50 protein-coding genes and 3 tRNA genes (2 of these 53 cut by a window edge) are annotated in these 57,671 nt (G+C 62.6%); 17 read left to right on the forward strand and 36 right to left on the reverse strand.

Features of this window, described 5'->3' with window-relative positions:
• Window positions 1-457: the final stretch of an RNA polymerase-associated protein RapA gene (gene rapA, locus CNQ84_RS07515; protein WP_096004268.1), read on the forward strand. 2,384 nt of this gene lie to the left of the window's left edge; 457 of the gene's 2,841 nt are visible here — the last part of the coding sequence; its start codon lies off the left edge, out of view; the stop codon is at window positions 455-457.
• Here the strand turns inward: rapA and CNQ84_RS07520 are convergent.
• Window positions 432-1,607, reverse strand: coding sequence for a patatin-like phospholipase family protein (locus CNQ84_RS07520; protein WP_096004269.1), 1,176 nt, complete (start codon window positions 1,605-1,607; stop codon window positions 432-434). The two genes, rapA and CNQ84_RS07520, sit on opposite strands and share 26 nt — an antisense overlap.
• Window positions 1,607-2,566, reverse strand: coding sequence for a lipid A biosynthesis lauroyl acyltransferase (locus CNQ84_RS07525; protein ID WP_096004333.1), 960 nt, complete (start codon window positions 2,564-2,566; stop codon window positions 1,607-1,609). Before CNQ84_RS07525 ends, CNQ84_RS07520 begins: the two co-directional genes overlap by 1 nt.
• Window positions 2,567-2,677: 111 nt before the next feature.
• Here CNQ84_RS07525 and minC point away from each other — a divergent pair, with 111 nt between their 5' ends.
• The 5 genes from minC (at window position 2,678) to CNQ84_RS07550 (ending at window position 6,663) form a co-directional block, all read left to right on the forward strand.
• Window positions 2,678-3,451 carry a septum site-determining protein MinC gene (gene minC / locus CNQ84_RS07530; RefSeq protein WP_096004270.1) on the forward strand — a complete coding sequence of 258 codons (774 nt, stop codon included), beginning with the start codon at window positions 2,678-2,680 and terminating at the stop codon, window positions 3,449-3,451.
• Between the two features lie 135 nt (window positions 3,452-3,586).
• Entirely contained in the window at window positions 3,587-4,396 is an 810-nt protein-coding gene (minD, locus tag CNQ84_RS07535) for a septum site-determining protein MinD (protein ID WP_083724773.1), read from the forward strand.
• A complete protein-coding gene (minE, locus tag CNQ84_RS07540; RefSeq protein WP_083724771.1) occupies window positions 4,397-4,654 on the forward strand; it encodes a cell division topological specificity factor MinE in 258 nt (85 codons plus the stop codon).
• A 43-nt stretch (window positions 4,655-4,697) separates the two neighbouring features.
• Complete coding sequence (locus CNQ84_RS07545) at window positions 4,698-5,333, forward strand: RluA family pseudouridine synthase (RefSeq protein ID WP_096004271.1); 636 nt, start codon at window positions 4,698-4,700, stop codon at window positions 5,331-5,333.
• 34 nt (window positions 5,334-5,367) lie between these two features.
• Complete coding sequence (locus CNQ84_RS07550; protein WP_096004272.1) at window positions 5,368-6,663, forward strand: M18 family aminopeptidase; 1,296 nt, start codon at window positions 5,368-5,370, stop codon at window positions 6,661-6,663.
• Between the two features lie 160 nt (window positions 6,664-6,823).
• Here the strand turns inward: CNQ84_RS07550 and CNQ84_RS07555 are convergent, their stop codons facing one another.
• Window positions 6,824-7,777, reverse strand: coding sequence for an NAD(P)H-quinone oxidoreductase (locus tag CNQ84_RS07555; protein WP_096004273.1), 954 nt, complete (start codon window positions 7,775-7,777; stop codon window positions 6,824-6,826).
• Window positions 7,778-7,872: 95 nt separating this feature from the next.
• Here CNQ84_RS07555 and CNQ84_RS07560 point away from each other — a divergent pair, with 95 nt between their 5' ends.
• From CNQ84_RS07560 to CNQ84_RS07570, 3 genes are all read left to right on the forward strand, one after another.
• On the forward strand, window positions 7,873-9,969 hold the full coding sequence (locus CNQ84_RS07560; protein ID WP_096004274.1) for a carboxy terminal-processing peptidase: 2,097 nt from the start codon (window positions 7,873-7,875) through the stop codon (window positions 9,967-9,969).
• Between the two features lie 146 nt (window positions 9,970-10,115).
• Entirely contained in the window at window positions 10,116-11,903 is a 1,788-nt protein-coding gene (locus tag CNQ84_RS07565) for a bifunctional diguanylate cyclase/phosphodiesterase (RefSeq protein WP_096004275.1), read from the forward strand.
• 61 nt (window positions 11,904-11,964) lie between these two features.
• Entirely contained in the window at window positions 11,965-12,681 is a 717-nt protein-coding gene (locus CNQ84_RS07570; RefSeq protein ID WP_096004276.1) for a substrate-binding periplasmic protein, read from the forward strand.
• Window positions 12,682-12,945: 264 nt separating this feature from the next.
• On the opposite strand, the gene bamJ is transcribed toward CNQ84_RS07570, so the two are convergent.
• From bamJ to CNQ84_RS07585, 3 genes are all read right to left on the reverse strand, one after another.
• Window positions 12,946-13,650, reverse strand: a complete 705-nt coding sequence (bamJ, locus tag CNQ84_RS07575; RefSeq protein WP_096004277.1) for a BamJ family beta-barrel-assembly machinery protein — start codon at window positions 13,648-13,650, stop codon at window positions 12,946-12,948.
• A 153-nt stretch (window positions 13,651-13,803) separates the two neighbouring features.
• Window positions 13,804-13,880, reverse strand: a tRNA-Asp gene (locus CNQ84_RS07580).
• A gap of 13 nt (window positions 13,881-13,893) precedes the next feature.
• Window positions 13,894-13,969: transfer RNA gene (locus tag CNQ84_RS07585), tRNA-Val, on the reverse strand.
• Window positions 13,970-14,216: 247 nt separating this feature from the next.
• On the opposite strand from CNQ84_RS07585, the gene rdgC reads away from it, so the two are divergent.
• Window positions 14,217-15,134 carry a recombination-associated protein RdgC gene (gene rdgC / locus CNQ84_RS07590; RefSeq protein WP_096004278.1) on the forward strand — a complete coding sequence of 306 codons (918 nt, stop codon included), beginning with the start codon at window positions 14,217-14,219 and terminating at the stop codon, window positions 15,132-15,134.
• 418 nt (window positions 15,135-15,552) lie between these two features.
• Here rdgC and bamD read toward each other — a convergent pair whose 3' ends face one another.
• The 13 genes from bamD to gspC are packed head-to-tail and all read right to left on the reverse strand — an operon-like array spanning window position 15,553 to window position 27,127.
• Window positions 15,553-16,179 (reverse strand): outer membrane protein assembly factor BamD, encoded by a 627-nt coding sequence (bamD, locus tag CNQ84_RS07595; RefSeq protein ID WP_165771243.1) that lies wholly within the window; start codon window positions 16,177-16,179, stop codon window positions 15,553-15,555.
• Between the two features lie 14 nt (window positions 16,180-16,193).
• Window positions 16,194-16,949, reverse strand: a complete 756-nt coding sequence (locus CNQ84_RS07600; RefSeq protein WP_096004280.1) for a type II secretion system protein N — start codon at window positions 16,947-16,949, stop codon at window positions 16,194-16,196.
• Window positions 16,946-17,431 carry a type II secretion system protein GspM gene (gene gspM / locus CNQ84_RS07605; protein WP_096004281.1) on the reverse strand — a complete coding sequence of 162 codons (486 nt, stop codon included), beginning with the start codon at window positions 17,429-17,431 and terminating at the stop codon, window positions 16,946-16,948. Before gspM ends, CNQ84_RS07600 begins: the two co-directional genes overlap by 4 nt.
• The gene (gspL, locus tag CNQ84_RS07610; protein ID WP_096004282.1) at window positions 17,428-18,651 is read right to left on the reverse strand and encodes a type II secretion system protein GspL; all 1,224 of its coding nucleotides are present in this window, start codon (window positions 18,649-18,651) and stop codon (window positions 17,428-17,430) included. The genes gspM and gspL overlap by 4 nt, the downstream gene beginning before the upstream one ends.
• A 19-nt stretch (window positions 18,652-18,670) precedes the next feature.
• The gene (gene gspK, locus CNQ84_RS07615; protein WP_096004283.1) at window positions 18,671-19,471 is read right to left on the reverse strand and encodes a type II secretion system minor pseudopilin GspK; all 801 of its coding nucleotides are present in this window, start codon (window positions 19,469-19,471) and stop codon (window positions 18,671-18,673) included.
• Entirely contained in the window at window positions 19,468-20,088 is a 621-nt protein-coding gene (gene gspJ, locus CNQ84_RS07620; protein ID WP_096004284.1) for a type II secretion system minor pseudopilin GspJ, read from the reverse strand. The genes gspK and gspJ overlap by 4 nt, the downstream gene beginning before the upstream one ends.
• Window positions 20,085-20,474: a type II secretion system minor pseudopilin GspI gene (gene gspI, locus CNQ84_RS07625; RefSeq protein ID WP_096004285.1), complete on the reverse strand. Its 390-nt coding sequence runs from the start codon at window positions 20,472-20,474 to the stop codon at window positions 20,085-20,087. The genes gspJ and gspI overlap by 4 nt, the downstream gene beginning before the upstream one ends.
• Window positions 20,461-21,003 carry a GspH/FimT family protein gene (locus CNQ84_RS07630; RefSeq protein WP_096004286.1) on the reverse strand — a complete coding sequence of 181 codons (543 nt, stop codon included), beginning with the start codon at window positions 21,001-21,003 and terminating at the stop codon, window positions 20,461-20,463. Before CNQ84_RS07630 ends, gspI begins: the two co-directional genes overlap by 14 nt.
• The gene (gspG, locus tag CNQ84_RS07635) at window positions 21,003-21,476 is read right to left on the reverse strand and encodes a type II secretion system major pseudopilin GspG (protein ID WP_096004334.1); all 474 of its coding nucleotides are present in this window, start codon (window positions 21,474-21,476) and stop codon (window positions 21,003-21,005) included. The genes CNQ84_RS07630 and gspG overlap by 1 nt, the downstream gene beginning before the upstream one ends.
• A gap of 2 nt (window positions 21,477-21,478) precedes the next feature.
• A complete protein-coding gene (gene gspF / locus CNQ84_RS07640; protein WP_096004287.1) occupies window positions 21,479-22,690 on the reverse strand; it encodes a type II secretion system inner membrane protein GspF in 1,212 nt (403 codons plus the stop codon).
• 2 nt (window positions 22,691-22,692) lie between these two features.
• On the reverse strand, window positions 22,693-24,207 hold the full coding sequence (gene gspE, locus CNQ84_RS07645) for a type II secretion system ATPase GspE (RefSeq protein WP_096004288.1): 1,515 nt from the start codon (window positions 24,205-24,207) through the stop codon (window positions 22,693-22,695).
• A 2-nt stretch (window positions 24,208-24,209) separates the two neighbouring features.
• Window positions 24,210-26,261, reverse strand: a complete 2,052-nt coding sequence (gene gspD, locus CNQ84_RS07650; protein WP_096004289.1) for a type II secretion system secretin GspD — start codon at window positions 26,259-26,261, stop codon at window positions 24,210-24,212.
• Between the two features lie 5 nt (window positions 26,262-26,266).
• Entirely contained in the window at window positions 26,267-27,127 is an 861-nt protein-coding gene (gene gspC, locus CNQ84_RS07655) for a type II secretion system protein GspC (RefSeq protein WP_096004290.1), read from the reverse strand.
• A 729-nt stretch (window positions 27,128-27,856) separates the two neighbouring features.
• Between gspC and CNQ84_RS07660 the strand changes: the two genes are divergently transcribed.
• The gene (locus CNQ84_RS07660) at window positions 27,857-29,317 is read left to right on the forward strand and encodes an alpha/beta hydrolase (RefSeq protein WP_096004291.1); all 1,461 of its coding nucleotides are present in this window, start codon (window positions 27,857-27,859) and stop codon (window positions 29,315-29,317) included.
• Window positions 29,318-29,358: 41 nt separating this feature from the next.
• Here CNQ84_RS07660 and tatB read toward each other — a convergent pair whose 3' ends face one another.
• The 5 genes from tatB to ercA form a co-directional block, all read right to left on the reverse strand.
• Window positions 29,359-29,643, reverse strand: coding sequence for a Sec-independent protein translocase protein TatB (gene tatB, locus CNQ84_RS07665; RefSeq protein WP_096004292.1), 285 nt, complete (start codon window positions 29,641-29,643; stop codon window positions 29,359-29,361).
• Window positions 29,644-29,657: 14 nt separating this feature from the next.
• On the reverse strand, window positions 29,658-29,882 hold the full coding sequence (locus tag CNQ84_RS07670) for a Sec-independent protein translocase subunit TatA (protein WP_096004293.1): 225 nt from the start codon (window positions 29,880-29,882) through the stop codon (window positions 29,658-29,660).
• A 69-nt stretch (window positions 29,883-29,951) separates the two neighbouring features.
• Entirely contained in the window at window positions 29,952-31,988 is a 2,037-nt protein-coding gene (locus tag CNQ84_RS07675) for a PhoX family protein (RefSeq protein WP_096004294.1), read from the reverse strand.
• A gap of 166 nt (window positions 31,989-32,154) precedes the next feature.
• Window positions 32,155-33,894 carry a PAS domain-containing hybrid sensor histidine kinase/response regulator gene (locus tag CNQ84_RS07680; RefSeq protein WP_096004295.1) on the reverse strand — a complete coding sequence of 580 codons (1,740 nt, stop codon included), beginning with the start codon at window positions 33,892-33,894 and terminating at the stop codon, window positions 32,155-32,157.
• A complete protein-coding gene (gene ercA, locus CNQ84_RS07685; protein ID WP_096004296.1) occupies window positions 33,878-35,041 on the reverse strand; it encodes an alcohol dehydrogenase-like regulatory protein ErcA in 1,164 nt (387 codons plus the stop codon). The genes CNQ84_RS07680 and ercA overlap by 17 nt, the downstream gene beginning before the upstream one ends.
• Before the next feature lie 216 nt (window positions 35,042-35,257).
• On the opposite strand from ercA, the gene CNQ84_RS07690 reads away from it, so the two are divergent.
• From CNQ84_RS07690 to CNQ84_RS07700, 3 genes are all read left to right on the forward strand, one after another.
• Window positions 35,258-37,390 (forward strand): NosR/NirI family protein, encoded by a 2,133-nt coding sequence (locus CNQ84_RS07690; protein WP_096004297.1) that lies wholly within the window; start codon window positions 35,258-35,260, stop codon window positions 37,388-37,390.
• A 33-nt stretch (window positions 37,391-37,423) separates the two neighbouring features.
• Window positions 37,424-37,852, forward strand: coding sequence for a regulator (locus CNQ84_RS07695; protein ID WP_096004298.1), 429 nt, complete (start codon window positions 37,424-37,426; stop codon window positions 37,850-37,852).
• Between the two features lie 86 nt (window positions 37,853-37,938).
• Window positions 37,939-38,235 carry a DUF2218 domain-containing protein gene (locus CNQ84_RS07700; RefSeq protein ID WP_096004299.1) on the forward strand — a complete coding sequence of 99 codons (297 nt, stop codon included), beginning with the start codon at window positions 37,939-37,941 and terminating at the stop codon, window positions 38,233-38,235.
• Between the two features lie 19 nt (window positions 38,236-38,254).
• Here CNQ84_RS07700 and CNQ84_RS07705 read toward each other — a convergent pair whose 3' ends face one another.
• From CNQ84_RS07705 to CNQ84_RS07730, 6 genes are all read right to left on the reverse strand, one after another.
• The gene (locus tag CNQ84_RS07705) at window positions 38,255-39,169 is read right to left on the reverse strand and encodes an ABC transporter substrate-binding protein (protein ID WP_096004300.1); all 915 of its coding nucleotides are present in this window, start codon (window positions 39,167-39,169) and stop codon (window positions 38,255-38,257) included.
• Window positions 39,162-39,995: an ABC transporter ATP-binding protein gene (locus tag CNQ84_RS07710; RefSeq protein WP_096004301.1), complete on the reverse strand. Its 834-nt coding sequence runs from the start codon at window positions 39,993-39,995 to the stop codon at window positions 39,162-39,164. Before CNQ84_RS07710 ends, CNQ84_RS07705 begins: the two co-directional genes overlap by 8 nt.
• Window positions 39,995-41,047, reverse strand: coding sequence for an iron ABC transporter permease (locus CNQ84_RS07715; RefSeq protein ID WP_096004302.1), 1,053 nt, complete (start codon window positions 41,045-41,047; stop codon window positions 39,995-39,997). The genes CNQ84_RS07710 and CNQ84_RS07715 overlap by 1 nt, the downstream gene beginning before the upstream one ends.
• Window positions 41,048-41,055: 8 nt before the next feature.
• The gene (locus CNQ84_RS07720; RefSeq protein ID WP_096004303.1) at window positions 41,056-42,072 is read right to left on the reverse strand and encodes a FecCD family ABC transporter permease; all 1,017 of its coding nucleotides are present in this window, start codon (window positions 42,070-42,072) and stop codon (window positions 41,056-41,058) included.
• Window positions 42,069-43,283: an MFS transporter gene (locus CNQ84_RS07725; RefSeq protein ID WP_096004304.1), complete on the reverse strand. Its 1,215-nt coding sequence runs from the start codon at window positions 43,281-43,283 to the stop codon at window positions 42,069-42,071. The genes CNQ84_RS07720 and CNQ84_RS07725 overlap by 4 nt, the downstream gene beginning before the upstream one ends.
• Window positions 43,284-43,400: 117 nt before the next feature.
• Window positions 43,401-44,429, reverse strand: coding sequence for a helix-turn-helix domain-containing protein (locus tag CNQ84_RS07730; protein ID WP_165771244.1), 1,029 nt, complete (start codon window positions 44,427-44,429; stop codon window positions 43,401-43,403).
• Window positions 44,430-44,572: 143 nt separating this feature from the next.
• Between CNQ84_RS07730 and CNQ84_RS07735 the strand changes: the two genes are divergently transcribed.
• Window positions 44,573-46,603, forward strand: a complete 2,031-nt coding sequence (locus CNQ84_RS07735) for a TonB-dependent siderophore receptor (protein ID WP_096004306.1) — start codon at window positions 44,573-44,575, stop codon at window positions 46,601-46,603.
• A gap of 60 nt (window positions 46,604-46,663) precedes the next feature.
• On the opposite strand, the gene CNQ84_RS07740 is transcribed toward CNQ84_RS07735, so the two are convergent.
• The gene (locus CNQ84_RS07740; RefSeq protein ID WP_165771245.1) at window positions 46,664-47,683 is read right to left on the reverse strand and encodes a mechanosensitive ion channel family protein; all 1,020 of its coding nucleotides are present in this window, start codon (window positions 47,681-47,683) and stop codon (window positions 46,664-46,666) included.
• 134 nt (window positions 47,684-47,817) lie between these two features.
• Here CNQ84_RS07740 and CNQ84_RS07745 point away from each other — a divergent pair, with 134 nt between their 5' ends.
• A complete protein-coding gene (locus tag CNQ84_RS07745; RefSeq protein ID WP_096004308.1) occupies window positions 47,818-48,837 on the forward strand; it encodes a CNNM domain-containing protein in 1,020 nt (339 codons plus the stop codon).
• Between the two features lie 73 nt (window positions 48,838-48,910).
• Here CNQ84_RS07745 and CNQ84_RS07750 read toward each other — a convergent pair whose 3' ends face one another.
• From CNQ84_RS07750 to katG, 3 genes are all read right to left on the reverse strand, one after another.
• Window positions 48,911-50,932, reverse strand: coding sequence for a carboxylesterase/lipase family protein (locus CNQ84_RS07750; RefSeq protein WP_096004309.1), 2,022 nt, complete (start codon window positions 50,930-50,932; stop codon window positions 48,911-48,913).
• 16 nt (window positions 50,933-50,948) lie between these two features.
• Window positions 50,949-52,940: a carboxylesterase/lipase family protein gene (locus CNQ84_RS07755; protein WP_165771246.1), complete on the reverse strand. Its 1,992-nt coding sequence runs from the start codon at window positions 52,938-52,940 to the stop codon at window positions 50,949-50,951.
• Window positions 52,941-53,400: 460 nt separating this feature from the next.
• Complete coding sequence (katG, locus tag CNQ84_RS07760; RefSeq protein ID WP_174704248.1) at window positions 53,401-55,617, reverse strand: catalase/peroxidase HPI; 2,217 nt, start codon at window positions 55,615-55,617, stop codon at window positions 53,401-53,403.
• 254 nt (window positions 55,618-55,871) lie between these two features.
• Here katG and CNQ84_RS07765 point away from each other — a divergent pair, with 254 nt between their 5' ends.
• Entirely contained in the window at window positions 55,872-56,306 is a 435-nt protein-coding gene (locus CNQ84_RS07765) for a GNAT family N-acetyltransferase (RefSeq protein ID WP_245841275.1), read from the forward strand.
• Window positions 56,307-56,321: 15 nt separating this feature from the next.
• Here the strand turns inward: CNQ84_RS07765 and CNQ84_RS20485 are convergent.
• Both CNQ84_RS20485 and selB read right to left on the reverse strand, forming a co-directional pair.
• Window positions 56,322-56,416 (reverse strand) — tRNA-Sec (locus CNQ84_RS20485).
• A 15-nt stretch (window positions 56,417-56,431) separates the two neighbouring features.
• On the reverse strand, window positions 56,432-57,671 hold the 3' portion of the coding sequence (selB, locus tag CNQ84_RS07770) for a selenocysteine-specific translation elongation factor (protein ID WP_165771247.1). The gene runs 620 nt beyond the window's last position; only the last 1,240 of its 1,860 coding nucleotides appear in the window; the start codon falls outside the window, past its right edge; the stop codon is at window positions 56,432-56,434.

Genomic DNA, 57,671 nt, shown 5'->3' on the forward strand with positions numbered 1-57,671 from the left:
GCTCGAGTGCATCTATGTCTGCGAGGCCGTCGCTCCGCGGGCACTGCAGCTGCAGCGGGTATTGCCGCCGACCCCGATCCGCTGTCTGCTGGATATCAACGGCAACAACCTGGCAGGCAAGGTCAGCTTCGACACCCTGGACGGACAGGTTGAATCACTGCCGCGGCAACTGGCAGTGAAAGTAGCCAAGACCCAGCGCGAGCCGGTCGAGGGCCTGCTGAACAAAGCCGAAAAGGCAGCGGACGCCGAGCATCGCAAACTGGTTGACGATGCCCGCGCCCAATTGCGCGCGGAGCTGGAAGAGGAGATTGAACGCCTGAAGGCGCTGCAACAGGTCAACCCGCTGGTACGCGATGATGAAATCAAGGCGCTACAGCTTCGCCTGGCGGACGGCGACCTTGCCCTGCAGCAGGCCAAGCTGCGGCTGGACGCTATCCGTGTACTGGTGGCAGGCTGAGAAAACGCTGCAACTGATCTCGCTTGGCTAACGCATCACGCCGGCCAAGCGCGATCAGCTCGCGGGTGTAATCGGCTTCAAACAGCAAATAGCTGACCACACTGCCGCCCGATGCCCGAGTCGCCCCGCTGCCCCGCAGAAACGCCCGCAAGCTGCGCGGCAGCAGCTTGCGATGACGGGCGGCGATGATATCCAGCGGCTCGCTGGGCGAAATGACCTCCACGTCGACCTGGCGCAAGCCCTTGCCGTTCATCCGCGACCCTACCGGCAGGTAACCGGCCAGCTTGTTCATGCGCTCCAGCAGCTCGATATCTGCTTCCAGATTATCGACAAAGGTACTGCTGAGCAGGTGACCACCGATCTGTGCCAGGGTCGGCGGCAGGGCTGCACGCAGACGCGGACCACGACGACCACCCGCCGGCTGATTAGCCAGGTTGTCCGATACCCCGATGACCAGCACCCGATTGGCCCCCAGATGCAACGCCGGGCTGATCGGCGCCTGCTGGCGTACCGCGCCATCACCAAACCATTCGCGATTGAGCTGCACCGGCGGGAAGACCAGAGGAATGGCCGATGACGCCATCAGGTGCTCCAGCCCCAGCCGCGTCTGCACTCCAACGCGCCGATGCCGGGACCAGGGCTGAATGCGTTCACGCCCCTGATAAAAGCTGACCGACTCGGCCGACTGATAACCAAAGGCGCTGACCGACACCGCCCGCAACAACCCGGCCTGCAACGCCTCATCGATCTGCCCAAAATGCAGCGTGCGCTGCAACAGAGAGCGCAGCGGTGCGTTGTCCAGCATGGCGGTGGGTTGGGAGCTGGGTACGCCCAGCAGATTGGCCCGTATCCAGCGCCAGGCCTGGGCGGTGACGCCGGGCCAGTCGCTGCGATAGACCTGATCACAGGAGAATGCCGACCAGACTTGCTGCAGGCGCTCCACCCCCGCGCCAAAGTCCTGGGCGTTGGTTGCCAGTGCCAGCGCGTTGATCGCTCCTGCCGAAGTGCCGCAGATCACCGGAAAAGGATTGCTGGCACCAGGCGGCAGCAACTCCGCCAACACCGACAGTACGCCAACCTGATAAGCCGCACGCGCACCACCGCCCGAGAGAATCAGCCCGGTACAGGCGCCACTCGTCTCCCCCAGCATCAACGACGACGCGCCCGGCGTTTGCGCCGCCGACGCTTGGCGTAGGGGCGCGACTCGCCTTCTGGTCGTGTCTTGAAACGTCGATGTACCCACATATATTGTTCCGGCTGCTGCGAGATCGCCTGCTCGACCCACTGGTTGATGCGCAGCGCATCAGCGGTCTCGTTCTCGCCCGGAAAGCCTTCCAGCGGCGGATGTACGGTCAGGCGATAGCCGCTGCCATCGGCCAGGCGGGTTTGGGTAAAGGGCACCACCAACGCCTTGCCCAGGCGCGCGAAGGTACTGGTCGCAGTCACCGTCGCGGCCTCCACGCCAAACAACGGCACAAACACACTCGCCTTGCGCCCGTAGTCCTGGTCCGGCGCGTACCAGATCGCCCGGCCGGAGCGCAGCGAGCGCAACATGCTGCGTACGTCCTCGCGCTCTACCGCCTTGGCATCCAGGTTATGACGTTCGCGACCACAGCGCTGAACGAAATCAAAGGCCGCATTGCGATGCTCGCGGTACATGCCGTCGATGGTCACCGCCTGACCCAGCAGCGCCGCGCCTATCTCCAGGGTAGTGAAATGCAGCGACATCAAAACCACGCCCTTGCCCTGGGCCGCCGCGTCGTTCAGATGCTCCAGCCCTTCGATGTGGGCCAGGCGCGCTAGCCGCTGGCGCGGCCACCACCAGGCCATGGCCATCTCGAACAGGGCAATTCCGTTGGAGGCGAAGTTCTCCCGCAGCAGCCGCTCACGGGCCATCTCGGACATCTCGGGAAAACACAGCGCCAGGTTGGTACGCGCCACCTCGCGGCGGTCACCCATCAGCTGAAACATCCCCCAGCCCAGCGCGCGCCCCAACCCCAGCAACCAGCGATAGGGCAACTGCACCACCAGCCACAGCAGCCCCAGTCCCAACCAGAGCAGCCAGTAACGCGGATGCAGCAGCGCAACGGTAAATCCCGGACGATCCATCAGCAGGCCCATTCAGCGAAAACCGACATTCTAACCAAGGCGCACGCGGCTTGCGATCTGTAGGGGCAATCTATATAAGGAAGCGCTGATTCTTTAGGAACGGGATGGACCATGACTGCTGACACTACCCTCGACCTGCTCGACAACGACCCGGTATTCCACCTCAAGGGCGGCATGCTGACGATGACACTGGTCGAGCTCATTCGCCTGGCACCAGAGCAGTTCGCCAGGCAACTGGCCGAGAAGGTAGAACAAGCCCCCAACTTCTTCGTCGACACCCCGGTGGTGATTGCGCTGGACAAGCTGAGCGAGCCGCTGAGCGACATGACCCTGCGCCACCTGCTGAGCATCTGCCGCGATCACGGCCTGCAGCCGGTTGCGCTGCGCGGCGGCGAAGACTTTCGCGCGCTGGCCGGCAATGCCGACATGGTGCTGCTGCCGCCGGGTCGCCAGCGTGAAAAGCCGATTGAAGTTGCCGCCGAACCGGCGCCCAAACCGGCCCCCAAGGCTGAGCCTGCGCCAGCGCCGGCACCAGCAGCGCCCGCTCCGGCCCCGGCCGGCTCAGGCAAGATCATCACCGAGCCGGTGCGCGGCGGCCAGCAGATCTACGCCCGCGGCGGCGATCTGATTGTGCTGGCACCGGTCAGCGCCGGCGCCGAGCTACTGGCTGACGGCCACATCCACGTTTATGGCCCATTGCGCGGCCGCGCGCTGGCCGGCGTTACAGGCGACCGCCAGGCCCGCATCTTCTGTCAGAGCCTGGAGGCCGAGCTGGTCTCCATCGCCGGCCAGTACAAGGTAGCCGAGGATCTGCGCAAACAGCAGTGGAAAGCTCCGGTACAGATCAGTCTGGAGGGTGACCGCTTGAAGATAACCGGGCTTTAACAGATACTGTCCTCCCATTCGGGGCGCCCGATTTCTCTGGTCTGTGACCGAGTTCCGCAGCCTTGCATCCACGCCGGGAACCATCACCGCCCGGCGTAATCCACTATCAGACATTTTTTCGACAGGAAGGTCATTTTGGCAAAGATCATCGTTGTCACATCAGGCAAGGGCGGGGTGGGCAAAACAACCACCAGCGCCGCCATCGGTACCGGGCTGGCCCTGCGCGGTTTCAAAACCGTCATCGTCGACTTTGACGTCGGCCTGCGTAACCTCGACCTGATCATGGGCTGCGAACGCCGCGTGGTTTACGACTTCGTCAACCTGATCAACGGCGATTCCAACATGAATCAGACGCTGATCAAGGACAAGCGCTCGGAGAACCTGTTCATCCTGCCGGCCTCCCAGACCCGCGACAAGGACGCCCTCACCCCCGAAGGTGTCGAGCGCGTGCTGGAAGAGTTGAAAGAGAACTTCGACTACATCGTCTGCGACTCCCCGGCCGGCATCGAGAAAGGTGCTCACCTGGCCATGTACTTTGCCGACGAGGCCGTCGTGGTGACCAACCCGGAAGTCTCCTCGGTGCGTGACTCAGACCGCATTCTGGGTCTGCTGTCGAGCAAATCCCGTCGCGCCGAGAACGGCGAAAAAATCAAAGAGCACCTGCTGCTCACCCGTTACAACCCGGAGCGCGTCGAAAATGGCGAAATGCTCTCGGTGGCCGATGTCGAAGACATCCTGTCCATTCCGCTGCTGGGCGTTATCCCGGAGTCGCAGGCCGTTCTCAAGGCCTCCAACCAGGGCGTACCGGTGATCATGGACGACAAGAGCGATGCCGGTCAGGCCTATAGCGATGCCGTCGAACGCCTGCTGGGCAAAGACGTCGCACATCGCTTTCTGGAAGCACAGAAGAAGGGCCTGCTGCAGCGCCTGTTCGGAGGGCGTTAAGTGAGCATTTTCGATTATTTCCGTGACCGCAAGAAATCGACGCCCGCGTCGATTGCCAAGGAACGTCTGCAGATCATCGTCGCCCACCAGCGTGGGCAGCGCACTCAGCCCGACTACCTGCCGCAACTGCAGCAGGAAATCATCGACGTCATCAGCAAGTACGTTTCCATCGACCGTGAACAGGTGCATGTCGCCCTCGATAACCAGGATGATTGCTCGGTTCTCGAACTGAACATCACCCTGCCGGAACGCCCCTGACCAGCTGGCGCCACCCGCCCGGGTGGCGCCCTGCGGAAGCCCCATGCCACTGACCCATATCGGTATCGTACATCAGGACCCGAGTTTCCTGATCGTCGACAAGCCGACGTTGCTGCTGTCCGTCCCCGGTCGTGCCGAGGACAACAAGGACTGCCTGATTACCCGCCTGCAGGAAAACGGCTACCCCGAAGCGCGCATCGTGCACCGCCTGGACTGGGAAACCTCCGGCCTGCTGGTGATTGCGCGCAATCCGGACGCCCATCGCGAACTGTCACGCCAGTTTCATGACCGCGAGACTGACAAGGCCTATATCGCCCTGTGCTGGGGCCAGCCAGCGGGCGACGCAGGACACATCGACCTGCCGCTGCGCTATGATCCCCCCAATAAGCCACGACATATCGTCGATCACGAGCTCGGCAAGCATGCGCAGACCTTCTGGCGCATACTGGAGCGTCATCCGCAGTATTGCCGCGTCGAACTGGCGCCGATCACCGGTCGCTCACACCAGCTGCGCGTGCACATGCTCGCCATCGGCCACCCGTTGCTGGGAGACCGGCTTTACGCCGACGGTGACGCTTTGACCGCCTGCCCGCGGCTGGCACTGCACGCCGCGCGCCTGGCCATCAGCCACCCGGAGACCGGCGAGCGCATGGCCTTTGAAAGCCCCTGCCCGTTCTGAGCAGGCGCCCGTCACCCCGTTGCAGGAGAGTTTCATGCAGGACCCACAGCTTCAGGATCTGGCCGACTTCATCGCCAGCTCGCCAACGCCTTTCCATGCTACCAACACGCTGCGCAGTCGTTTGCTGGCCGCCGGCTTCGAGGCCCTGGATGAGCGCAGCGACTGGCAGCTCAGGGCCGGCGGGCGCTACCTGGTCACCCGCAACGACTCGTCACTGATCGCTTTCCAGCTGGGCGCCGACGGTGCGCTCGTCAGCCGCGGGTTGCGCCTGATCGGCGCGCATACCGACAGCCCCTGCCTGCGGGTCAAGCCGCAGCCGGAGAAGGACCAGCAGGGGTTGTGGCAACTGGGGGTGGAAATTTATGGCGGCGCGCTACTCGCCCCCTGGTTTGATCGCGATCTGTCACTGGCCGGGCGTCTGACCTTCCGACGCGCCGATGGCGCACTCGACAGCCGCCTGATCGACTTTCAACGCCCGATTGCAGTAGTCCCCAACCTGGCCATCCATCTCAACCGGGGTGTCAACGACGGCCTGGCCATCAATCCGCAAACCGATATGCCGCCTATCCTTGCCCACAGCCTGGACGGCGGGCGAGATCTGCGTGCCCTGCTGGCCAATCAACTGGTGAGCGAGCATCCTGACTGCGAGGGCGCGCAGGTGCTGGATTACGAACTGAGTTTCTACGACACCCAGCGCCCCGCCCAACTGGGGCTCGATGGCGACTTCTTCAGCGCGGCCCGCCTGGACAATCTGCTGTCCTGTCACGCCGGCCTGAGCGCGCTGCTCGACAGCGATGGCGAGCAGCCCTGCCTGCTGGTGTGTACCGACCATGAAGAGATTGGCTCCAGCTCATGCTGTGGCGCCGACGGTCCTTTTCTGGAGGACGTGCTGCGCCGTCTGATCAGCGACGACGCCGAGCGTATCCAGGTGATCCAGCGCTCGCTGCTGGTATCGGCAGACAACTCTCATGCTGTGCATCCGAACTTCGCCATGAAGCACGATGAAAACCACGGCCCGCAACTGAACGCCGGCCCGGTCATCAAGATCAACAACAACCAGCGTTATGCCACCAACAGCGAAACCGCGGCCTTCTTCCGCGATCTGTGCGCGCGTGCCGAGGTGCCGGTGCAGACCTTCGTGGTGCGCAGCGATATGGGCTGCGGCAGCACCATCGGCCCCATCACCGCAAGCCGCCTGGGCGTGCGCACCGTGGATATCGGCGCACCAACCTTCGCCATGCATTCGATCCGCGAGCTGGCCGGCAGCCGTGATCCGGGTTACCTGATCAGCGTGCTGACGGCGTTCTGCAACAGCGCGCAGCTGATATAAGCCCCCCTCGCGAACACGCTGCGCTGTGGGACGGACCAAGCGCAACCTGTCCGCGAAGAGCCCTAAAACAACTGTCGCTCGCAGACTTCCGTGAAGAGCCACAAAAAAGCCCCATGCGTCAGCAACGCATGGGGCTTGATCTGCCGCGATGGGCAAACAATCAGTCTTCGCGCAGCAGAATCACCTTGCCCACCACCTGATCACGCGCCAACTCTTCGAAAGCCGCCTCGGCCTCGGCAAAGCCGAAGGTCTTGGCCACCATCGGCTTGAGTTCGCCGCTGGTAAACAGCGGGATCAGACGCTGCTCCATATCCGCCAGCAAGGTCGCCTTGAAGTCGGCATCGCGGGTACGCAGGGTCGAGCCCAGCAGGCTGATGCGCTTGGCCAGCACCTTGGCCAGATCCAGTGTCGCCTCACGCCCACCCATCAGACCGATCAGCACCCAGCGCGCATCCAGCGCCAGCAGATCCAGATGATCAGCCGCGTAGGTAGCACCGACCGGGTCGAGCGCCACATTGAAAGGCCCGAAGTCCTTCAGCGCAGCAATGCCGTTCTGCCGCAGCACGCCACCCTCAGCACCCAGCTCCACACAAGCATCGAGCTTGTCCTGGCTGCCAACGCTGACCCAACAGGGATTGCCCTGGGCCTTGCACAGCTGGATCGCAGCGGTGCCCACGCCACTGGCACCGGCATGGATCAGTACCTTTTCACCGGGACGCGCGTTGCCCAGCACAAAGATGTTCAACCACGCGGTACTGAATACCTCAGGAATGGCCGCGGCCTCAGCCCAGCTCAAGCTGTCCGGCACGGGCAGCAGGTGACGCTGATCGACCACGACCTCCTCAGCCATGCCGCCGCCGGCCAGCAACGCGCACACGCGGTCACCCAGCTGCCAGCGCGAACCCTCTGCCACCTCGACTACTTCACCGGCACATTCCAGGCCCAGCACACCGGTCACCCCCGGCGGCGGCGGATACATGCCCGCCTTCTGCAGCAGGTCGGCACGGTTCAGTCCAGCCGCCTGCACACGAATACGCACTTCGCCGGACTTCAGCTCTACAGCACTCTGGGGCTGCCACGTCAGCGCCCCGCCCTCGGCTTGCAATCCTCTCACGCTACCTCCATAGTTCTTATCAATGGTTACCAGCGGGAACTCGCTGTCCCGCGTACACTCCTAAAAGCATACTCTCTCCGGACGCGATACCCCAGATGAAAGGTTTCCCCCTCCTGCGCCGCACCTGCCTGCTCGCTCTGCTGACTGTCAGCAGCAGCGTCCTGGCACTCGAACAGGTCCCTGCACTAGACCTGGACCAACTGCAACCCACTCGCGATCAAGTAGTCGCCAGCCAGAACACCGTCGAGCTGTTGCGCCGTCATCATTACAACCGCACCCGTCTCGATGACGCTCTGTCGGCACAGATGTACGACACCTACCTCAAGCATCTGGACCCGCAGCGCAGCCTGTTTACCCAGCAGGATATCGATGCCTTCTCCGGCAACCGTCTGCGCCTGGACGATCTGCTGCTGCAGGGCGACCTGAGTGTCGGCTTCGCCATGCACAAGCGTCAGCTGCAACGCCTGCAGGACCGCCTGAATTTCAGCATCGATCTGGTGGAGAATCAGCTCGATGGCTTCGACTTCAACACCGACCAGGACATTCTGGTCGACCGCGAAGAGGCGCCCTGGGCGAGCGACGAACAGGCCCTGCAACAGCTCTGGCGCGCCCAGATCAAGGATGAGGTCCTGCGCCTGAAGTTGGCCGGCAAGAGCCTGGACGATATTCGCGAGTTGCTCGGCAAGCGCTATCGCGGGCAACAGATCCGTGTCAACCAGACCCGCTCCGAGGACATTTTCCAGAACTACATCAACGCCCTGGCCCAGGTCTACGATCCGCACACGCAATACCTGTCGCCGGAAAACGCTGAAAACTTCGACATCAACATGAGCCTCTCGCTCGAAGGCATCGGCGCCGTTCTGCAAAGCGACAACGAATACACCAAGATCGTCCGCCTGGTACCCGCCGGCCCGGCCAAACGCAGCCAGCAGCTGGCAACCAGCGACCGTATCATCGCCGTAGGCCAGGGCGAGGAAGAGATGGTCGACGTGGTCGGCTGGCGTCTGGATGAGGTCGTCAAGCTGATTCGCGGCCCCAAGGGCTCGCCAATTCGGCTTGAGGTCATCCCGGCCAGCAACCCGCCGGGCGACCTCACCAGCAAGATCGTCAACCTGACCCGCGAAGCCATCAAGCTCGAAGACCAGGCCGCCAAGTCCTCGGTGATCGAACTGCAGAACAACGGGCACGACTACCGCATCGGCGTCATCGACGTGCCCGGCTTCTATATCGACTTCAAGGCTTACCGCAAGGGTGACCCGGACTACCGCAGCACTACGCGCGACGTCCGCCGCCTGCTCGGCGAGCTGAGCGAGCAAAAGGTCGATGGCGTTGTGCTGGACCTGCGCGACAACGGGGGCGGGTCACTGCAGGAAGCAACTGAACTGACCGGCCTGTTCATCGACCGCGGCCCGACCGTACTGGTGCGCGACAGCCAGGGTCAGGTGCAGCAGCTCGACGACCCGGAAGCCGGTATTGCCTACACCGGCCCGATGGCCGTGATGGTCAACCGCCTGTCCGCCTCGGCCTCGGAGATTTTCGCCGGCGCCATGCAGGACTACGGCCGCGCACTGGTGATCGGTGAATCCACCTTCGGCAAAGGTACCGTGCAGTCCATTCAGCCGCTCAATCACGGCGAGCTGAAACTGACCCTGGCCAAGTTCTACCGCGTCTCGGGGCAAAGCACCCAGCACCGCGGCGTGGTGCCGGACATCCGCTATCCGTCGCTGCTCGACAGCGAGGAGATAGGCGAAAGCGCTCTGCCCAACGCCATGCCGTGGGACACCATCCCGCCAGCGCGCTACCAGACCAGCAGCCACCTGCAGCCCTTTATTGCACAGCTGCAGCAGCAGCATGAGGCACGTGCTGCCAAGGATCCGGATTTTATCTACACCCTGGCCCGCATCGGCCTGGACAACCAGATCAAGGCACGCGAGACCATCCCGCTGAATGAAAGTAAACGCAAGCAACAGCAGGAAGACTATGAAAACCGTTTGCTGGAGCTGGAGAATCAGCGACTGACTGCGCGTGGCGAAGAGCCCCTGACAACCCTTGAGGAAAGCGACCCGCTGCTGGCCGAAGTGCATACCGAGGACGAGGACAGCGACCCCAAGGATGACGCTTTCCTGCTGGAAACCAGCCACATCCTCGTTGACCTGCTGCAACTGGAGCACCAGGTCGCCCGAGCCAACTGACCATCGCGCCCGCCCCCGCGGCGGGCGTTGTCATAACACGGTCACAAAGCACTAGCACACTGCCATGATCAGGACTCATGAAAGCGTGCCCGCCAGTAGCATTCCGGGCGGCCAGGTACGGCCAAACTCACATGCCTGGACTTACTATGACCGTATCCGAACAACGTCAGGCCCTGATCACCATCTTGAATCGGGCCGCCGTCACCACCCTCTTCCAGCCCATTGTCTCCACGCTGGAAGAGCGCATCGTTGGCTTTGAGGCCCTCAGCCGCGGCCCATCCAACAGCCCGCTGCACTCCCCGCTTACCCTGTTTGCCGCCGCCCGCCACCACGGCATTCTGACCGAGCTGGAAATGCTCTGTCGCGAACGTGCGATCAGCCGCTTCCGCAGCCTTGGCTTGCCGGGCAAGCTGTTTCTCAACGTCTCTCCAGAGAGTCTGCTGGAACAACAGCACTATCGCGGGCAAACCCTGGCGCTGCTGGAGGCCAATGGCCTGACAGCGGATCAGATTGTGATCGAGCTGACCGAGCAGGCGCCCATCGAAGACCTCTCACTGCTGCAGTCAGCCCTGCACTACTACCGGGACATGGGCTTTTCCATCGCACTGGACGACCTCGGTGCCGGCTACTCCAGCCTGCGCCTGTGGTCAGAGCTGCAACCCGAGTACGTGAAGATCGACCGGCACTTTATCGACGGCATACACCGCGATCCGGTCAAACGGGAGTTTGTCAGTTCCATTTTGCAGATGGCCAAGGCCTCCCGCGCCCAGGTGATCGCCGAAGGTATCGAGCAGCAGGAAGAACTCGCCGTGCTGTCCGACATCGGTATCGACTGGGTACAGGGCTACCTGCTCGGGCGCCCGGACAGCCACCCCGAGCTGAACGACAGCAAACTGAGTTCCCTGCTGAATCAGCGACAAACCAGCGGCAACGACGACGCACCCATTCACAGCCTGCTGCTGCCGGTCAACGGCGTGCCGGAACACACCAAGGTGCAGGTCGTGCTGGAATGCTTTCAGCAGCAACCCACCCTGAACACCCTGGCTGTCGTCGACGAGCAGCAGCGCCCAATTGGCGCAGTGCAACGGCACGCCCTGAGCCAGACCATGCTCAAGCCCTTCGGCCAGGAGATCTACAGTCGCAAGCCGATCCGCCAACTGATGGACCCGGACTGCCTGATCGTGGATATCCGCCAGAGCCTGCAGCGGGTCAGTCGCCTGCTGACCAGCCGCGCCAGACAGCGACTGGAAGACGACTTCATCATCGTCGACCAGGGCATTTACAAGGGGCTGGGACGTGGCATCGACGTGCTGCGGCAGATCACCGAGCTGAAGCTGCAGCAAGCCCGTCACGCCAACCCTCTGACCCTGCTGCCCGGCAACATCCCGATTCAGCAATGCCTGCAGCGGCTGCTGGAGCGTCAGGTGGACGCACGGCTGTGCTACATCGACCTGGATAACTTCAAACCCTTCAACGACCTCTACGGCTACGGCAAGGGCGACGAGATCCTGTTGGGGCTGGCCCAGCTACTGCGTGAGCTCTGCGACCCACGCTGCGATTTCGTCGGCCATATTGGCGGCGACGACTTCATGCTGGTCATGCGCAGCGACGACTGGCATGCACGCCTGCAGCAACTGGATCAGCGCTTCCAGCAACTGTGCCGCACGCTTTACCGCGCCGAGCATATCCAGGCCAACGGATTTACTGCGCCGGACCGGGAAGGCAAATGGCGGCATCACGATCTGCTCAATCTCTCGATTGGCGTCATTTCCCTGCCCGGGCACCAGGCCAGTCTGTACGATGCCGCACGCCTGGCCGAGCTGGCTTCGCGCGCCAAGCACGACGCCAAGAAGCAACGCGGCTTCAGCGTGGTCATGCAGCATCCCGGGCAGCCCCTGCGCGAAGAGGACGCGCCGCTCAACCTCTGCAACTGAATGCCCACCAATGTTCTATGCTTGAAGGCAGAACCGTGCCTGCGAGGCTGTCGTGAGATTGATGATTCGCTGCCTTATCCCGCTAGTGGGCTGGAGCACCGGCCTACTGGCCGAACCGCTGGTGTGGGGCTACTCCCCTTCCGATCCGCCTCCCTACGTCAACATGACCGGCGCGGAGCTGGACAATAGCGTCACCCGCGACCTGGGAGAGCTGGTAGCCGCCAGCCTGGACCGCAAGCTGTCCTTCGTTGCCGTGCCCAACAACCGCATCGAGGAAGCGCTCAAAAGCGCTCGCATACACCTGATCTGCAACACCCAACCCCAGTGGCACAGTCAACCGGAGTTGCTGCACTGGTCGGCGGTGCTGTACGAGGATGCCGACGTGCTGGCCACCCCTGCGAACCGAGCGGCGCCACGCAACCTGGCGAACCTGCAGGGTGCGCTGGTTGACACCACCATCGGCTATCACTACAGCAGCGAGCTGACCCAGGCATTTGAACGCGGCGATCTGGTAAGACGTGATGTTCGCAATATCGAAACGCGCTTGAAGATGCTCGAACGCGGCCGTCTGGACGCCAGCGTTGATCTGCGCCGCGCCCTCAGCTACCAGCTGCAAAGGCATCCGGCTGAGATTCGCGTCAGCGACTGGCCGCTGGAGCACTTTGCGTTGCGCTGCGCCGCTCCCAAGACGACGCCGGGCAGCGCCGATCTGATCGAGACCATAGACCAGCTGCTGACTAGCGGCCAGATTCGGCACATCCTCAACCGCTACCAATAACAAAAGGTTACCCACAGGATCTGTGGATAACTCTGTGAAGAAAATCAGGAAAACTGCCTCAAACGCCCGTTTGTATGCGCCTGCAGACAATCCGCGCATATTTTAACCAGCGAAAAATGTGCATGTTTTTCAGTCAGTTACAGCGGAAAGGAGAAATCAGAAAAGCGGGGGAAAGTAAATAGCAGGTGTTACCGAAAAATGTGCATAACAGTAACACCGAAACGCCCGAAGGCCTTGCCTCGGGCGTTTCGACGTGTTACCGGATCACTCTTCGCGCGGCTTGATGGAGACCAGCTCCATATCAAACACCAGGATGGAATTCGGCGGAATCACCGGGCTCGGGCTGCGCGGGCCGTACGCCAGCTCGGCGGGCACAGTGACGGTCCACTTGTCACCGACGTGCATCAGCTGCAGCACTTCTACCCAGCCCGGGATAACGCCGGCAACCGGTAACTCGGCCGGCTCGCCACGCTCAAGCGAGCTATCGAACACGGTGCCATCAACCAGACGGCCTTCGTAGTGCACCACAACAACATCGTCTGCCTGCGGCTGAGCTGCGCCCTCATCACCCGAGGTAACAACTTCGTACTGCAGGCCGGACTCAGTAGTGGTCACGCCGTCTTTGGCGGCATGCTCTTCCAGGTATTGCTTGTTGGCGTCCAGCGCTTCATTGGCCAGCGCCTCGGCGCGCTCCTGAGCGCGCTGCTGCAGCGCATTGAAGGCATTGGTCAGCTCTTCATCACCCACCCGCTGTTCCTGCTTGCCAAGGGCGTCCTGCAGGCCCAGCGCCAGCGCTTGCGGATCAATATCGTCCAGACCGTCCTGCAACAGGCTCTGACCCATGTTAAGGCCGATGCCGTAAGAGGCTTGCTGGATTGGGGTGGTGAGTTCCGGTTGTTTTTCCTTGTCACACCCGGCCAGAACCAGAACACCGACTGCAACGCTGACTGCCAGCAAATTACGCTTCATGCTTACCTCAATAGACAGACCCGACACGGGCGAAAGAGTAAGCAGGCAGCTTAACAGGGCTTGCAGGTGCAGGCTACCGGGACAGCAACGAATGTGATTCTGTACCGAAGGCGGGAAAAAAGGATGAAGCAAGAGTACTGCAGGAGGGGGAAATGGCGCAGCGGACGGGACTCGAACCCGCGACCCCCGGCGTGACAGGCCGGTATTCTAACCAACTGAACTACCGCTGCGCTATTCTTCGAGTGGTGGGTGATGACGGGATCGAACCGCCGACCCTCTGCTTGTAAGGCAGATGCTCTCCCAGCTGAGCTAATCACCCGTTTGCTCTCGAAGTGGTGCGCATTCTAGGGAGCTTTTCCGTATCTGGCAACACCTTTTTCAAAAAAAATTCAGGTTATTTCAATATCTTATTCCAACCCCCGGAAACACTGGCTGCCAACCGATGGCTGAGGCACTATTGGGCGCTTTCCCCGGGAAGCACAATCGAACCGACCCGCCCAGCGATGGCCGAGGAGGCTCCTTCGTTCGTTGCTTCCCAAGACCTTAGCAACAGAAAGGACAGCACCATGTGGTTTCGTAACCTGCTCATCTATCGCTTCAGCCAACCCGTTCCCTTCAGCGAATCCGAGCTGGTCGACGCGCTCGAACAGAAAGCCGCCCGCCCTTGCGCCAGCCAGGAGACTCATACCCTTGGCTGGACCACCCCCTGGGGCCGTCACTCGGAAAACCGCGTAGAGGTCAGCAACGGCTACTGGCTGATCGCCATGCGCAAGGAAGAGCGCATCCTGCCCGGCAGCGTGGTGAAAGAAGCACTGGCCGAGAAGGTCGAGGAGATCGAAAATCGCGACGCGCGCAAGATATACAAGAAAGAGCGCGATACGCTAAAGGACGACATCGTCATGTCGTTGCTGCCACGCGCCTTCACTCGCACTCAGACCACCTTTGCCTGCATCTGCCCGGCCGAAGGCTGGATCGCGGTCGACAGCTCCAGCCACAAGCGTGCCGAGGACCTGCTGAGCCTGCTGCGCGAATGCACCGGCTCGCTGCCCGTCCGCCCCTTGAACGTGAAGGCCGCGCCGGCTGCCTGCATGACCCAGTGGGTGAAGGAAAACCAGGCACCCGAGCAACTGCAGATCGGCGACGACTGCGAGCTGCGCGACACCAGTGAAGACGGCGGCGTGGTGCGCTGCAAACGTCAGGACCTGGCCAGCGACGAAATCCAGCTGCATCTGAGCGCCGGCAAGCAGGTCAGCCAACTGATGCTGCAATGGCAGGAGAAGCTCAGTTTCAGCCTGGACGACAAGCTGACACTCAAGCGTGTGAAGTTCGAGGATTTATTGCGCGACGAAGCGGAAGAAAATGGCGGCGACGACATGCTGAGCCAGCTGGACGCCAGTTTCACCATCATGGCCAGCACCCTCAGTGAGCTGATCCCCTCGCTCACCAACGCCCTGGGTGGCGAGGACATCCCGCAGGGCGTCTGAGCCGCTCCTGGATGCCGCGTGCGTGCCGACTGAAGCAGTCGGCACGCCCTCCTACCGTCGCTCTGGACTGTTCAATTCTCGCCGTCACAAGGCAGCCAGCCCTGACAGAACAAGGGTTACAGAGAGCTATCCACAATATCTGTGGATAACTTTGTGGATAGCCTGATCAAAAGCACCTCAAAGCTATAGAGACTGGGCCACCCTCTCAGAATGGTTAAAATTTAACCTATTTTTTTCCCTTTAAAATCAATGGCTTACTTTGCTCGCAAGAATATCAATCACTTACAAGCCGACTTGACGAATTCATGACAGCACGCCCCAGGTTTGTGCACAAACCTGGGGACGTCAGCCCTGATCCAGGGCAAGTTTTTCTCAAAACAAGCCATAAAATGCTTGACTCTGAAGGACAAGCTCAGCTCTACAGCCCCTGATAATCCATCAGCCAGGCAATGGCGGCCGCCGCCGCTGGTGTGCGCGGGTAGTTGTCTCGCAGATAGCGCATGCGGCGCTCCGCTCGCGCCTTCTGACCATGCTCCGCATCCACCAGTGCGAGGTCATACTCGGCCTGAGCCATGCCCTGCAGAATGGCTTCCATACGGGTAGCCAGTTCACTGCGATACTGCGACTGCGGATAGGCACGTACAAAGGCGACCATCTGGCTGTGCGCCAGGCGGCCTTGCTCCAGACGCTGCACACTGTCGCCAGCCGCAAGTTCAAACCGCGCATAGGGAATCAACGCGGCCAGATAGGCGGCGTAGTCTTGATCGGCTCGCTGGGCAAAATGGTTCTGATAGTCCACCAGCAGCTGCTCGCTAAGGCCCAGACGGCCATTGGTCAGACATTGATAGGCCGCCTCCAGGTGCAGCGAGGCCTGCTGAGCCGCCACCACCTCATTGCTCAGCTCCGGCGTACACTGCCCCATACTCAGCCGTGCTCTCAGATCGGCCAGCGACGAGTCGCTCGGCTGGCTCACCCGGTTACCGGCGCAGCCGCCCAACACCAGGGCCAATGCCATCACACCGGCAGACCGCAGCACCACTCCCATAGTCCACTCCTTGCTCATTGCAGATTAGCCCGCCAGCGTACCCACCCTTCGGCATCCGCACGCCCCAGCAGGCCGAGCCCTTCGGCCAGCGCGGGCTCTGCCTCCGGGCGAGCCTGCAGCCGGGTATCCAGTTTCAGAGGCGCCGCCGGCTGCCAGCGTGCACTGCCCTGCAAACCCAGCGGACCGCCGTTGTCGGCCAAGGTCATCACCAACCAACCGTTGTCCTGGCTCAGCGTAGCGCCCAGGTCCCCCAGCGCCAGCGGGTTGGGTAAGCCACCACCGGCATTTTGCCAGCCGATGCGTCCAGTAGCCCGTGTTACCTCCCGAAAATCCTGCAATTGCAGCTCACTGATATCCAACAGCCAGTCGCCCTGCAGCACAAAGGGCGCCTTGTTGACCTGCGCCATGCTGGCTGCATCGAGATAGCCATTGACCTGCTGCAGGGTAATGCTGCCAAGGCCGGCGCGGACCAATGCTCGCACCTGGCCCTTGCGCGGCCGCCAGCTGAGGTCCAGCACCACCTCCCCGCGCAGCAGCCCGCCTGGCTGCCAATCCCAGCTGAGACCGCCCTGATCAATACCAGCGACCTGCATGCGCGCCACCTCACCCTGCCACAGGGTGCCGCGCAACCCGGTCAGCTCAACACGGGTGGGCAGATGCCCTTTTAACGACTGCCAAACCAGGGTGGCCGGAAGATTGGCCAGCAGGGTCGCCAGCAGGACCAGCGTCGCCAGCAACCACAACCTTTTGCCTCGGATCCAGCCACTCATTGGCTACGCTCCACCAAAATGCGAGCGGCGACCTGACCGGGCGCCTCAGCCACGTCAATGGACAACTGGGACACCTGTAAACCCTGCCGCAGTTCCAGGTCGGCCAGCCAGCTCATCAGCGGGTCAAACCCCACCTGGTCAAAGCTCAGCCGCGCACCGTCGCCTTCGGGTTGCACGCGGGTCAGGGCCTGCCGCAGGCCGGCGGCGTTGGCCGACACCTCGATCAGCGTCAACACCGATCCTTGCGCGGGTACGCCACCGCCGCTCGGTGCCAGACGCGCACGACGGCGAACATCATCGGCTACCTGATCCATCCAGACCGCTTCAGCCGAGAGTCGGGCCACTTCCGCGCGCAAGGCACTGCGTCCCTGCACCAGAGGCTCCCAGACCGCCACCCAGATCACAATCAGCGCCAGCACCACGCCACCGCCCATCAGAATAAACCGCTCTCTGGCGGCCAGCCCCGCCCACCAGGCCTTCATGACTCACTCCTTGCGATACGAATCCGCGCGCTGACGCCGCCATTTTCCGAGTCGGCGCCTTCCAGGTTTTCGGTGATACCTGCGCTTGCCGACAAGGCCGCGCGCAGTTTTTCCAGCTCGGCGAAACTGGCTACCTTCAACTCGACATCCAGCGCATCGACGCTGCCGCGCAACTGACGTATTTCCACACCGGCCTGCCCTTTCACGCTGGCAAAGAATGCATGCAGCAGCATGCCTGCACCGGCCTGAACCTGACCATTGGAGCCTTGTAGCTGCTGCTGAAACTGCACCAGCGGATCCTGCATACGCGCCCCGGGCAGGGCACGGGAAAAGGTGGCATCAATCTGGCTACGCAGGGCGTCGCGCTCGTCAATGAGTGCCGCGCGCTCAGCGCCCAGCCAGCCAACAGCCAACAGCAAAACCACACCGGCAGCAGCCATTACCGGTCGCAATTTACGCCAGGGCGGAGCCGCCATACTCACCGCATAGGGGCCGGTCAGCAGGTTGAAGGGTGCCGCCACGCTCAAGTGCTGCTGCAGACTCACCGCCGCCTCGGCAGGCGCTACGGCTACTAGTCGGGTGTCCGCAGGCACGCCGGCCTGCAACGCGTTGATGTCGCTGTCCGGCGCTTCCAGCACCCGCTGCTCGGGTGCCAGCAGCTGCAGGCGATTGCCCAGCCAGAACGACAGTAGCGCTTGCTCCAGCAGCACCGGTTCCTCGTCGCTGGCGCAGACCAGCCAGCCTGGTGCCTGCGGCCAATCCAGCGCGATCAGGCGCAGCCCCTCGGCCGGCGCCTGATCGGCGTACAGTGCCGCCAACGGCAACAGCGCCTCAACACGCAGCCCGGCCTGGGCGAAGCGTTCGGTCCAACGGGTCATCACGCTGTGCTCGACAACGGCAGCACTGACGCGGCCATCATCGCGCCTGGGCCCCATGACGATGTGCAGGTCGTCCAGCTCCTGACTCAGGCGTTCTTCCAGCGCGTAGGGCAGCGCCGCACGCAAGGCGGCCGCGCGCTGGCCTGGCAACGTCACCCGATGCAGGCCGACGCCCTCGGGCAACAGCGCGCGCACCCGCTCTCCGGCAAAGCGCTGCCGCAAAGCGTCAAGGCTGTCGCAGCCCTGCTCAAGGGGCTGCCCCTCGCGCCCCAGGCGCCACCAATGCAATGGCTCGTCCTGCTCGGAAGCAGCGGCTACTGCGGACAAAAGCACTATCAACATGCACGCATTCCTGTTGTTGTCACGGCTCGCAGGCCGTCTGTTCGCGCAACACTACCTTGCCATTCGGCGCATCCAGCAGTGTGCACTGATAAAACTGTCGTTCGCCGAAGCTGGCTACCACCTGCAGCCGCATGAACCAGGGCGCGTCGCCACCCACACCCTGATCGGCAAAAATCTCCTGCATCAACTCGCTGCTGCGCTCCAGATCAATCGGGCTCTGGTCCGACGGATAAGCCGTCACATAAGGCGCCAGCGCCTGCCAGGCTTCGGGCGTCATGCCGCTGACGGCGTTGAGTTCCGAGGCCACCAACATGGTCCGGTTGGCCGACAGGCGCGGCGGCGTGTCCAGTTGATACACAGCGTCATCGGTTTCCGGATCCATCCAGTCACTGACCGCCAGCGCCAGCTGACTGCCTGGTGGCAGACTGACGCCGGCGTCACGTCCCACCCGATCGACCAACTGGGCAAACAGCGCCTGCTGTCGTTCATCGCCGCCCGCCAGCGCATTGAGATTGAAGCGGCAACGCATGTCATCCAGGGTGGCCTGCAGCTGCACCTGATCGACCTCAAAGGGCAATACCGGGGACAGGCAGGTATCCCAGATCAGATCGTCCGGGCCGTCCGCCTGCTCCAGAACCTGCAGCACCATTTTTTCCGCACCCAGGGCAATTTCCCGCGACAGGTCCCGCTCGAATACCGCGCTGCTGCGGCGAATATCGGCCTGCCCGCGCATGGCCATACCCACCGCCGCCGTCACCGCCAACGCGACAATCAGCAGCGCGGTAATCAGGGCCACACCCTGCTGCCGTTGACGCTTCATTGGCCCACCGCGATCAGGCGCCGGATCTGCCCCAGACGCGGCAACTCCAGCACCACTTCAACGGCCAGGGGCAGTTGGCTGGACTGCGGATCCAGGTCGGCCGGCGGCCAGCTGTCGACCCGCTCCAGCCCGCTGGCACCACGCACGATAAAGTGAAAGCTGCTATCCACACCCAGCTGCTCGTCTTCACCCACCAGCTCGGCAAAGGGCTGCATGCGACGGCTGTCGGCATCAGCGATATCCACACCCGGCCAGAGATCGCGCTCCAGCCCTCGCTCGGTCAGACGCCAGGCGGTGCGCCGCAGACGCTCGGTGCCGCCAGCACCGGCACGCACCAGCTCCAGCAGAGGGTAATCATCCGAGCCGGGCAGCAGTCGCAGTGGCGGCAGGCGATCGCCAAACTCGTCACGCACACGGATATCCACCAGTTGCGACAGGTCACGCTCCAGCACGCTCAGACTGACCTGCAGGTCAGCCAATACCTGGGCGTGCTCACGGCTGACCTCGTTCACCTGCAGCACCGAACGCAGCCCCTGATAAGCGACCACACTCATGATCGCGAACACGGCCATCGCCACCAGCAGCTCCAGCAGGGTAACCCCCCCTTGCCGCGTCATGGCAGGACAAACCCGCTGACCAGCGCCCGCTGTTCAGTCTCGCCGCCGGGCATCAGCCATACCCGAATATCGATACGCTTGACCGCTGGCAGCGGAAACGGCGCCTTGGCCGTGTAATCGCTGATGCTGGCCTGATAACCAAACTGGTAAGGCCCCATAGTGCTGTTGCCGCGCAGATCGCCGTCGGCGGCCGGCCGCATGCCGGACTGGTACTCGGCCAGCAGGTTGCTGCCAGCCCAGTGCGCCAGGGTTCTCTCCTGCAGATAGGCACTGTTGCGCGCATGGTCACTGCCCGCCTTTACCAGCGCAGCCAGTGCCACAGCCAGAATGGTCAGCGCCACCAGCACTTCGAGCAGGGTAAAGCCGGCGTGCTTACGGGCGTTCACTGAGTACCTCGATCTGACCGTTCAGGTCGGTCCTGATATAGCGCTTGAGATTGCCCTTGGTTTCAGTCAGCACAATCAGTCCAGGCGTCATCTCGCCGGTATTGCCCAACCGTATCTGCGGTGTCCAGGCGGTGCTGCCGGACAGCCGACCAGCCTGCTCATCGGCCTCAAAGTCCAGCTCAATCAGTCCCTCTGGCAGCCAGTGCGGGCCGAGCTGCGGGTCCTGCACGGGCTGCCACTCGCGGCTGGCGTCATCCAGCAGCACCAGATCCAGCACGCTGTAACTGCCACACCGCAACCCCAGCGCCCGCTCGTTGCCCCCACTGATCAGCAGTTCGTCACGCGCCAGGCGCAATACGGCCGCCAGCCGATCGCTCTCCTTGCGCAGCTCCCGCTCGGCACCGTTACCCAGCGACAGGGTCGCCAGGCCCGCAATGACGCCGATCAACACCAGCACCACCAGGACCTCGATCAGGGTAAAGCCGGCAGTGGAGGCAGGCGCCGTCCGGCGGGCGGGAGAGGAAAACATCAGCGCTCGCTGTTCTGGTTCTGATCCAGGTTCCAGTTGCCGATATCGGCGTTGTTATCCGTGCCGCCGGCACGGCCATCGGCGCCATAGCTGTAGAGGTCAAACAGGCGGCCGTCACGTCCCGGGGTCTGGTACACGTAATCGTTACCCCAAGGGTCCTGCTGCAGGCGATCCAGGTAGCCTCCGTCACGCCAGTTGCGCGGCGCATCCTGGCCAGTCGGGCGCTGTACCAATGCACGCAGCCCCTGCTCGGTGGTGGGGTAGCCGAAATTGTCGAGGCGATACAGGTTGAGTGCGCTTTCAATCGCGCGGATATCGCTCTGCACCTTGGTGGTACGCGCCTGATCCGGACGATCCATGACTCGGGGCACCACCACGGCGGCCAGAATGCCGAGAATCACCACGACCACCATGACCTCGATCAAAGTAAAACCGCGCTGCGCCGCGCGGCCCAGGGTTTGCTTGTGGGACATCATCAGTTCACCAGTTGGTTGAGTTCAAAGATTGGCAGCAGAATGGCCAGCACAATCACCAGCACCACTGCGCCCATGGTCAGAATCAGCAGGGGCTCAAAGACCCCCATCACCATCGCGATACGCGCTTCCAGCTCGCGCTCCTGGGTCTCGGCAGCGCGCTCGAGCATACTGTCCAGGGTGCCGCTGCTTTCGCCGCTCTTGATCAGGCTGAGCGTCATCGCCGGAAAATAGCCGCTGCGCTCCAGCGCCAGCCCCACCCCGGCCCCCTCGCGCACGCGCTGGGCAGCAGCGGAGACCGCCTCGCGCATGGGCAGGTTGGAGATCACACTGGCGCTCATGTTCAGCGCATCCAGCAAGGGCACACCGCTACCCGCCAAAATATTCAGGGTACGGGCAAAGCGCGCGGTGTTCAGCCCCCGGGTCAGCCGACCGATCAGCGGCAGGCGCAACAGAAAGTCGTGCCAGCGGCGCTGGTAGGCCGGCTTTTTCAGCAGCGTGCGCGCGCCATAAATCAGCCCCGCCAGCACCAGCAGCATCAGAATGCCCCAATCACGCAGGGTGTCGCTGACGGCAATCAGCGAGCGCGTCAACAGCGGCAGTTCCTGGTTCATACCGTCAAAGACCTTGACCACCTCCGGCACCACATAGGTCAGCAGCGCGACGGTCACCAGCAGCGCCACACAGGTGAGAATCGCCGGATAGAACATCGCCAGCTGAATCTTCTGGCGCATGGCGTTCTGCGCCTCGACGTTATCAGCCAGCCGCTCCAGCACCAGATCCAGGCGACCGGCCTGTTCACCGGCAGCAATGGTGGTGCGGTAGATAACCGGAAAGACCGACGGGAATTCACCCAGCGCGTGGGCCAGCGGCAAGCCTTCCATGACCCGGGTGCGCACCGCGGTCAGCGCCGAGCGTACGCGGGGGGATTCGCTTTGCCGGGCGACCGTGGCTAGCACTTCTTCGATTGGCAGGCCGGCCCGCGCCAGGGTGGCCATCTGCCGAGTTGCCAGCGCCAGCTCCAGCGGTTTGATGCGCTGCTGAAAAACCGGCATGCGCAGCAACGCCTGACGCTCGGCAACCTGGCTGACCGACATCGGCGTAAGACCCTGCTCGCGCAGGCGGCTACGCACCTGACGCGGGGAGTCGCCCTCCTCTACCCCTTTGCGGGTGCGGCCGGTGCCGTCCAGTGCGGTGTATTCAAAGGCTGGCATCCTCAGTCCTCCCGCGTCACGCGCAGCACTTCTTCCAGCGTGGTATCACCGGCCAGTACGCGGCGCAGGCCATCCTGACGAATGCCCATCTGCGCCAGCCGGGCGTGGCGCACCATCGCCTGTTCGCTGGCACCATCGTGAATCAGGCCACGCAGGGTGTCGTCAATCTCGACCAGCTCATAGATGCCGGTGCGTCCGCGATAGCCCGTGCCGTTACAAGCAGCGCAGCCAGTCGCGCGATACAGCGTTGGCGGCTGCTCCGGCGCAACCCCCATCAGGCGGCATTCACTGGCGCTGGCCTGATGCGGTTCGCGGCAATCCGGGCAGAGCGTACGCACCAGCCGCTGAGCCAGTACACCGTTCAAGGTCGAGGACAGCAGAAAGGGTTCAATGCCCATGTCACGCAGACGGGTAATGGCGCCGACGGCGGTATTGGTGTGCAGGGTGGAGAACACCAGGTGGCCGGTCAGACTGGCCTGAATGGCGATCTGCACGGTATCCACGTCACGGATCTCACCGACCATCACCACATCCGGGTCCTGACGCAGAATCGCGCGCAGGCCGCGGGCAAAGGTCATGTCGACCTTGTTGTTGATCTGCGTCTGGCCGATACCGTCGAGGTAGTACTCGATCGGGTCTTCAACGGTGAGAATGTTGCGGCTGCGGTCATTCAGGCGCATCAAGGCCGAGTACAAGGTGGTGGTCTTGCCCGAGCCGGTAGGGCCGGTAACCAGCACGATCCCGTGTGGCCGGCTGATCACCCGCTCCATGGCGTCATAGTGTTCGGTGCACATGCCCAGTTGGCGCAGTTCCAGACGGCCAGCCTGCTTGTCGAGCAGACGCAGCACCACTCGCTCGCCGTGCCCGGACGGCAAGGTCGACACCCGCACATCGACTGCCCGACCCACCAGACGCAGGCCGATCCGACCGTCCTGCGGCAGGCGCTTTTCGGCGATATCCAGCTTGGCCATGACCTTGATACGCGAGACGATCACCGGCGCCAGCGCACGCGGCGGCTCCAGTACCTCGCGCAGCACGCCGTCGACCCGCAGGCGAATCGACAGGCGGTTCTCAAAGGGTTCGATATGGATATCGGAGGCGTTTTCCTTGACCGCCTCGGACAACAGCGCATTGATCAGACGAATGATCGGCGCTTCGTCCTGGGATTCCAGCAGGTCTTCAGGCTCGGCCAGTGACTGCGCAACCGAGAGCAGATCAGCGTCATCACTGAGCCCCTCGACAAACTGCATCGCGTCATTGGCCGAGCGCTCGTAGCGGTCACGCAGGCGCGCCGCAAAGCTGTCATCGTCCAACACCACCGGCAGCAGCGGGTGCCCCAAACGACGACGCAGCTCCAGCAGGCCCTGCGGGTCGCAATCGGCACGCACGAAAACTTCCATCTGGCCGTCTTCACGCAGGCTGCCGGCCAATACCCCGACCCGCCGAGCGAAGCGATAACCGGTATCAGTCGGCGCACTGGCAGGGGCGACCTGGGAGAGGATGTCCGACTCGCTCATGGTCAGTCTCCGCTCGCCGCCGGCGGCGCGCTGATAGTCGCCGGTGGCGTACCCTGCATGGCATTCTCAAACGGCGGCGGCAGGGTCAGCAGGTAGTTCCAGTCAGGCAGAATCGGCACGCCATCGCCCACATCCAGACGCCCGCGACGATTCTGCTCAGCCACCTGCTGGTCACGAATATAGCTGTACTTGCTGTGGGTCAGGCTCTGCGCCACCGCCGAGTCTCGTACGATCACCGGCCGCAGGAAGACCATCAGGTTGCGTTTTTGCAGCGAGGCCGTGTCATAGCGGAACAAGCGACCCAGGCCCGGTACATCGCCCAGTACCGGCACCTTGTCAGTGGTTTCTACCATCTGATCATCAATCAGGCCGCCCAGCACGATCATCTGGTTGTCATCGACCATGACATGCGTTGTCAGGCTGCGCTTGTTGGTAATGATGTCCGCCGCTCCGCTGACCCCAGGTGCGATCTGCGACACCTCCTGTGCAATCTCCAGGCGCACGGCGTCGCCCTCGTTGATCTGCGGACGGATCTTCAGCGTGATACCCACGTCTTCACGTTGAATGGTGTCAAATGCCTGCCCGGAATCCTCCACCGAGCGGCCGACAATAAAGGGCACGTTCTGGCCGACGACAATCTCGGCCTCTTCATTGTCCAGGGTCAGCAGGCTGGGCGTGGACAGAATGTTGCTCGCGGTGTCGCCCTGCAGGGCGTTGACCAGCAGGGCAATCTGGGTGCTGCCGATTGAACCTATGCCGCCGAGACTCATACCACTGCCCAGGGACGGCGGCGTGCTGACATCACCGTCCAGAAAGGCATTCACGCCGGCGGCAATGTCAATAATGCCGTTGCCGTTGCGGTTGAAATTGATAATACCGACGCCCGAATCCTCGCTGCCGATCCCCCACTGCACGCCCAGCTCCTTGGCGCGGTCATAGGACACCTCGGCAATCACCGCCTCGACCAGCACCTGGGCGCGGCGAATGTCCAGCTGACGGATGATTGACGACAGCTCGCGCGACAGCTCCGCCGGCCCGTATATCACCACCGAGTTGGTGCTCTCGTGGGCTTCGATACGCACGCGATTCTGCTCGGCCAGGTTAGTACCGGCGCTGCTGGAAGAGCCCATACTGGAATTGCCTACCGAGCCGCTGCTGTTGTTGCGCTCGCGCCCCTCGGCGATACCGCGCAACACCTCGGCAACCTCTTCGGCCTTGGCGTAGCGCAGATAATGCACCTGGGTATTACCCTGGTTACCGGCGACATCAAGCTGACGTACCACGGTGCGCAAGCCTGCGCGCGCCTCGGGGTCGCCGCGCAGAATGACCGAGTTGGTCCGCTCGTCGGCAATCAGTTTCGGGCCGCGGGCAAACTCCTCGGCAGGGGCATTGGAATCCAGCCCCTGCACAATGCGCACGACATCCAGCGCCGAGGCGTGCTGCAGCGGCAGCACTTCAAAGTCTTCCATTGATTCGCGATCGATACGCGAGATCAGCGCCTTGATACGGCGCACGTTGGCCGCCGTATCGGCAATAACCAGCGAGTTGGACTGGGCCGCCGCAGCCAGATGCCCGCCCTTGGGTACCAGCGGACGCAGGATGCGCACCAGCTGGCCGGCATCCATGTTGTTTACCGTCAGCACCTCGGTAATGTATTCATCGCCGGGGGTATCGTCGCCAAGAACCGCCACTTCGTTTTCCTTGGCCTGCACTTCCGGCACGATACGCACCAGCCCGTCACTGCCGCGCACGGCGGCAAAGCCCTGGGACTTGAGGACGCTGAGGAAGATGTCGTACAGCTCGTCGCGCCGAATCGGCTGCCCGGAGACCACGTTGACCTCGCCACGCACACGCGGGTCAACAATAAAGTTGATACCGGTTTCCTGGCTGACGATCTCGATCAGGCCATTGATGTCCGCATCACGCAGATTGAGGACCAGATCTTCCCCGTCTGCCGCTGCCCCTGCGGTCTGAGCCGCCAGCGGACCGCTCAGCGCCCCCAAACCCAATGCCAGCGCCAGCGCCAGCCGCTGCTTCCGAAACTGCATCGACATCTGTATCAATCCATCGTAATCGTTATATTCATCGGTTCACCGTCACGTTCCAGCGATAGCGTCACCGAACTCGCGTCGGTCAACTCGCGCAGAATGTCGCGGTAATCCTCGATTTGCGATACCGGCGTGCCATCCACGTCGGTAATCACATCCCCCCCCTTCAGCCCTGCCGCCTCGAACTCGCGCACATTGCGCGACGGCGAGACCTCGAGGCCGTACATCACGCCATCCACCATCACCGGGTTGGCACTGATCACTTCCATAAAGCGTTGCGGATCGTTCAGCCAGGCGTCGCGATCTATCCGCGCCACCCCACCATCCGGCGCCAGCGTCTGCGTGTTGTCTGTAGTGGGCAGGCTGGCCAGCCGCGCGCTGCTGCGCCCGGCACCGGCCGATTGGTTGCGTTTGAGCCGCAAGGTCTCCAGCTGACCGTCACGCATCAGCATGACGCGGTCAGGCAGCACCTGCTCCAGGCGCACCTGGCCCGGCAGGCTGGCACCCACGCGATAGAGTTTTTCCGGTTGGCCCTGGGTAACCAGGATGGCGGCGCTGCGCGCCGGGTCGGGATCGGAGAGCACGCCCTTGAGGGTCCAGCTCAACTTGGTGTCAGGGGCGTTGATTTCCAGCGGTTGCTGGTCAGCACGGCCCAGCGGCGACAGCAGGGCCAGCTCGCGAAATCCGGGATAGGTCGGGGTGTTGTTGTCGGCATCGGTTGCCAGGGCAAGGGGGCTGGCAGCAGGCAGTACGCTTTGCGGCGCTATCACGGCCCAGACCAGGTGCCCCAGAATCCAGGCGCCCAGCAGAACCAGCAAGGCGGTGACGACAGTGACAGCAGATTCCAGTGAAGGGCGGGCAACCGTGCGCATGCATTCTCCGAGGCAAAGACAACTGGCCACATGGGGTGGCCGGGTCAGCAGATGAAAAGATACTGACCTTTCTTTGCAAAATTATTGTTATAAGCCTGCAACAGGCTGCTCGTCTGCGCTCGATTGTCACGAATTTGCAATCAGGCAGCAACCCCCTGAACAGGTTATTCCAGAGGCTTCGTCTGATTAGCGCGACGCTATCGGCTATCGCCTTCGCCCCCCATCACCCAAACGGGGGTCACTAGGGTCTGTTGCCGTTTCGTTCTCCCGTCTGTTGCTGCCTGTAAAGCCGGCAATCAAGGAGCGAGGAGCGTAGTTTGGTCATTCCAAATAAACGACGAGCGACGCGGAGTGGCGGCTTTACAGGCGCAACCTCGGCGGCCCCACCCGCAGGGCCGGGGCCATTTTTCGGCCATGCTGCGTTGTCGGTCGCTTATGTGGAACGACCACACCGCGCTCCCTCCGCCTTGCCTGGCCGAAAAATGGCCTCCGGCAGGCGGGTGAACGAAACGGCAACAGACCCTAGGCTGCAGCCCCGATGAACCGTGACATCTAACCCGAATGGGTGATAACCCGGTTACAGAGATCACCCACGGTTATACCTGGCAATCCAGACCCGACGACCCAGCCCGGATGCTCCGCCTGACGCTTGCCGGAGGCCCGCTTGGCCGCTTTACTGGCAAATGCAAGATCCATCACAAAAACAGCTTGCAACGGAGAACAACAATAATGAATCCACTCAAAAGACCCACGCTGCTTGCCGTTCTGGTCGGCAGCATCGGCTTGACCGGCTGCCTGGGCAGCAGCAATGACAGCGACGATCCTGATCCACGGCCGCAGCAGGTACGCATCAACCAGGGCTTCTTTACCATCGATGAGTCCGCCCTGCCCTTCGACGCCTTGGCACCCGTCGCCCCCTACACCACCACCAGCCGCTGGAGCGGTGTCCTGGACGGCGCCGCCTACCGTGTTGAGGTGCCGGAGAACTGGAACGGCTACCTGGTGATGTGGGCGCACGGCTATCGCGGCACCGGAGCGGCCCTGACCGTCGACAACCCGCCGATGCGCCAGTATCTGATCGACAACGGCTATGCCTGGGCAGCATCGAGCTACAGCACCAACTTCTATGATGTGCGCGCCGGCGTGGAGGATACCAACGCCCTGGCGCTGGCCTTTACCGACATCGCTGCAGAGAACGGCCGAACGCTGGCTGAACCTACCAAGTACTACATCACCGGCGCGTCCATGGGCGGCCATGTCACCGCTGCGGCGGTGGAGCGCGAGACCCTCGACACCGCCAACAACGTGGTCGAATACTCGGCAGCAGCGCCCTTCTGTGGCGTGGTTGGCGACACCGAGCTGTTCAATTACTTTGGCGGTTACAACCTGTCGCTGTTTGCGCTGGCCGGCGAACCTGCCGACAGCTTCCCGGTCGCTCCGGCCGATGCCGCTGCCAAGGTAGCCGCTGCCCGCGCAGCACTGTGGGTGGATTATGACGCCAACCCCAATGCCAACGGGCTGACCGCCGATGGGCTTGGGCTGTACCAGACGCTGAAAAATCTCAGCGGTGGCGAGCGGCCGATTTATCAGCTGTCCTTCGGCGGGTTCCAGGATTTGCTGCAGAGCTTTGCCGGCTCGGACGGCACGGTAGATGGCATCTTCCAGGAAAGCGTGATCAACACCGAGGGCCTGACCTATCGCTTCCAGACAGAGCTGGGTCAGCCGCTGACCACCGACGAGATCAACTTCAACGCGGCGATTCTCAAGGCCGATGCGGATGTCGACAGCGTCAACGCGTTGCGTAGCGACGGCTTGCGCTGGGTGCCCAAGGTAAACGGCGAGTTTGACGTGCCGGTACTGACCGCGCACACCATTGGCGATCTGTTCGTACCGATACTGATGGAGCAGGTATATCGCCAGCGTGCCGAAGATCAAGGCAGCGCAGACAACCTGGTGCAGCGTGCAATGCGCGCCCCCGGCCACTGCGACTTCACCCTGACCGAATGGACGCAAACCCTGGCCGACCTGCTGACCTGGGAGCAAACCGGCGTCAAACCCGGCGGCGACGACTGGCTGACGCCGGCCACCGTAGCCGACCCTGAGTTTGGTTGCACCTATACCAATAACGTGGGCGAAATACCCGGCAACGTCGAGAGGTCCCTGATGCCGCCCTGCCCGGCTCCCCTGTAACAGAGCCAAGCAAAAAGCAGGATTGAGGTGTTAACAGCGCCTCAACCCTGCTTGCGCTCCTCATCAACAGCCTCTGCCGCCAAACGACGCACAAACTGCTTGACGTTGGTCTGACCACGTAGCGCACGAACATTCTCGGCCAGCTCCTTGACCTCGTCCTGTGGCAAGGAATCGTTCAGCTCCTTCTGCACCTCATTCCACATGCCACGTACCTTGCCCGCCGCTCGACCGGCGCTGCGCACCAGCGTGGGCAGGCGCTCGGGCCCCAGCACCAGCAAGGCAACTACTGCCACCAGCAGCCATTCCGTCATGCCATTGCCGAACATGCTGTACCTCGCCTTCAGGCCTGACGGCTGGTCGATTCTGCGCGCACGGACGTCTGCTCTGCGGCGTCCAGAGTCAATGCATCGCGGGTCTCTTCGGTATCGCGCACGGCCTTGCGGAAGCCGCTGAGCGCACCACCCAGATCACTGCCCACATTGCGCAGACGCTTGGTGCCGAACAGCAGCATGACAATGACCAGCACAATCAACAACGAACCAATGCTAATGCCACCAATACCCATATAAACCTCCAATAAAAAGGCGGGTCAGCGCAACGCGCTGACCCGTCAAACACACAAGAACAAACGCTATCAGCTACCGACTACGCCACCGTCGTTTTTCCATACAACCACGGTCGCCGAGCGCGGCGGACGGGTGGACGGCATCTTGTCCGGCCAGCTGCTGGTGTAGCCACCGCCCGCGAACTGGGCGCCAGAAGTACCTTCACCCGGATGCTGGACGTTGATGAACAGGGTTTTCTGGTCCGGCGTCATGGTGATACCGGTGATTTCCTGATCGATCGGGCCCACCAAAAAGCGCTTCAGATCGCCAGTGGTCGGATCCGCTACCAGCATGGCGCAGTTGCCGAAGGGGTCGTCCCAGCCGCTGTCCATCTGAATCCAGACACGGCTGTCCGGGTCGATCCACAGGCCGTCCGGCGAGCTGAGGATGTTGTCGGCGGTCAGCATGTCACCGTTCGGGTCATAGCCGATGTTGTTGGCAACGCCGCTGTCGCCATCATCTCCACCGAACAGGAAGATATCCCAGGTAAAGGTGGTCGCAGCCTGCTCGCCGTCTTCCTTCCAGCGAATGATGTGGCCGTGGTTGTTGGCCGCACGCGGGTTGGCTTCGTTGAGGTTGCTGTCGTTGCGGTTGGAGTTGTTGGTCAGGGTGAAGTAGACATCACCATTGGCCGGGTCAACTGCACCCCACTCCGGACGGTCCATCGGCGTAGCGCCCATGAAGTCCGCAGCCAGACGGGTGTTGACCAGCACGTCAGCCTGGCTGGTGAAGCCGTTGGCTTCGGTCAGGCCGTTCTCGCCGTAGACCAGCGGCATCCACTCGCCAGTGCCGTCATCGTTGAACTTGGCAACGTACAGAATGCCTTCGTCCAGCATGCTGCCGTTGGCAGTAGCGGCGTTGTAGTTGGCTGCGGTGACAAATTTGTAGATGTACTCGAAGCGCGAGTCATCACCGGAGTAGCAGACCACCGGCTTGCCTTCTTCAGCCGGAGCGAAAACCACACCTTCGTGGCCAAAGCGACCCATGGAAGTGCGTTTTTTCGGGTTGCTGCTCGGGTCGAACGGGTCGATCTCGACCATCCAGCCGAAGCAGACCGGCTCGTTGCGGTAGTCACCGGTGGCGTCGGCAGCCTTGATGCTGGCGTCGAAGCGGATGTACTCGTCAGCGCCGTTGTCGGCCAGCTCCCAGGCCCAACGACCAGTACCGCTCGGTACCCCGTAGCGCGCGTGCTCACGCGGGTTGTCGCCCTTGTTGGTGAAGTAACCGGCCCAGTTTTCCTCGGCGGCCATGTAGGTGCCCCAGGGGGTGTAGCCGTTACCGCAGTTGTTCAGCGTACCGCGGGTCATGGTGCCGTTGGGGCTGTACAGGGTCTTGACGAAATCGCTGCCGCGAACCGGGCCGTGGATTTCCATCGGCGTCAGGGCGGTGATGCGACGGTTCATGCTGTCGGGCTGCACGCTCCACTCGTTGTTCGCGCCCTTGACGATGCGCACCACGGAAACACCGTGGGCGTTCATTTCCTTGCGCACTTCGTCAGCCGGACGCAGACCGCCAACCAGCGGCGGCGTCGCGCCACTGGACAGCGAGACACCCTGAGCCGAGGCGTGCATCAGGCGCGGCTCAACGTACTCGTGGTTGAGTACCAGCAGACCGTCTTCCGAGCTGTCATTGATCGGGTAGAAGTGCATACCATCGTGGTGCGAGCCAATCTGCTCGGCCTGGTCATCGCCGGTGTTGTTCACCGAAAACGACGGAAAGCTACCCAGGATCGGTGTACCCCAGGGAATAATCACCTGGTAGCTGTAACCCTCGGGCACGACGATTTCATCGGCGGTGCTGACGGCAACAGCGGAAAAGCCCAGCAGGTCAGCAGCCGGCGGCTCACCAGCGTCATCATCATCGTCAGAGTCGCTGTTGCACCCGGCCAGTCCCAGACCGAAGAAGCCCAGCGCAGCAGCGCCAGCGCTGCCCTTGAGTACCTGACGACGGGCCAGGCGGGCCTCCAGCACGCTGGAGAACAGCGGGTTCATCTCACGGGTGCTCAATGGCTCATCCCCAGCCCCGTTGTCGACATACACCAGCTGATCACGTTGTTCGATGGACATCGATTCCTTCCTCTCAGGTTTTTTGGTTTGTTTGAAAACCCAAACAGGATGGCGAGCAAAAATGACAGGACGAGCCGAAAGCCATGAAGCTTTTATGGTCGATGACAGACATTGGAGTGACAGGTAGATTACAGCGCGGGCGCTAGCGCCCAACGCTGGCAGAATATCAGCGACGGGGCGTGAGCAAGGTATCCAGCGAGGCGCGCAACTTGCCCGCCTTGATCGGCTTGTTGAGCACCGCAACGCCCAGCGAACGCGCGCCCTGGCGACACTCTTCGGTACGGTCGGCGGTGATCATCAGCGCGGGCAGCTCTGCACCAAATTGCTCACGCAGTGCCGTCAGCGCCTGCAGCCCGGTGCGGCCGCCGTCCAGGTGGTAGTCGACCAGCGCTAGATCCGGCGCACGGCCCTGCAGGCAACTCAGCGCCTGCTCAAGGTCCGCGGCCGTCAGCACATCGGCGCCCCACTGCTGCAGCAAGCCCTGCATGCTTTGCAGCACCATGTGCTCGTTGTCGATCACCAGCAGGCGGCGCCCCTGCAAAGGCACCGCCAGATGGGCGCCCAGGCTGCTGCGCTGCTGGCTGATCAGCGGCTGCCGGGCCAGCGGCACGCGCACGCTGAACACCGAACCGCGCCCCAAGCGCGAGCGCACCTGCACCTCGACCTTAAGCAGGCGCGCGATGCGCTCGACAATCGCCAGCCCCAACCCCACGCCACGGCGCTGACCGGGCCGACCGAAATCGAGCTGGCTGAACTCCTGAAAAATCTGTCGGAAGTGGGCCCGGTCGATACCGCGCCCGGTATCCCAAACCTCGATCCACAAGTCACTGCCGCGCCGTCGGCACCCCACCAGCACACCGCCGCTTTCGGTGTACCGAATGGCGTTGCTGATAAAGTTGCGCAGGATCCGGCTCAGCAGACGGAAGTCCGTATGCACCGCATGGGCACAGGTGCGACTGCGCAAGCCGACGCCGGCGGCCTCGGCCACACTGCCAAACTCGCAGAGCAGCGGTTGCAGCAGTTCATCCACGCTGCAATCGCTGTACTCTGGCTGCAGGTTCGGCTGATCCAGGCGCGAGATATCCAGCAGGTCACTGAGCATATCTTCCGCACTTTCCAGCGCGGTGTGAGAACGCTCCACCAGCAGCCGGGCACTGGCGGGCAGGTCGACGTCACCCAGGGTAGCCATCAGCAGACGAGCTGCGTTCAGCGGCTGCAGCAGATCGTGACTGGCTGCAGCGAGATAGCGATCCTTGCTGCGATTGGCCTGCTCGGCGGCATCACGTGCCTTGCGCAACTCACCCTGGGTGCGCTCATGCTCGATGATCTCGTAGCGCAGACTCTCGTTCAGTCCCTCCAGCTCATGGGTGCGCTGCTGTACTCGCTGCTCCAGCTCGTCGTTGAGCTGCTGCATGGCCAGCTGCGCCTGCTTGCGCTCGGTGACATCGGCGACGAAAGCCTCAATCACGTGGTCATTGGCATCCGGGCGCAGCAGAATATTCATGCGTACGTCCATCAGCGAGCCATCGGCCCTTGCCAGCCGGGTCTCGTAGCCCGTCAGCTCACCCTTGCGCAGCAGCTGTTGGCGGATACGCTGAAACTCGGACTCGCCACCAATAAAGAACTGCCCCCCCAAGGAACCGCGCGCGGCCACCAGCTCGGCCGCCGACTGGTAGCCGAGCATCCGCGCCAGCGAGCGGTTGGCCATACGCAGGCCATCGGCCAGGCTGGCCTGAAAAATCCCGTGAACCGCATTCTCGAACAGCCACTTGTAGCGGTTACGCTCCGCTTCCAGCTCCTCCAGCCGCGCCAGCAGCTCCGGATAGTAGCTCTTGCGCGATGACTGCGACCCTAGCCCGAGCAGCCCGGTGAGCACATCCCGGCGCGGGTCAGAGGGCCTCGGCATAGACGACCTCAACGTCCTTCAGGCTGGACTCGCGCGGGTTGGTCAGAATGCAGGGGTCATCCATGGCGTGCAGCGACAAGGTGCGCAGATCACTGGTGCTGACCCCGTGCATGCGCAAACTCTGATGAAAGCCCATCGCCTCCTTCAGGTCGATCAGGTGCTGAATCAGGCGCGCGCGCACCTGCGGCGTCGTCAGCCCACGGGTATCAATATCCAGCGCATTGGCAATCACCTTGAAGCGCTCCGGCGCGGCGTCAAAGTTAAAGGCCACCACGTGTTCGACCAGGATGGCGTTGCACAGCCCGTGTGGCAGGTCGAGAAAGCCGCCAAGGCTGTGCGACATGGCGTGCACGGCGCCCAGAATGGCGTTGGAAAAAGCCAGCCCCGCCTGCAGGCTGCCCAGCATGACCTGCTCGCGCACGGCCAGGTCCTGCGGGTCACGCATCATCTTGACCAGGTTGGCATTGAGCAAGCGCATGGCTTCCAGCGCATGAGCATCGGTCATCGGCCCGCTACCGGTCGAGACAAAGGCCTCGATGGCATGCACCATGGCGTCGATGCCGGTGCAGGCCGACAGGAAGGTATCCATGGTGGAGGTGGTTTCCGGGTCGATCAGCGACACATCCGGCACCACCGCCTTGCTGATGATGGAAAACTTCACCTTCTCCTGCTGGTCGGAAATGATCACAAACTGCGAGACATCGGCCGAGGTGCCGGCGGTGGTCGGGATACAGATCAGCGGGGGGATGGGTGCACGGATGGTGTCCACGCCTTCAAAGGTCAGGATGTGCCGGTCATGGGCCACGGCAATACCAATGGCCTTGGCGCAGTCAATCGGACTGCCGCCACCAATCGCCACAATCACGTTGCAGCCGGCGGCCCGATACACCTCGGCGCCGTGCATCACCTCTTCGGTGCGTGGGTTGGCCGATACCTGGGTAAACAGCACGTAGTCGATGCCCTGCTCCTGCAGGCTTTCCTCCACGTCCATCACCCAGCCGGCGGCCTGCACGCCCGGGTCCGACACCAGCAACACCTTGCGGGCGCCAAAAGTGGAGGCGTAATTGGCGACGGTCTTGCGCGATCCGGCGCCAAAAATGATCTCTGGCGTAACGAACTTGCGCAACTGGCTGACATCGTAGGACATGCTTTGGCATCCGCGTTGTTGTTGTAATGCTGAGGGCTCGACCGGGCGTGGCAGAGCCGCACAGGCGGTCCCGGCAGACTACCCCAAAGTCAGTCGCTTTATAAGCCGCCTGGGCGCGAACTAAGACTGAAGTAGCAGCGGCTCAGCCCCTAAGTTGCATGGCTCGCCCACCCGCTGCTCGCCAGCATGGAGACACAACAACAAGGATGATTCGCCATGTCTGTGCGACGCCAATCGGCCCGGCATCTGCTGCTGGCCTGCCTGCTTTGTCTGCTCGGCTCGGCTCTGCGTGCCGAGGGCCAGCACACGACCGACTGGCAGCCGGCGGTACAGCAACTGTTCCCCAGCGCCACCCGCCTGATCGAGAAGCAGGGAACGCCGCCGGTCTATCAAGCCTTTCAGCTCGACCAATTGCTCGGCTACGCCTTCGAATCCACCGACTACTCGGCCCTGCAGGGTTTTGGCGGCAAACCCATCCGCCTGCTGATCGGCCTCACGCCCGAGGGTAAACTGACCGGTGTCACCGTGCTGTCACATCATGAACCGGTGTTTGTGCACGGCATGGGCGAGCAGCCGCTGTTCGACTTTACTGCCCAGTACGCCGGGCGCAACATCGCCACACCTATCGTTGTCGGCAGCCAGCACGGCGGTGCGGCGGACGGTGACAGCGTCAGCTACATCGACGGCGTGGCCAAGGCCACCGTATCGGTCGTGATCCTCAACGAAACCGTGCTGCAGTCAGCCATGACGGTAGCACGCGCCCTGCTCCCCGACTTTATTCAAGGGCCGCAGGCCATCGCTCGCCAGGACGTGTTCACGCCCCTTGACTGGCAACAACTGCGCGAGCAGCAACTGGTGCAACGCTGGCAGCTGGATGCGGCCAGCGTGGAGAACGCGCTGGGCAACAGCCTGGCCTTCTACTCGGGCCTGCCAGGCACGGCGGATCAGCCGTTCAGCGAGCTGTACTTCGCCTACCTGAACACCCCCATGAGCGGACGCAACCTGCTCGGCGACCAGGCCTTTGCTCAGCTGCAGGCCGAACTGCAACCCGGCGAACATGCCCTGCTGGTGATGTCGCGCGGGCGCTACGGCCATGTACCAGACGACTTTATCCCTGCCACTGCCCCCAGTCGCATCACGCTGCTGCAGCATGGCTTGGCGATTGAGCTACATGACATGAACTTCAACAACGGCAACCTGCTGCCGCTGCTACCCGTGGCGGGCGCTGACTGGCGAGCCCATCTCTTTCGCATCAAAGCCCACGCCGCCTTCAACCCGGTTGACCCGGCAGCCCTGCAGCTGAACGTCACCCTGCGCCGCAACCCGCTTAGCGAACAGTTCGCGCAGTTCGAGCAGCCCCTGAACCTGGATCACGGGCTGTTCGAACTCAGCGCCGCGCCAGCCCGCGCTGCGCCGACGCCAATCTGGGTGCAGATGTGGCAGCAGCGCAGTTGGCAGATTGGCACGCTGCTGCTGGCCCTGGCGCTGGTCAGTCTGGTATTTGTGCGCCAGCATCAGATCAGCCGGCACGCGCGCGCTTTCCACGCCCTGCGCGCCGGCTTTCTGCTGTTCACCTTGGTGTTTATCGGCTTTTACGCCCAGGGCCAGCTGTCGGTGGTGAACATCTTTACCCTGCTGCTGGCCATCAAGGACGGCTTTGATATTCGCGTCTTCTTGCTGGATCCGGTGATCTTCATTCTCTGGACCTTCACCTTTGTCAGTCTGTTTCTCTGGGGGCGTGGCCTATTCTGCGGCTGGCTCTGTCCGTTCGGTGCACTACAGGAAATGGTCAGCTGGGTGGCAAAAAAGCTGCGTCTGCGCCAATGGAAGATCAGCGAACGCTGGCACCGCCGCCTGCAGTGGCTCAAGTACGCGATTGTGCTGGTACTGGTCAGCTCTGCCCTCTACTCACTGACGCTGGCCGAGCGACTGGCCGAGGTGGAACCGTTCAAAACCTCGATCACCCTGGGCTTTGTCCGGACCTGGCCGTTCGTGCTGTACGCCCTGCTGCTGCTGGGTGTGGGCCTGTTTGTGCACAAGTTCTATTGCCGCTATGTCTGCCCCCTCGGTGCCGGCCTGGCCATCCTCGGCCGCCTGCGCCTGTTCTCCTGGCTGACGCGCATCAAGGCCTGCGGCAAGCCCTGCCAACACTGCCACAACCAATGCGAGATCGGTGCGATCAAGCGCAGCGGCGCCATCGACTACGACGAATGCATCCAGTGTCTGGAGTGCATCGTGATACTGAATAACGAGGACCAGTGTGTGGACGCCATCCGCGCACGCAAGCAGGCCGCGCGAGCGAAACGCGCCAACAATGTCATCGTCAGCGACTGGGCACCCCAGCGCTAAACCAGCAGCACCACAACAACAAAGGACGTCACCGTGAAAAATCTGGACTTAGGTCATATCCAATGGAGCCAACTACCCGGCTTCGACAACTTCGACTACTGCGTGCTGAGTGTCGACCGCCCGAACAAGCTGGTCGATGTGCTGTTTCACTTCCATGAGAACGACCCGATCGTGCTGCACCGCCATTGCGCGGTAAACCACACCTTCGTGATCAGTGGCGAGCACCGCCTGTTTCACGCCAACGGTGACCTCAAGGAAGTTCGCCCCACCGGCAGCTACACCATCAGCCAGCCCGACACTACCCCGCACCGCGAATGCGGCGGCGAAGGCGGTACCTTGGTGCTGTTCAGCATTCGCGGTACCGAGGGCGTCATGTATGAAATCCTGGATGATCAGGAGAACCTGATTGCCATGTTCGACATGGATGCCTTCGAGGCACTGCACGCGGCAAACGCGCTGTAACACATTGGCCGAGCGCAGCAGAGCGCCGCGCTTGAGCCCTCCCCCGTGGCTGCTAGAATGCTGGCTTTTCAAGGGAGAGCGTCGGCATGCCCGCCAAGCAAGCACAGGTCAGTACCCCCCACGCCAGCCGTTACATCACTCGGCTGTGCAAGCATTTTGCACACAAGGTGGAGTCCACCTGGGACGATCAGCAGGGTATTACCAACTTTCCGTTCGGCCGCTGTGTGATGCAGGCCGACGCTGCGCAACTGGCGCTGCACTGCACCGCCGATGATGAGACTCAGCTCGAGCGCGTGTGCTGGGTGGTCACCGACCACCTGGAGCGCTTCTCGGTGGCGGTGGAGCAAGGCGAAGCCTTGAGCGTGGAGTGGCAGGCGGCCTGAACCGCCTGCGTTGTATAGCTTACGGCTTGCTCGCCTTGACCATGTTTTCGACGTCATCAATCACTTGCATGGCGGCCAGCGGGCCGCCAACAGACGTCCACAGCGAGCCGTCTACCGGCGCCATCTGGCCAGACTGCACCGCCCCCAGCTGCTGAAACGCCGGGGTATCACGCGCCTGGTTCAGCGCATCGGCGGCCTCACCGGTACCCGCCAGGGTGCCCACTACCAGCCAGTCGGCGTCCAGCAAGTCCAGCGACTCCAGACTCAGCGCCTGTGAATGGGTAAAGCCAGGCTCACGCTGCTGCTCGGGGCGCACAAAACCCAGCTCCTTGACGATCTGGCTGGCGAAGGAGTCCTCCAACATATAGACCGGGCCCTTGGGGTTCCAGCGCACAATGCTCATGCTCTGCCCCTGTTGCGCCGCCAGCGCCTCACGCGCTTGCAGAACACGGGTCTGATAACTGGCGCTGAACGCCTCGGCGGCGTCCGGATCGCCCAGCACATCGGCAATCAGTTGCAGGCTGCTCTGCCAGGGTTCACCGGGCTTGGCGGTTACCACGGTCGGCGCAATCGCGCGGTACAGCTCCAACGTCTCGGGGCGATCGGTCGCGGTGAGAATCAGGTCAGGCTGCAGTTCCAGCAGCAGCTCGGTGTTGACGTTGCCCAGGTCACCAATGATATCGATCTGCGGCGCGCGCGCGCTCAGGTAGCCAGGTAACCCGCTTTGTCCGCGGCCATTAACCGCGCCAACCGGCGTTTTTCCCAGGGCCAGCATGGCATCCAGATCCAGCTCGCTGAGCGCCACAACGCGTTGCGGTTGGTCAGGGACATCGACGGTCTCGCCATAGGCATCGGTCACACTGCGCGCCTGGGCCGGCAACGCAAAAAGCAGCAGGGTCACTGCAGCAACAAAACCCTTGAGCAGATCAGACATGGGGCAACTCCTTGGGGTGGGTGAGTGAAGCGGCCGCCGCAAGGCGTCGGGGCACGATGACCGGCGCGCCGTCGCCAGGGGCAGCAAGAATATCAACCTGGGTGTTGTAAAGACGGTCAATCAGCGGCTTGCTGATCACCTCGCGGGCGCTGCCGAAGGCCTGAACCCGGCCCTCGGCCATGGCAATCAATTGGTCGCAATACCGGGCCGCACACGCCAGATCATGCATCACGATCAGCACCGTACGACCATTGGCGGCCATGCTGTGAATCGCTTCCATGACCTCGGTCTGATGGCCTATATCCAGCGCACTGGTCGGCTCATCCAGCAGCACCATTTCGGTGTTCTGGGCCATGATCATCGCCAGCCAGACTCGCTGAACCTGGCCGCCGGACAGATCGTCCACGCTGCGCTGCCGCAGGGGTTGCAGCTGCAGTGTGGCAATCGCCTCGTCGACCAGCATGCGATCCTCATCGGTCCACTGCCGCAGCCAGCCCTGGTGCGGGTGGCGGCCATACTGCACCAGTTGCTCGACGGTAATGCCGCTGGGCACCACCGGACGCTGCGGCAGATAAGCCAGTTGCCGTGCCAGCGCACGGGTCGGCAGGCTGCCGAGTGCCTGGCCGCCCAACAGTATCTCGCCGGCCTGGGCCTTTTGCTGGGCTGCCAGCAACTTGAGCAGGGTCGACTTGCCACAGCCATTAGGGCCGACCACACCCACCAGGCTGCCCGGTTGCAGCTCGAAGGACACCTCCTGCAGGGTCGGCCGCGCGCCACTCTTGTGGCGATAGGAAAAGCACAGATCCCGCACTCGCAACAGCGTCATCAATCTACCCTCTTTCGATTCTGCAACAGCAAGGTGAGCAGCAGAAGACCACCCAAAATACGCGTCATCAGCCCCGCCGGCATCTCGACCGGGTCGGCCAGCACGCGCACCAGGGTGTCGGCCAGCAACAACAGCAACGCACCCAGCGCGGCAGCCAGCCAGACCGGTACCGGCCCTGAGCGCAGCAGCCAGCTGGCCAGAATCGGCGCGGCCATGCCGACAAAGATCACCGGCCCGCCAATCGCCGCACCCAGCCCGGCAATCAGAATCGCCAGCCCCAGCAGTACCAATTGCACCGCCACCACCGGCACACCCAGCCCCTGCGCGGTTGCGCTGCCCAGGCGCAGCACCGACAGCGCCCGCAGCAACAACGCCACTGGCGGCAACAGCACCAGCAGACAGAGCGCTACCGGCACCACCACGCGGTAGCCCTGTCCGGCAAAATGACCCATGGTCCACATGTAGAGTGCGCTCAGATGGGCAATCGGCTGCGACGACATGGCAAATTCCGACAAGGCCTGAAACAGCTCGGTCAGCGCGATCCCCACAACAATAAACAAATAGCCCTGCTCGCCTGGACGGCGGCACAGGGTGAACAGGCAAGTCGCTGCCAACACCGCACCCAGCGGTGCCGCCCACCAGGGCCAGCTGCCGATGGTCAGATACAGCGAGAAGATGACAATAGACATGGTCGCGCCTTCGTTCACCCCGATCATGTCCGGTGTGGCGAGACGGTTCTGCACCAGCGTCTGCACCAGGCAACCGGACAGGCCCAGCGCTGCGCCCGCCAGCATCACCGCCAGCACCCGCGGCAAGCGAATCTGAAACAGCATCAGCTCATGCATGCGCGAGCCCTGCCCAGCCAGCGTCTGCACCACCTGCGACGCGTTCATCTGGCCGGAGCCAAGCGTGAGCGCAGTGACGGCGACCAACAGCAAGATCAGCAGCACCAAGATCAGCAACAACGTGGCACGACGGTTGAACAGCAACGACATGCTGCCCAAGCGCAGGCACCAGAACCCATTGGGTGTTGTCTGCGAAGAATCTGTCATGGGCACCCTCAGCGTCCGGCCAGCAGTGAACGAAAGCCGCCGCGCAAAACCACGACGATCAAGACCGGCGCGCCGATGGCCGCCAGCAAGGTGCCCACGGGCAATTCGTAGGGCTGAATCAGCCAGCGCGCCAGTACGTCCGCCGTCACCAGCAGCAGGGCGCCGGCCAGCGCCGAGAACAGCAATTGACGCAGCAGCGACACTGACTCAATAACCCGGCCACAGTAAGCCGCGAGAAAACCGATAAAGCCGATGGGGCCAGCCACCGAAACCGCACAGGCAGTCAGTATCGAGGCCGCCGTCAGCACCCCTGCGCGCACCCAGGCCGGTGACACACCCAGCGCCCGCGCCTGCTGATCGCCCATCGACATCAGCTGCAGGCGACGACTGAGCACAGCGGCCAGCACCACAGCCAGCAGCGCCCCCGGCAGCAGGGTGCCCAGTGCATGCATCTGCACCCCCGCGAGCGAGCCCAGATTCCAGAACCGAAATTGGTCCAGCGCTACCCGGTCAGCCAGCAACAGATAGTTGGCGATACCGCCAAACACCGCCGTCAGCGCAACCCCAGCCAGGATCAGTCGCAGCGGGCTGGCCACTCCGAGCATGGAGGCCAGCGCCAGCACCACCAGGTTGCCACCGACCGCGCCGATGCCAGCCCAGACCAGATACCCTGCGGTGGATTCAACCGCAAAGAAGCTGATGCCAATCACCAGCGCCAGCACCGCGCCTTCATTCACGCCGAGAAGCCCCGGCTCGGCCAGCGGGTTACGCGTTGCCCCTTGCAGCAGACTGGCCGCCACCGCGAGCGCCGCACCAATCAGCAGCGCCGCCAGGGTACGCGGCAGGCGCAGCGTGTCGACGATCATCGCCAGCTTGTCATCAGCTACACGCTGCGGGTCACCCAGCAGATAGCCCGCCACCTCGGGCAGACCGTAGGTACCGGCGCCGGTGCCCAGCGAGGTCAACGCCAGCAGCACCAGCAACAGCAGGCCGCCGCCCAGCAGCCCCCACTGATGACGCTTCATGAACGCACCGCCTCAGCCGCGGCCGGCTGACGCAAACCCAGCACAATCATGATGGTGCCAAACAGGGCTATCGCCACCCCCAGCAGCGACAGCAACGCCAGGCTGGAATAGCCGACCAGCGCGCCGTCCGGCGTCGAGGATAGCCAGTAGCCGCCGGCCAGGCTGGCAGCGCCAGAAGCGAGTCCGGCCAGGGTATTCTGCCAGCCCATGAAGCCGGCTCGCTGCTCGGGTGCAGGGATGCCAGCGGTGATCGTCTGTGCGGCGCTGAAGCGCGCCGAACTGGCAGCCATGAACAACGGAAACACCAACAGCAGCGGCAACAGCATGGGCCCCCAGACAAACCCGATCAGCGTGGCAAACATCAGCAGCAGGTTACTGCCCACCACCGCGACCAGGGTATGACCTCGATCAATCAAGCGACCACTGAGCTGCATCGCCGCCATGCTGGCCAGCCCACCCAGCAGGAACAACAGCGGAATCATGTCTCGCGCAATGCCCAGGTTGAAGCGGAAGTAACTGGCAAAGTGCGGAATCAGCAAACTGTGCGCGCCGGCCTGCACACCGACCACCAGCATCGCCCACAGCCACATCGGCTCGGCTCGAAAACGCATGCGCCCGCGCCGGGTCGCGCGGTGCTCATCCAGCAGCGGAAACAGCATCGCCACCAGCAGGGTCAACAACAGACCGGCGCCACCAACGGCCAGAAACGCCCAGCGCCAGGACAACCACTGGGACAGCCCCAGCGCCAGCGGCACCACCGCAATGCCGGCCAATGAAAACCCCATGGCAACGTAAGCCAGCTGTCGGCCGCGCTGGGCAGCCGGCGTCATGTCAACAATGGCGGCCATCAGGGTTGCCCCCATCGGACCGGCAAACACGCCAGACAGGGCAAACAACCAGATCAGCTGGGTACTGCTTTGCACCGCCGCACAACCGGCCAGCGCAGCAAACCGCAGCGCCGCCAGCGCAACCAGCAGCGGGCGTCTGGCAAACCGGTCCAGCCAGGGCGCGGCCAACCAGCTGGCCAGCGCAGCAGCCAACCCCGCCAGACCGGCGATGTAGCCCGCGTATTGCGGTGGCATATTCAGGGGAGCAGCCAGATCAGCCGCCAGCGGCATTACCATCATGGTGCTGCCGATCGACAGCATATTGATCAGCATCGCCAGATTCAGTGTCACACGTCCCTTGCCGGTGAGGGATATGGCAGACATGCACAGGCTCCGAACAAGGAAAGCGCTGGATACTAACCAATGCAGACGGCCATTTTCAATAAATGAGAATTGTTAAAATTTACCCCCACCCGTCACGCTCGCGCCTGCAACGCTCGATCAGTCGAGACGGGTAGGCTCCAGCTCACCCGGCGTCACCCCAAACTGACGACGGAAGGCGGTGATGAAGTTCGAGGTGTGATTGTAACCGGCCAGAAAAGCCGCTTCGCTGACGCTCATATCCTCTTGGCGCAGCGCATCGCGTACCTTTTCCAACCGTCGACTGCGGACATATTCGAACACCGTGAGTCCGGTATCGCGGCGAAAGTGCCGCTGCAACGCACTGCTGCTCATGGCCGTGGCACGGGCAACCGTTTCTACACTCAAGGGCTGATCCAGATTGGCTTCCAGCCAGGCAATGGCGCGCGCCGTGGGGTCCAGCGGACGCGGCGTACAGACCGACTCGGTCACCTGCAGCGGCAGTTGCTCGATGTGCTGAAGAAATCCCCAGAGCACCTGGTGAGCGAGGTTTTCCGCCCGCAGGCTACGGCGCAAACGATCAGGCTCATGACGCAGCTCCAGCAACGCTGCACACAACGCCAGTATGTCCTCGTCTGGCTGCCAGGCCAGCGTGGCAAGATGCCGTCCCAACAGATGCTGTTCCAGCCGCCGCCGCAGCGGGTCACCGGCCTCGCCACGGCACAGCCAGTCAGGGCTGAACATCAGCTGTACCTTGCACAGTTGACGCTCGCCGCGACGAATATGCCGACGAAACACGGTCATGCGCCGCAGGTTGACGGCAATCGCCTGGGCCGTTGTGTTACGTGACTGGCGCTGCGGGTTGACCTTGAGCACATGCTCGCTGCCGTCATAGGCAAAGTGCACTTCACCGCTGAGCAGGATGGTCAAGATCACCCGTGGCTTGATGGGTGCGGTAGTCACAGCGTCAGCCAGCTCACGGGTGCAGCCGGCCTCTACCTGCAGATGCCCAAAATTCTCGGAAATAAAACTGCCTTCGACCAGGACCTTACGTTGCGCGTCGTTGCGCGCCACAATCTGCCCCTGCCGCTCTCCTTTGATCATCTCGGCAAACAGCACCGAACGCTCGCCGCTGCGTCTGCTGCCGTCAGTCGATGCCTGCTTGCTCATAACCACCTCAATCTGCCGCTTTTGCATAACCCTCTGACAGTAACGCATAACCGAGGCTCTTATGACAACGGACGCAAAGCCATATCATTAATGCGAATCGATATCATTAAATAGATAATCTGCCTACACGCAAGGAACTCCGCATGTCCGTCGATCATATCCGTCGTGGTGCCCGTATCCCGCACTACCTGTCGCCGCTCAGTTTCGCCGTCGCCGTTGCCTTCAGTCCTACCCTGCTCGCCGCCGACAGCAGCAACGAGCTGGCGCTGCCCACCATGCAGGTCTGGGGTACCCAGGTATCCAGCTCCTCCGAATTTCTGTCCGATCAGGATATCTCGGTCAAGCAGGCCGACCACTTGTCCGACCTGCTGCGCGACATACCCGGCGTGGATGTTGGCGGCACCCACTCGGTCACCCAGCGCATCAACATTCGCGGCCTGAACGAGACTGACCTCGATATCCGTCTGGACGGCGCCAGCCAATACGCCAGCATGTTCCACCACATCGGCAACCTGACCCTGAACCCCGACATCATCCAGATGGCCGACGTACAAGTAGGCAACAACTCCGTGCGCAGCGCCGCAGTGGGTGGTTCGGTCAGTTTTGAAACCAAGAACGCGCTGGACCTGCTGCGCGCCGGCGAAGACTTCGGTATGCGCGTTTACGGCGGCTACGGCTCCAACGCCTACCGCCAGGGCTCGGTCACCGCCTATAGCCGCCTGAGCGATAAGGTGGATGCCATGGTCTACGGCTACACCATCGACCGCGACAACTTTGATGACGGCGACGGCCAGCAGACCTTCGGCAGCGACGGTACCGTCAGCGACATGCTGGTCAAGTTCGGTATGGAACCATCCTTCGGCCACCGTTTTGAACTCAGCCATGATCACTATCGTGACAAAGGTGATTACAGCCCGCGTCCGGACATGGCCGGCAGCGCCAACGCAGGCCTGTCGGGGGACCTGGAGCTGCCTACGGAATACACCCGCGACACCACTACCCTGCGCTACCAGTACGACGCCGGCACCGGCACCACCGCCAACGCCACGCTGTATCGCAATGCCATGGAACTGAATCGCGACGAATCGCAGATCACCATCCGCTGGCCCGCCAACCGCCTGAGCGACAATACCGCCGAAGCCGAGAACCTCGGCGCCACCCTGGAGCTGACCAGCCTGGCTGAGCTGGCCGGCATGCAGCACGAGGTGACCTACGGCACCCTGTATAACCGCCAGGAAAGCCGCGCCCAGTATGGCAATGATCCGTGGATCGACGAGAACGCCATCAGCACCGCCGGCTACGTTGAAGACCGCATCCACCTGACCGACCGTCTGGCGGTAACGCCTGGCGTACGCTACGACCACTTCAAGCGCAACGCCGAAACCGGCAGCGACACCTTCCATGACGTCACCTGGGCGCTGGCGGTGGACTTTGCCGTTACCGACAGCCTCACCCTGTTTGCCAGTGCGCGCGAGCTGTTCAAGCCACCGCAGCTGCTGGAAAGCTTTGTCTACTACCAGAACACCACTGTTCTGGCTGATGACATCAAGGAGCAGAGCGGCCTGAACAAGGAAATCGGCGCCCGCTACCAGCAGCAGTTTGGTGAGCACCGCCTCAGCGCCAACCTGACCCTGTTCCAGACCGATCTGGATGACTACTTCGCCAACACTTACGACGCTGTAGCGGATGGCTACATCATCGGCAACAACGGTGATGTGGAAATTGAAGGCTTTGAAGCCAGCGTCGGCTACGGCTACGCCGAGTTCAACTCGCGCCTGAGCTACGCCAAGTCCGATGCCGACAACAAAACCAACAACACCCCAGCGCTGGATTACAACGGTCGCAGCATGGATATGGGCGACAGCATTGCGCTGAACCTCAGCTACTACTTCCCGGCCGTGGGCGTAGAAACCGGCTGGAACTCCCAATGGGTGCTGACCGAGGACAACGTCATGCCCGGCACGCCGGACAAGGACAGCTACAACGTACACTCGGTCTACGCCCAATGGATTCCGCCGCAGGCCGACCGTCTGACCCTGACGCTGGGCGTGGACAACCTGTTTGACGAACAGTACTACTCCCACGCTTCGCGCACCGGCGTAGCCCGTGGCTTTGAACTGGACGACTACGAACCAGGCCGCAACATCAAGGTCTCGGCTGCCTACCAGTTCTGAGCCGTAACCGGATCGGCAGGGCGCAATGCCCTGCCTCAAGGCGGCGCAACCTGCGCAGCCCTATTCCCGCGGCGCCGCCGGATCGAGCAGGTCCGGCTCGGTTCTGGCCTGCTGATCCGCCTCGATCTGAGGACCTAGATCAGCCGTAGCACGGGTATCCACTGTGTCCGGTACCGATCGGGGCGCTGTCTTCGCCGGTTGCGCCTGCGCCGCCGGACTGACCGGTGCTGACTCTATCATCTGCACCCGGTAAATCGGCTCCGGCAAATCCATGCCCGCCGCTTCCAGCACACCCTTGACCTGGCGTATCGCCTCACTTTTCAGCAGACCAAAGTCATGGCTGCGCTGATCCACCCAACCCTGGAAACGCACCTGCACACTGGAGTCGCCCAGCCCGACGATATAAGCCCGCGGTGGCGGGTCGCTGAGCACACCGTCCAGGCCCCGGATGCAGTCAGCGCCCAGTTTCTGGGCCGCAAGCAAATCCTCGCTCACGCCGATGCCGACATCAAACTGAAAGCGGCGGCTCGGGTTGCGGGTGTAGTTGAGGGTCACACTGCGAAACACCAGCGCATTGGGCAGGCGCAAGTGATTGCCGTCCAGCGTCATCAGAATGGTCGCGCGCGAGGTCAACGCCACCACGATGCCCTCGTTACCATCAATCACCACATGATCGCGCGGCGCGAAGGGCTGACGCAGGCTCATCAGCAAACCGGCCAGGTAGTTCTCCAGCGTATCCTTGAAGGCAAAACCCAGCGCCACCCCGAGTACCCCAGCGGTACCCAGCACCGCGCCAACCAGAGCGGTCGCGTTCATGATTTCCAGCGCCACCAGGACCGCAACCAGCAACACGGCCCAGCGCACCGAGGTGCGCGTCAGCTCGCGCATAAAGGGGTTGCGCTGCGCCACGCGCTCCAGCAACGCCCGCCGCGACAGCCAGCCACCCAGTGCCCAGCCTACCCAAATCACCAGCAGCGCCAACAGCAGCATGGGCAGTGCCGCCAGCAGGGAGTAAAGTTCTTCCATCAAGCGCTGGCTGACGGCATCAATATCAAAGCGCAGGGTTTCGGTCAGTTCCATATTGCCTCCGTAATCTCCTCTTTCTTTGTAATGCAGACACCCGAAAAGTGCAGAAACCTTTTGCAGCACCTTGCCACACATCAGGCTGATCCAGGGCGTACAATGGAGGTCCGATTGACTACCTGTGTTGCCTGATGACCCTGCTGATAGCCTTTGCTGTCCTTTCCATCTTTGTCTCTTTTCTCTGCTCCGTTCTGGAAGCTGCCCTGCTGTCGATGACACCCAGTTTCATTGCCCAGCAAAAGGCCGACAAACCCAAGCTCTACGACCGCCTGCGCCACCTGAAAGAAAACGTTGACCAGCCGCTGGCAGCCATTCTGACGCTCAATACCGTGGCCCATACCGTGGGCGCCACCGGCGTTGGTGCGCAGGTCACCCTGGTATTTGGCGACGGCTACCTGGGCATTGCCTCGGCGATCATGACCCTGCTGATTCTGGTGTTGTCAGAAATTCTGCCCAAGACCCTGGGTGCGCGGTACTGGCCAAAACTGGCACCGGCCCTGCCCGCCCTGCTGGGCACCATGATCACCGTGCTCAAGCCATTTATCCTGCTGTCTGATCTGGTCACCCGTGGCCTGGGCGGCAAGGCGCCGGAGCACGACGTACGCGAGGAGATCAAGGCCCTGGCCCTGCTTGGTCGCGAGCTGGACAAGCTGGATGAAGACGAGCAGCGCATGATCAGCAACGTGCTGGAGCTGCACAACATGCGCCTGCGCGACATCATGACCCCGCGCACCGTCTGCGAAAGCCTGGCGCCCGAGCAGAGCATCAGCGACACCCTGTTGCGGGTGCAGGACAGCCAGTTCTCGCGCTATCCGGTGATCAGCGAAGAGGAAGCCCCGCTCGGCGTGGTATTTCGCGTCGACATTCTGGCCGCCAAGGACCAAAGCGCGCCCATCAGCTCGGTGATGAAGCCGGTCAAGGTGGCGCAGGATTCACTCAACGTCGAAACCCTGATGGGCCAGATGCTGACCGAGCAGCAGCACATGTGCCTGGTCTACGACGAGTTCGGCAGTTGGGGTGGTCTGGTGACCATGGAAGATATTCTGGAAACCCTGATCGGCAAACCGATTCTCGACGAAACCGACGACATTCCCAACATGCGCAGACTGGCCCGGCGCCTGTGGGAACATCGCCTGAAAGAAGCCCGCTAACCGGGGCTGGACGGCAAAAGGCCCCGATACCACCGCAGCGGCGGTACCGGGGCCGGTCTCTCAGGGCTAAGCGTTAGGGCGCCTCGGCGGTGCCCGTCACCATGCGCGCGGTGCCATCCGTGCCCATTTCCATCAGTGCATCGTTATCCAGCGTATAAGCCGTCCAACTGATGGTGTCCGTACTGGGGTTGCCGGTCTTGGCGAAGTTGGTCCACTGCAGCATGGTTTCTTCAGCCACCGCCATATCCACCGCGCCATAGCGCATTGATGCATAAATATCGGCGCTATCGCCCTGGGTGCCGGTGACCCCGTTGCCGTTCAGGTCCCCAATCGACGGGCGCTGGCCCTGCGGCGTCAAGACCAGACCCAACAGATAGTTCTGCACCATCGCTGCCGGGTAGTTGAACAGATACGGCAGCTCACAGCCATGGCAGCTGCTCAGTCCCAACTCCGCCCAGCCCGGCGGCACCCGGCTGAAACGGTAGATGAACTGCTCGGACTCATAGCGCGCCGAACGCTGCTGCAACCAGATCGGCATGGCCGCGCGCAGCGTGGTGTAGTCGCCGTTGGTCACACCCGCCATCAGTGGCACGTCGCTGGGCATGCCGTCGACTACGTTCTGATAGTAGGTTTTGGGCTGGTAGTAATAGTCCACGTTGGGCCGGTAGGTCTGGCGCGGAATACTGTTGTCCAGATCGGCCTTGGCAAAGGCAGTCCAGGGCAACGCTCTGGCCTCCTCCAGCGTAGACACCCCGGTGCGCTCAAACAGCGCCTCACCAATGGCTTCGGACTCGGCAAGGGAGTCGCCCGGCTCGCTGGTGGTGTCCAGCGGCGCAAACCCGCTCTGCACGATCGCCTTGTGGAACAGGCCACTGGCCTGCGGCGAATTCATCAGTGAGTAGACCTTACCGCCACCGCCGGACTGCCCGAAGATGGTCACGTTGCCCGGGTCTCCGCCAAAGGCAGCAATGTTGTCCTGCACCCACTGCAACGCCATCACCAGATCCATCTGGCCATAGTTTCCCGACCCGTTGTAGCCGCTTTCGGCGGTCAGCAGCGGGTGGGCGATGTAGCCGAATGGTCCAAGACGATGGTTGACGGTGACCAGCACCACGTCTTTCTCGGTCAGCCCCTGCGGGTTGTTGTACTGGCTGGAGTTGGCCGACAGGATGGCAAAGGAGCCACCGTGGAACCACACCATGACCGGCAGATTCTCCGCATCCTTGGGCGTAGTGACATTCAGGTACAGCGAATCCTCACTCATGCCCCCTTCGTTGACGCGCTCCAGCGTGTAGTCCTGGGCTGACTGGTCAGCCCAGTCCACTGCGTCGCGCACGCCTTCCCAAGGCTCGGCAGCCTGCGGCGGCCGCCAGCGCAGCTCGCCCAGCGGCGGCTTGGCGTAAGGTACGCCAAGGAACTGCCAGGCATCGGCGCTCGCCTCAAACCCGCGCAGCGTACCGCCGGTGGTTTCAACCTCTACCCGCGGGCCGCTGGAGCGAGCAAAGTGCGCCCGGGCATCGGCCGCCTCGACAATGGCACGCGGGCGCGGGTCGGTATCGGAGAACGCCCCGTCCGCTTCCAGATCGTCAATCAGATCAGCAATCGCCGTGCGAAATTCGGTCGCACTCTGATCAAGCTCGATCTGCCCCGCCACTGCGCTCACAGCGCTGCGAATCTGCTCGGTCAGTTGAATGCCGTTATTCAGATCACCGTCGGCGTCCAGCGTCTGCAACAGCACCAGCATATTGGTAACGCGCTGGTCACTGGCGTCCACCGCGCCACTGACAATGTCCAGCGGCGTCAGTGTCGCACCGCCCGGCGCGCTGCCCAGCACCAGATCGCCAATGGCAAACGTCAGGGTCTCGGAGCCGCGATAAACGAACTCGCCGGTCGCACTGGTGGTCGCGGCGGCCGTACGGGTGCCGCTGTAGTTGAGTCCGGCCACCGGACTGTCGACAAACACGCCACGGGCGCTGTCGTCATCGCTACCGCCGCCACCGCCCAGACAGCCGGCCAAAGGCAGAGCCAGTGCCGCCATAACAGCCAGGCTCAGACGGCTGCGCCGCCCATGGAAAACACGCATTGCGTTGTTCATTGCATCACTCCCTGAGTCAGTCTTGCAGCCGTTCGGCCAGATTCGAGCCGATCTCGGCGCCGGTATTGAGTTCAACGTACTGCTGCGTATCAGCCTGATAGGCCGGATACGTCAGCTCATCGACGATGCTCGGGTTGCCGGTTTTGGCGAAGTTGGTCCAGATGGTCATCATCCGGTCGATCACCTCATCGTCAGTGGCGTCAAAGCCGGCAGAAGCCAGGATGTCGGCCGGGTCGCCACGCGAGCCGGATACGCCGTTGCCGTTCAGGTCACCAATCACCAACGGTTGCCCGGTTGCCGGATCCAGCACCAGGCCCAGCAGGACGTGGGTTACGACGCTCTCGGGCATGTTGAACAGGTACGCCAGCTCAGCCGCGTGATAGGCCTGCACCCCGCGTTGGCGCCAGCCCGCGGGCTGATGGCTGAACAACGTGGCGTACACCGGCTGGTCTTTCAGCGGCGCCATCCAGGGAAAGACGTTGATCGCGCTGGCGGTAGGCTCCTCGGTGTCGTAGGCGTTGATGCTGAACATGAAGGGCACATCGTTGTCCTGACCGCCCTCGAACAGCGCGCGCTCAGAGATCGGCAGGTAATGGTTGTCGATGTTGGTGTACTCCAGCCCGGTCGCAGCAGCGGCCACCTCATTCCAGGGTGCGGCACGCATCTCGGCCAGCGAATCAACGCCCATGCGCTGCTGCACACTCAGACCGACCGCTTCGCCATCGGCCAGGCTGCGGGTATCCGGGCGCAGGGTGCCACTCTGGCTGATCGCCTGGTGGAAGAGCCCGGCCGCCTGGGGCGAGGCCATCAACGACAGCACCTTGCGGCCACCACCGGACTCGCCAAAGATGGTCACGTTATCCGGGTCGCCACCAAAGGCCGCAATATTCTCCTGCACCCACTGCAGCGCCATGATCAGATCCATCTGGCCGTAGTTGCCGGAGCCGTTGTAACCACTCTCCTCGGTCAGTTCCGGGTGCGCCAGGTAACCAAAGGCACCCAGCCGATGATTCACAGACACCTGCACAACCCCCTTGCTGACCACCGCGTCAGGGTTGTTGAACGGCTTGGTATTGCTGGTCAGGGCAGTAAAACCGCCACCGTGAAACCAGACCATGACCGGCAGCTTGTCAGCGCCCTTGGGCGTGGTGACGTTGAGGTACAGCGAGTCCTCGCTCATGCCGCCTTCGCCAAACCGCTCCAGCGCCGGATTCTGCGCAGCCTGATCGCTCCAGGCGACGGCATCACGCACGCCATCCCAGGGCTCGGCCTGCTGCGGTGGCCGCCAGCGCAGATCGCCCAATGGCGGCTTGGCGTAGGGAATTCCAAGGAACTGCCAGGTGTCATCCGTCGCGGCAAAGCCACGTAATTCACCTCCGCTCGTGGTGACCAGATGACGTTCGGCAGTGGAGCGTTGGAAATGCTCCAGCGCATCGCTCGCGTCGGTCACGCTGCGGGCGCGCGGATCGGAGTCGGAGAAGGCACCCGCGGCTTCAAGATCGGCTATCAGACCGGCAATCGCCGCACGGAAGTCGGCCGGGCTCTGATCAAAGTCGATAGTGCCCGCCACCAACGACACCTCGTCACGAATCTGCGAGCTGACCTGGATACCGTTGTTGAGGTTGCCATCGGCGTCCAGGCTCTGCAGCAGGATCAACTGGTTAAGCACCCGCTGATCGTCTGCGCCGGCAGCGCCGTCTACCAGATCAAGCGGCGTCAACAGCTGGCCACCCGGTGCACTGCCGAGCACCAGATTGCCAATAGCAAAGGTCAGGATTTCACCGCTGCGATAGCTGAACTCGCCACTGTCGCCGGTTTTCGAGGCAGCAGTCTGGCTGCCATGGTAATCAAGCCCGGCTACCGGACTGTCGACAAAGGTACCGCTCAGCACATCATCGCTGCTACCACCGCCACCGCCCAGACAGCCTGCCAGGGGCAAGGCCAGCATGGCCAGTGAGGTACCTAACCAGGCAGGACGCCGGGCTCGCTTTGCGAGTGTAAAAGTCATACCGCTCTCCGCGTGTTGTTGTTGTACTCGAGACCTGCCGCCGACCGAGGCCAGTGACTGATTCGGCCTGAGCATAGGTAGAGAGAACGGCGGCAACAACCGGGAAAAATGACTGAGACAGCAGCTCGGAAATGAGCCACAAAGACAAACTGACTTTTTGGTCAAAGCAGAACCAACCAGTCAAAACGGGGCTTAAGAAAAACTCAAAGTCGGTATAAACGTTCATTCCGCCTAGTCTGGCACCGCCGTTTGCCCGATTTACCGACAGCTCAACAGACACGCGACAGAGCCATCATTGACCTGTGACCAGCGCGTCGTCGAGAGACAAAAAGAACAGCGTCTTAGGCCGAAAAACGCCATTATGAACAATCATTCACAAATCGAATTGCACCCGCAGAGCGGCCAAAAACGCCTCGGGCGCCATATGGCGCCCGAGGGTCAGAGGGAGGTGAGGGACAAATCAGGCGAGGTCAAAGCGATCGGCGTTCATCACCTTGTTCCAGGCACCGATGAAGTCCTTGACGAACTTCTCGCCGGCGTCGTCCTGGGCGTAGGCTTCTGTCAGCGCACGCAGCTGCGAGTTGGCACCGAACACCAGGTCCACGCGGGTTGCGGTCCACTTCAGCTCGCCGCTGCGACTGTCACGGCCCTCGTACACGTCCGCATCGTCCGCGGTGGGTTTCCAGACGGTGTCCATATCCACCAGGTTGACGAAGAAGTCGTTGCTCAAGGTGCCCGGCCGCTTGGTAAACACACCGTGCTTGCTGCCGCCGTGGTTGGCCCCCAGCACTCGCAGGCCACCCACCAACACGGTCATCTGCGGCGCGCTCAGACCCAGCAACTGCGCCTTGTCGATCAGCATTTCCTCGTCGGCTACGCTAAAGCGGGTACGGCGATAGTTACGGAAGCCATCGGCTTCAGGCTTCAGCGGCTCGAAGGAGTCCGCATCGGTCTGTTCGTCCGTCGCATCGGTACGGCCCGGCGCAAAGGGCACACTGACACTGTGGCCCGCATCCTGCGCTGCCTTCTCGATGGCCGCAGCACCACCCAGCACGATCAGATCAGCCAGCGAGACCTTCTTGTTGCCGGCCTGCGCCGCGTTAAAGTCGCTCTGGATGCCTTCCAGCACCTTGAGCACCTTGGCCAGCTGTTGCGGATCGTTGGCCTCCCAGTCCTTCTGTGGCGCCAGGCGAATACGCGCACCGTTGGCGCCGCCGCGCTTGTCGGAGTCACGGTAGGTGCAAGCTGAGGCCCAGGCAGTGGACACCAGCTCGGCCACACTGAGCCCGGAAGCCAGCAGCTTGGCCTTGAGCGCGGTGATGTCCTGCGCGTTGATCAGCTCATGGTCCACCGCCGGCACCGGGTCTTGCCAGATCAGGTCTTCAGCCGGCACTTCCGGGCCGAGGTAACGAACCTTGGGCCCCATGTCACGGTGAGTCAGCTTGAACCAGGCGCGGGCGAAGGCATCAGCGAATTCTTCCGGGTTCCTGTGGAAGTGCTCGGCAATCTTGCGGTAGGCCGGATCTTCGCGCATCGCCATGTCGGCGGTCGACATCATGATCGGCACGCGCTGAGTCGCATCTTCGGCATCCGGCGCATGGTCCTTCTCGGCCAGATTCTTCGCCGCCCACTGGTGAGCGCCGGCCGGGCTTTTGGTCAGTTCCCACTCGTAGCCGAACAGCACGTCGAAGTAGCTCATGTCCCACTGGGTCGGCGTCGGCGTCCAGGCGCCTTCAAGGCCGCTGGTGATGGTGTCACGGCCCTTGCCACTACCATGTGTGCTGAGCCAGCCAAAGCCCATGGCTTCCAGCTCACCGCCTTCCGGTTCAACCCCGACCAGTGCCGCATCGCCCGCGCCGTGGGTTTTACCAAAGGTGTGACCACCGGCGGTCAAGGCCACGGTTTCGTAGTCGTTCATCGCCATGCGTTCGAAGGTGTCGCGGATGTCGCGAGCCGATGCCAAGGGGTCAGGCTTGCCATCCGGGCCTTCCGGGTTGACGTAAATCAGGCCCATCTGCACGGCGGCCAGCGGGTGCTCCATCTCGCGGTCACCCGAATACCGGCTGTGCGGCTTGTCGCTGGTAGCCAGCCACTCGTCTTCGGCCCCCCAGTAGATGTCTTCTTCCGGCGCCCAGATGTCGGCGCGGCCTCCACCGTAGCCAAAGGTCTTGAAACCCATGGACTCCAGCGCCACGTTGCCGGCCAGAATGTACAGGTCGGCCCAGGACAGCTTGTTGCCGTACTTTTTCTTGATCGGCCACAGCAGGCGACGGGCCTTGTCCAGGTTGCCGTTGTCGGGCCAGCTGTTGAGCGGAGCAAAACGCTGGTTGCCGGTGGACGCGCCACCGCGGCCATCAGCGGTGCGATAAGTGCCAGCGGAGTGCCAGGCCATACGAATCATCAGCGGACCATAGTGGCCGTAGTCAGCCGGCCACCAGTCCTTGGAATCAGTCATCAGGGCAGTCAGGTCCTGCTTGACGGCAGCCAGGTCCAGCTTCTTGAATTCGGCAGCATAATCAAGCTCGCCGGCCATCGGGTCAGAGGACGGATTGTGCTGATGCAGGATGCTGAGGTTCAGTTGGTTCGGCCACCAATCCTTGTTGGTTTGACCACGGCCGTGCAGCTTGGTGACGGAACCATGCATCACCGGGCAGCCGCCTGTTTTCTTATCGCTCATGTGTCTATCTCCGCGTCAGGTAGGGTGTTACGGGACTACGCAGACCAGCCGAACTTTCCGCCCGTACTGTCTGTCACCTGCCGTTAAGTTAAGCACGGGATTCGATTGGCACAATTAACTTAAAACAAAGACCCTTATAGAGCATCCCTATAACAAGGAGCCAGGCGTAGCAGCAGCCGACGCCTGCTCCGCCTTGCGCCCTGGCGCTGTTCAGGTAGCATCGCGGCCTCAACATGTTGCAGGGAGCACGAAAGGTGATCAGAGCCGCTGGTCAGGACGATACGACACAGCTTGCCGACATCTGGCTGGCCGCCTCAATCAAGGCGCATGACTTTGTCGAACCGGCCTTCTGGCAGGCACGGCTGGAGGACATGCGCACGCTCTACATTCCTGCCTCGGAGTGTTTTCTGGAGGAGCATCAAGGCCGGGTTAGCGGTTTCTGCTGTCTGGTGGACGACTGTCTGGCAGCGCTGTTTGTCGCACCTGACCGTCAGGGTCAGGGGATCGGTTCTCGGCTGCTGGATGAAGCCAAGCGGCGGCGCCAGTCACTGCAGTTGACCGTCTACAAGGCCAATCACGCCAGCGTCGGCTTCTACCAAAAACAGGGTTTCAGGATCACTGCCGAGCAAGTGGACGAGCACACCGGCCATGCCGAGCTGTGCATGCGCTACGACACCCAGGGCGCATAGCTCAGAGCGGGAAGTTGGCGGAAGGACATGGGAGTCGAACCCACCAGACACGCGTTGCGCATCTCACCGGAGTTGAAGTCCGGGCGCCCCACCGGGGACGATGTCCATCCATTGCAGCGGCAGGCTCAGCCTGCCACTAAGAAACGTTGTTCACGCACGAAGCGGGTCACGCCGGCGCGGTCCAGATACTCCAGCACCTGAATGGTCAGGTTGCGGCCGATGCCCGAGGCATCGCGGTACTCGGCGGCGTTAAAACTGCCGGACGGCGAGTCTGCCACCAACTGCCGTGCGACCGCTACCAAGCCTTCCACCTGTGATGGCAGGTAATAACGGTTGGGGGCTACGGCCACCAGTTCACCCGCTCGCTGCATGCGCTGCAAGAACGCTTTAAGCACATCAAGTTCGAGACCCAGCGCGCTGGCCAGCTCGCCGACAATCGGCGGCCGCAGCCCGCCCGGTACCAGCTCGGCAGCCACCCGCGCCAGCAGCTCGGCATCACCCGCCTGCAGCTGCGGCCGGTGATCTGGCAAATGCAGCGCCCAGGCGGTGCGCTGCAACCGCCCCTCGGCCTGCCAGCGTTGCAGCAACTGACGCGCCACCGGCAACGGCAGTTGCAGACAGCCGACCAACCCAAGCTGCCCCTCCCCCGGCCCGAGTAATTCGGGATGCTGCTGATGCCAGTCGGCCAGACGCTCGGCCAGTCGCTGCCAGCGCGCTTCGCTGACCTCGACGGTCAGCGCGACCCGATGACCGGCCGCCGCCAGCACGATCAGGCCCTCAGCCGGCAGCAACTGCTCGAGCTGGTCGGCGGACAGATTCAGTTTCAGCGCCAGTTCCGACAACGCCACCGCACCCTGCAGAAGCGCTGCGGCCATGACCTCACCTGGCGTGCTGGCGGCCGCCCAGGCTGACAACCATGCCAGCCGCTGCGGATGACTGCGGCCACGGCGCAAACCCTGCGTGTCCAGCACCCGGCCGCCACCCAGCGTGGTGTTGGCCGCCGGATCGCGGATGATAAAGCGATCTCCCCAGACTGCGGCCGCCGGCTGCTCCAGCATCAGTTGCGCCAGACCGGCCGCTTCATCGAGCAGCACCACCCGCACCGAATGGATCGCCGTACCCAGATGCAGTTGCAGCACGCCCCGGTGCCAATAGCTGTCCGGCAATTGCGTGAGAGAAACGTCCAGCCGATCACTCAGCGGCAGGACCTGCGCGCTCAGCCAATCGCCACGCTGGGGCTGTTCCGCCGACAACGCACCACCCAGATTGAGCGCGCAGCGTTGCCCGGCTTTAACCTCAACGACCTCACTGGACGCCCGCTGCAAGCTGCGCACCCGAACCTCCTGCCCATGCAGCCAGAGCTTT

It is taken from the genome of Pseudomonas abyssi (genome assembly GCF_002307495.1).
GTDB lineage: Bacteria > Pseudomonadota > Gammaproteobacteria > Pseudomonadales > Pseudomonadaceae > Halopseudomonas > Halopseudomonas abyssi.

Bases quoted from the DNA above. Each gene is read 5' to 3' on its own strand.
- CNQ84_RS07520 (WP_096004269.1), bottom strand. From the start codon at position 1,607: ATGCTGGGGGAGACGAGTGGCGCCTGTACCGGGCTGATTCTCTCGGGC.
- CNQ84_RS07710 (WP_096004301.1), bottom strand. From the start codon at position 39,995: ATGACGCTGTTGCGAGTGCGGGATCTGTGCTTTTCCTATCGCCACAAG.
- gspG (WP_096004334.1), bottom strand. From the start codon at position 21,476: ATGTCCCACAAGCAAACCCTGGGCCGCGCGGCGCAGCGCGGTTTTACT.
- CNQ84_RS07740 (WP_165771245.1), bottom strand. From the start codon at position 47,683: ATGGAACTGACCGAAACCCTGCGCTTTGATATTGATGCCGTCAGCCAG.
- CNQ84_RS07570 (WP_096004276.1), top strand. From the start codon at position 11,965: ATGATTCGCTGCCTTATCCCGCTAGTGGGCTGGAGCACCGGCCTACTG.
- CNQ84_RS07630 (WP_096004286.1), bottom strand. From the start codon at position 21,003: ATGTTTTCCTCTCCCGCCCGCCGGACGGCGCCTGCCTCCACTGCCGGC.
- CNQ84_RS07560 (WP_096004274.1), top strand. From the start codon at position 7,873: ATGAAAGGTTTCCCCCTCCTGCGCCGCACCTGCCTGCTCGCTCTGCTG.
- CNQ84_RS07750 (WP_096004309.1), bottom strand. From the start codon at position 50,932: ATGAACAACGCAATGCGTGTTTTCCATGGGCGGCGCAGCCGTCTGAGC.
- rdgC (WP_096004278.1), top strand. From the start codon at position 14,217: ATGTGGTTTCGTAACCTGCTCATCTATCGCTTCAGCCAACCCGTTCCC.
- CNQ84_RS07680 (WP_096004295.1), bottom strand. From the start codon at position 33,894: ATGCCGAGGCCCTCTGACCCGCGCCGGGATGTGCTCACCGGGCTGCTC.
- CNQ84_RS07705 (WP_096004300.1), bottom strand. From the start codon at position 39,169: ATGTCTGATCTGCTCAAGGGTTTTGTTGCTGCAGTGACCCTGCTGCTT.
- minC (WP_096004270.1), top strand. From the start codon at position 2,678: ATGACTGCTGACACTACCCTCGACCTGCTCGACAACGACCCGGTATTC.
- CNQ84_RS07675 (WP_096004294.1), bottom strand. From the start codon at position 31,988: ATGTCCATCGAACAACGTGATCAGCTGGTGTATGTCGACAACGGGGCT.
- gspL (WP_096004282.1), bottom strand. From the start codon at position 18,651: ATGTTGATAGTGCTTTTGTCCGCAGTAGCCGCTGCTTCCGAGCAGGAC.
- CNQ84_RS07725 (WP_096004304.1), bottom strand. From the start codon at position 43,283: ATGTCTGCCATATCCCTCACCGGCAAGGGACGTGTGACACTGAATCTG.
- gspD (WP_096004289.1), bottom strand. From the start codon at position 26,261: ATGTCGATGCAGTTTCGGAAGCAGCGGCTGGCGCTGGCGCTGGCATTG.
- gspJ (WP_096004284.1), bottom strand. From the start codon at position 20,088: ATGACGCGGCAAGGGGGGGTTACCCTGCTGGAGCTGCTGGTGGCGATG.
- CNQ84_RS07550 (WP_096004272.1), top strand. From the start codon at position 5,368: ATGCAGGACCCACAGCTTCAGGATCTGGCCGACTTCATCGCCAGCTCG.
- CNQ84_RS07735 (WP_096004306.1), top strand. From the start codon at position 44,573: ATGTCCGTCGATCATATCCGTCGTGGTGCCCGTATCCCGCACTACCTG.
- gspK (WP_096004283.1), bottom strand. From the start codon at position 19,471: ATGAAGCGTCAACGGCAGCAGGGTGTGGCCCTGATTACCGCGCTGCTG.
- CNQ84_RS07690 (WP_096004297.1), top strand. From the start codon at position 35,258: ATGTCTGTGCGACGCCAATCGGCCCGGCATCTGCTGCTGGCCTGCCTG.
- gspC (WP_096004290.1), bottom strand. From the start codon at position 27,127: ATGCGCACGGTTGCCCGCCCTTCACTGGAATCTGCTGTCACTGTCGTC.
- bamD (WP_165771243.1), bottom strand. From the start codon at position 16,179: ATGGGAGTGGTGCTGCGGTCTGCCGGTGTGATGGCATTGGCCCTGGTG.
- gspF (WP_096004287.1), bottom strand. From the start codon at position 22,690: ATGCCAGCCTTTGAATACACCGCACTGGACGGCACCGGCCGCACCCGC.
- CNQ84_RS07715 (WP_096004302.1), bottom strand. From the start codon at position 41,047: ATGACAGATTCTTCGCAGACAACACCCAATGGGTTCTGGTGCCTGCGC.
- CNQ84_RS07730 (WP_165771244.1), bottom strand. From the start codon at position 44,429: ATGAGCAAGCAGGCATCGACTGACGGCAGCAGACGCAGCGGCGAGCGT.
- CNQ84_RS07525 (WP_096004333.1), bottom strand. From the start codon at position 2,566: ATGGATCGTCCGGGATTTACCGTTGCGCTGCTGCATCCGCGTTACTGG.
- CNQ84_RS07670 (WP_096004293.1), bottom strand. From the start codon at position 29,882: ATGGGTATTGGTGGCATTAGCATTGGTTCGTTGTTGATTGTGCTGGTC.
- CNQ84_RS07700 (WP_096004299.1), top strand. From the start codon at position 37,939: ATGCCCGCCAAGCAAGCACAGGTCAGTACCCCCCACGCCAGCCGTTAC.
- CNQ84_RS07600 (WP_096004280.1), bottom strand. From the start codon at position 16,949: ATGAGTGGCTGGATCCGAGGCAAAAGGTTGTGGTTGCTGGCGACGCTG.
- gspE (WP_096004288.1), bottom strand. From the start codon at position 24,207: ATGAGCGAGTCGGACATCCTCTCCCAGGTCGCCCCTGCCAGTGCGCCG.
- katG (WP_174704248.1), bottom strand. From the start codon at position 55,617: ATGAGCGATAAGAAAACAGGCGGCTGCCCGGTGATGCATGGTTCCGTC.
- CNQ84_RS07720 (WP_096004303.1), bottom strand. From the start codon at position 42,072: ATGAAGCGTCATCAGTGGGGGCTGCTGGGCGGCGGCCTGCTGTTGCTG.
- CNQ84_RS07660 (WP_096004291.1), top strand. From the start codon at position 27,857: ATGAATCCACTCAAAAGACCCACGCTGCTTGCCGTTCTGGTCGGCAGC.
- gspM (WP_096004281.1), bottom strand. From the start codon at position 17,431: ATGAAGGCCTGGTGGGCGGGGCTGGCCGCCAGAGAGCGGTTTATTCTG.
- CNQ84_RS07755 (WP_165771246.1), bottom strand. From the start codon at position 52,940: ATGACTTTTACACTCGCAAAGCGAGCCCGGCGTCCTGCCTGGTTAGGT.
- CNQ84_RS07745 (WP_096004308.1), top strand. From the start codon at position 47,818: ATGACCCTGCTGATAGCCTTTGCTGTCCTTTCCATCTTTGTCTCTTTT.
- ercA (WP_096004296.1), bottom strand. From the start codon at position 35,041: ATGTCCTACGATGTCAGCCAGTTGCGCAAGTTCGTTACGCCAGAGATC.
- CNQ84_RS07565 (WP_096004275.1), top strand. From the start codon at position 10,116: ATGACCGTATCCGAACAACGTCAGGCCCTGATCACCATCTTGAATCGG.
- CNQ84_RS07545 (WP_096004271.1), top strand. From the start codon at position 4,698: ATGCCACTGACCCATATCGGTATCGTACATCAGGACCCGAGTTTCCTG.
- tatB (WP_096004292.1), bottom strand. From the start codon at position 29,643: ATGTTCGGCAATGGCATGACGGAATGGCTGCTGGTGGCAGTAGTTGCC.
- bamJ (WP_096004277.1), bottom strand. From the start codon at position 13,650: ATGAAGCGTAATTTGCTGGCAGTCAGCGTTGCAGTCGGTGTTCTGGTT.